The organism is Demequina sp. NBRC 110055, from assembly GCF_002090135.1.
Lineage (GTDB): Bacteria > Actinomycetota > Actinomycetes > Actinomycetales > Demequinaceae > Demequina.
The window spans coordinates 115344-171986 of record NZ_BBRL01000010.1 but is presented as its reverse complement, the minus strand read 5'-3'; the positions used below and the strand labels follow the sequence as shown (position 1 = coordinate 171986).

The 56643-nt window shown below is 68.9% G+C and carries 52 protein-coding genes (2 of these 52 running past the window's edge); 18 read left to right on the top strand and 34 right to left on the bottom strand.

Features of this window, described 5'->3' with window-relative positions; all coding sequences use genetic code 11:
• Window positions 1–1088 carry the 3' portion of an RIO1 family regulatory kinase/ATPase gene (locus B7K24_RS12035; protein ID WP_084130577.1) on the top strand. It extends 151 nt beyond the left edge of the window, so only the last 1088 of its 1239 coding nucleotides appear in the window; its start codon lies off the left edge, out of view; it ends in the stop codon at window positions 1086–1088.
• 11 nt (window positions 1089–1099) lie between these two features.
• Here the strand turns inward: B7K24_RS12035 and B7K24_RS12030 are convergent, their stop codons facing one another.
• Genes B7K24_RS12030 through lpdA form a run of 3 tightly spaced genes read right to left on the bottom strand, consistent with a single transcriptional unit; the run spans window position 1100 to window position 5270 of the window.
• The gene (locus B7K24_RS12030; RefSeq protein WP_084130576.1) at window positions 1100–1993 is read right to left on the bottom strand and encodes a TIGR01777 family oxidoreductase; all 894 of its coding nucleotides are present in this window, start codon (window positions 1991–1993) and stop codon (window positions 1100–1102) included.
• A gap of 6 nt (window positions 1994–1999) precedes the next feature.
• The gene (sucB, locus tag B7K24_RS12025; protein WP_084130575.1) at window positions 2000–3862 is read right to left on the bottom strand and encodes a 2-oxoglutarate dehydrogenase, E2 component, dihydrolipoamide succinyltransferase; all 1863 of its coding nucleotides are present in this window, start codon (window positions 3860–3862) and stop codon (window positions 2000–2002) included.
• Between the two features lie 22 nt (window positions 3863–3884).
• Complete coding sequence (gene lpdA, locus B7K24_RS12020) at window positions 3885–5270, bottom strand: dihydrolipoyl dehydrogenase (RefSeq protein ID WP_084130574.1); 1386 nt, start codon at window positions 5268–5270, stop codon at window positions 3885–3887.
• Window positions 5271–5358: 88 nt separating this feature from the next.
• Here lpdA and B7K24_RS12015 point away from each other — a divergent pair, with 88 nt between their 5' ends.
• Window positions 5359–5694 (top strand): oxidoreductase, encoded by a 336-nt coding sequence (locus B7K24_RS12015; RefSeq protein WP_234986698.1) that lies wholly within the window; start codon window positions 5359–5361, stop codon window positions 5692–5694.
• 192 nt (window positions 5695–5886) lie between these two features.
• On the opposite strand, the gene B7K24_RS12010 is transcribed toward B7K24_RS12015, so the two are convergent.
• Complete coding sequence (locus B7K24_RS12010) at window positions 5887–7329, bottom strand: leucyl aminopeptidase (RefSeq protein ID WP_084130573.1); 1443 nt, start codon at window positions 7327–7329, stop codon at window positions 5887–5889.
• Between the two features lie 32 nt (window positions 7330–7361).
• On the opposite strand from B7K24_RS12010, the gene B7K24_RS12005 reads away from it, so the two are divergent.
• Entirely contained in the window at window positions 7362–8366 is a 1005-nt protein-coding gene (locus B7K24_RS12005) for a quinone-dependent dihydroorotate dehydrogenase (protein ID WP_084130572.1), read from the top strand.
• On the opposite strand, the gene B7K24_RS12000 is transcribed toward B7K24_RS12005, so the two are convergent.
• From B7K24_RS12000 to B7K24_RS11960, 9 genes are all read right to left on the bottom strand, one after another.
• Entirely contained in the window at window positions 8359–9447 is a 1089-nt protein-coding gene (locus tag B7K24_RS12000; protein ID WP_255372786.1) for a methylenetetrahydrofolate reductase C-terminal domain-containing protein, read from the bottom strand. The genes B7K24_RS12005 and B7K24_RS12000 overlap by 8 nt on opposite strands.
• A complete protein-coding gene (locus B7K24_RS11995; protein ID WP_084130570.1) occupies window positions 9437–10012 on the bottom strand; it encodes a pyridoxal 5'-phosphate synthase in 576 nt (191 codons plus the stop codon). The genes B7K24_RS12000 and B7K24_RS11995 overlap by 11 nt, the downstream gene beginning before the upstream one ends.
• Window positions 10009–10815: a creatininase family protein gene (locus B7K24_RS11990; RefSeq protein WP_084130569.1), complete on the bottom strand. Its 807-nt coding sequence runs from the start codon at window positions 10813–10815 to the stop codon at window positions 10009–10011. Before B7K24_RS11990 ends, B7K24_RS11995 begins: the two co-directional genes overlap by 4 nt.
• Window positions 10812–12149 (bottom strand): FAD-binding oxidoreductase, encoded by a 1338-nt coding sequence (locus B7K24_RS11985; RefSeq protein ID WP_144268294.1) that lies wholly within the window; start codon window positions 12147–12149, stop codon window positions 10812–10814. The genes B7K24_RS11990 and B7K24_RS11985 overlap by 4 nt, the downstream gene beginning before the upstream one ends.
• 29 nt (window positions 12150–12178) lie before the next feature.
• Window positions 12179–12937, bottom strand: coding sequence for an SDR family NAD(P)-dependent oxidoreductase (locus tag B7K24_RS11980; protein WP_084130567.1), 759 nt, complete (start codon window positions 12935–12937; stop codon window positions 12179–12181).
• A gap of 23 nt (window positions 12938–12960) precedes the next feature.
• Entirely contained in the window at window positions 12961–14166 is a 1206-nt protein-coding gene (locus B7K24_RS11975) for a nitrate ABC transporter substrate-binding protein (RefSeq protein WP_084130566.1), read from the bottom strand.
• A 61-nt stretch (window positions 14167–14227) separates the two neighbouring features.
• Window positions 14228–15118: an ABC transporter permease gene (locus B7K24_RS11970; protein WP_084130565.1), complete on the bottom strand. Its 891-nt coding sequence runs from the start codon at window positions 15116–15118 to the stop codon at window positions 14228–14230.
• A complete protein-coding gene (locus tag B7K24_RS11965; protein WP_084130564.1) occupies window positions 15118–15885 on the bottom strand; it encodes an ABC transporter ATP-binding protein in 768 nt (255 codons plus the stop codon). Before B7K24_RS11965 ends, B7K24_RS11970 begins: the two co-directional genes overlap by 1 nt.
• A complete protein-coding gene (locus B7K24_RS11960; protein ID WP_084130563.1) occupies window positions 15882–17129 on the bottom strand; it encodes an amidohydrolase family protein in 1248 nt (415 codons plus the stop codon). The genes B7K24_RS11965 and B7K24_RS11960 overlap by 4 nt, the downstream gene beginning before the upstream one ends.
• Before the next feature lie 174 nt (window positions 17130–17303).
• Between B7K24_RS11960 and B7K24_RS11955 the strand changes: the two genes are divergently transcribed.
• Both B7K24_RS11955 and B7K24_RS11950 read left to right on the top strand, forming a co-directional pair.
• Window positions 17304–17918, top strand: coding sequence for a helix-turn-helix domain-containing protein (locus B7K24_RS11955; RefSeq protein WP_144268292.1), 615 nt, complete (start codon window positions 17304–17306; stop codon window positions 17916–17918).
• Entirely contained in the window at window positions 17915–18865 is a 951-nt protein-coding gene (locus B7K24_RS11950) for a PDR/VanB family oxidoreductase (RefSeq protein ID WP_084130561.1), read from the top strand. Before B7K24_RS11955 ends, B7K24_RS11950 begins: the two co-directional genes overlap by 4 nt.
• Before the next feature lie 15 nt (window positions 18866–18880).
• Here B7K24_RS11950 and B7K24_RS11945 read toward each other — a convergent pair whose 3' ends face one another.
• Window positions 18881–20191 carry an amidohydrolase family protein gene (locus tag B7K24_RS11945; protein ID WP_084130560.1) on the bottom strand — a complete coding sequence of 437 codons (1311 nt, stop codon included), beginning with the start codon at window positions 20189–20191 and terminating at the stop codon, window positions 18881–18883.
• Between the two features lie 263 nt (window positions 20192–20454).
• Between B7K24_RS11945 and B7K24_RS11940 the strand changes: the two genes are divergently transcribed.
• Entirely contained in the window at window positions 20455–21357 is a 903-nt protein-coding gene (locus B7K24_RS11940; protein WP_084130559.1) for a LysR family transcriptional regulator, read from the top strand.
• Window positions 21358–21475: 118 nt separating this feature from the next.
• Here the strand turns inward: B7K24_RS11940 and yicI are convergent, their stop codons facing one another.
• From yicI to nadA, 9 genes are all read right to left on the bottom strand, one after another.
• A complete protein-coding gene (gene yicI, locus B7K24_RS11935; RefSeq protein WP_084130558.1) occupies window positions 21476–23752 on the bottom strand; it encodes an alpha-xylosidase in 2277 nt (758 codons plus the stop codon).
• Entirely contained in the window at window positions 23749–24651 is a 903-nt protein-coding gene (locus B7K24_RS11930) for a carbohydrate ABC transporter permease (RefSeq protein ID WP_084130557.1), read from the bottom strand. The genes yicI and B7K24_RS11930 overlap by 4 nt, the downstream gene beginning before the upstream one ends.
• 1 nt (window position 24652) lies before the next feature.
• Window positions 24653–25618 carry a carbohydrate ABC transporter permease gene (locus tag B7K24_RS11925; RefSeq protein ID WP_084130556.1) on the bottom strand — a complete coding sequence of 322 codons (966 nt, stop codon included), beginning with the start codon at window positions 25616–25618 and terminating at the stop codon, window positions 24653–24655.
• Between the two features lie 63 nt (window positions 25619–25681).
• A complete protein-coding gene (locus tag B7K24_RS11920) occupies window positions 25682–26998 on the bottom strand; it encodes an extracellular solute-binding protein (RefSeq protein ID WP_084130555.1) in 1317 nt (438 codons plus the stop codon).
• Between the two features lie 113 nt (window positions 26999–27111).
• On the bottom strand, window positions 27112–28137 hold the full coding sequence (locus tag B7K24_RS11915) for a LacI family DNA-binding transcriptional regulator (protein WP_084130554.1): 1026 nt from the start codon (window positions 28135–28137) through the stop codon (window positions 27112–27114).
• Window positions 28138–28369: 232 nt separating this feature from the next.
• Window positions 28370–28780 carry a hypothetical protein gene (locus B7K24_RS11910; RefSeq protein WP_084130553.1) on the bottom strand — a complete coding sequence of 137 codons (411 nt, stop codon included), beginning with the start codon at window positions 28778–28780 and terminating at the stop codon, window positions 28370–28372.
• A gap of 4 nt (window positions 28781–28784) precedes the next feature.
• On the bottom strand, window positions 28785–29795 hold the full coding sequence (locus B7K24_RS11905; protein ID WP_084130552.1) for an aldo/keto reductase family protein: 1011 nt from the start codon (window positions 29793–29795) through the stop codon (window positions 28785–28787).
• An 87-nt stretch (window positions 29796–29882) separates the two neighbouring features.
• Complete coding sequence (locus B7K24_RS11900; protein ID WP_084130551.1) at window positions 29883–30479, bottom strand: DUF3043 domain-containing protein; 597 nt, start codon at window positions 30477–30479, stop codon at window positions 29883–29885.
• Window positions 30480–30510: 31 nt separating this feature from the next.
• Window positions 30511–31716, bottom strand: coding sequence for a quinolinate synthase NadA (nadA, locus tag B7K24_RS11895; protein WP_084130550.1), 1206 nt, complete (start codon window positions 31714–31716; stop codon window positions 30511–30513).
• 40 nt (window positions 31717–31756) lie between these two features.
• Here nadA and B7K24_RS11890 point away from each other — a divergent pair, with 40 nt between their 5' ends.
• Together B7K24_RS11890 and B7K24_RS11885 are read left to right on the top strand one after the other, a co-directional pair.
• Window positions 31757–32716 (top strand): glycerate kinase, encoded by a 960-nt coding sequence (locus tag B7K24_RS11890; RefSeq protein WP_159449240.1) that lies wholly within the window; start codon window positions 31757–31759, stop codon window positions 32714–32716.
• An 86-nt stretch (window positions 32717–32802) separates the two neighbouring features.
• The gene (locus B7K24_RS11885; protein WP_084101197.1) at window positions 32803–33156 is read left to right on the top strand and encodes an iron-sulfur cluster assembly accessory protein; all 354 of its coding nucleotides are present in this window, start codon (window positions 32803–32805) and stop codon (window positions 33154–33156) included.
• Between the two features lie 66 nt (window positions 33157–33222).
• On the opposite strand, the gene B7K24_RS11880 is transcribed toward B7K24_RS11885, so the two are convergent.
• Window positions 33223–34347 (bottom strand): cysteine desulfurase family protein, encoded by a 1125-nt coding sequence (locus tag B7K24_RS11880; RefSeq protein WP_084130548.1) that lies wholly within the window; start codon window positions 34345–34347, stop codon window positions 33223–33225.
• Window positions 34348–34403: 56 nt separating this feature from the next.
• Between B7K24_RS11880 and coxB the strand changes: the two genes are divergently transcribed.
• The 3 genes from coxB to B7K24_RS11865 are packed head-to-tail and all read left to right on the top strand — an operon-like array spanning window position 34404 to window position 37378.
• Complete coding sequence (gene coxB, locus B7K24_RS11875; protein WP_084130547.1) at window positions 34404–35249, top strand: cytochrome c oxidase subunit II; 846 nt, start codon at window positions 34404–34406, stop codon at window positions 35247–35249.
• A complete protein-coding gene (ctaD, locus tag B7K24_RS11870; RefSeq protein WP_084130546.1) occupies window positions 35249–36973 on the top strand; it encodes a cytochrome c oxidase subunit I in 1725 nt (574 codons plus the stop codon). The genes coxB and ctaD overlap by 1 nt, the downstream gene beginning before the upstream one ends.
• A 3-nt stretch (window positions 36974–36976) precedes the next feature.
• Entirely contained in the window at window positions 36977–37378 is a 402-nt protein-coding gene (locus B7K24_RS11865; RefSeq protein WP_084130545.1) for a cytochrome c oxidase subunit 4, read from the top strand.
• A 158-nt stretch (window positions 37379–37536) separates the two neighbouring features.
• Here the strand turns inward: B7K24_RS11865 and B7K24_RS11860 are convergent, their stop codons facing one another.
• From B7K24_RS11860 to B7K24_RS11835, 6 genes are all read right to left on the bottom strand, one after another.
• The gene (locus B7K24_RS11860) at window positions 37537–38259 is read right to left on the bottom strand and encodes a potassium channel family protein (protein ID WP_084130544.1); all 723 of its coding nucleotides are present in this window, start codon (window positions 38257–38259) and stop codon (window positions 37537–37539) included.
• A 114-nt stretch (window positions 38260–38373) separates the two neighbouring features.
• Window positions 38374–38994, bottom strand: coding sequence for a superoxide dismutase (locus tag B7K24_RS11855; RefSeq protein WP_084130543.1), 621 nt, complete (start codon window positions 38992–38994; stop codon window positions 38374–38376).
• Between the two features lie 237 nt (window positions 38995–39231).
• Window positions 39232–40947, bottom strand: a complete 1716-nt coding sequence (locus tag B7K24_RS11850) for a ubiquinol-cytochrome c reductase cytochrome b subunit (protein WP_084130542.1) — start codon at window positions 40945–40947, stop codon at window positions 39232–39234.
• Complete coding sequence (locus B7K24_RS11845; protein ID WP_084130541.1) at window positions 40947–42035, bottom strand: ubiquinol-cytochrome c reductase iron-sulfur subunit; 1089 nt, start codon at window positions 42033–42035, stop codon at window positions 40947–40949. The genes B7K24_RS11850 and B7K24_RS11845 overlap by 1 nt, the downstream gene beginning before the upstream one ends.
• Complete coding sequence (locus B7K24_RS11840; protein WP_084130540.1) at window positions 42032–42814, bottom strand: c-type cytochrome; 783 nt, start codon at window positions 42812–42814, stop codon at window positions 42032–42034. Before B7K24_RS11840 ends, B7K24_RS11845 begins: the two co-directional genes overlap by 4 nt.
• Before the next feature lie 10 nt (window positions 42815–42824).
• Window positions 42825–43454, bottom strand: a complete 630-nt coding sequence (locus B7K24_RS11835) for a heme-copper oxidase subunit III (RefSeq protein WP_084130539.1) — start codon at window positions 43452–43454, stop codon at window positions 42825–42827.
• Window positions 43455–43565: 111 nt separating this feature from the next.
• Between B7K24_RS11835 and B7K24_RS11830 the strand changes: the two genes are divergently transcribed.
• Window positions 43566–43994 carry a response regulator gene (locus tag B7K24_RS11830; protein ID WP_084130605.1) on the top strand — a complete coding sequence of 143 codons (429 nt, stop codon included), beginning with the start codon at window positions 43566–43568 and terminating at the stop codon, window positions 43992–43994.
• A 14-nt stretch (window positions 43995–44008) separates the two neighbouring features.
• Entirely contained in the window at window positions 44009–45094 is a 1086-nt protein-coding gene (gene trpD / locus B7K24_RS11825; RefSeq protein ID WP_234986697.1) for an anthranilate phosphoribosyltransferase, read from the top strand.
• 50 nt (window positions 45095–45144) lie between these two features.
• Here trpD and B7K24_RS11820 read toward each other — a convergent pair whose 3' ends face one another.
• Window positions 45145–46833 carry a DEDD exonuclease domain-containing protein gene (locus B7K24_RS11820; RefSeq protein ID WP_084130604.1) on the bottom strand — a complete coding sequence of 563 codons (1689 nt, stop codon included), beginning with the start codon at window positions 46831–46833 and terminating at the stop codon, window positions 45145–45147.
• A 99-nt stretch (window positions 46834–46932) separates the two neighbouring features.
• On the opposite strand from B7K24_RS11820, the gene B7K24_RS11815 reads away from it, so the two are divergent.
• A complete protein-coding gene (locus B7K24_RS11815; RefSeq protein ID WP_200808344.1) occupies window positions 46933–47139 on the top strand; it encodes a hypothetical protein in 207 nt (68 codons plus the stop codon).
• A 45-nt stretch (window positions 47140–47184) separates the two neighbouring features.
• Here the strand turns inward: B7K24_RS11815 and B7K24_RS11810 are convergent, their stop codons facing one another.
• Window positions 47185–48981 carry a long-chain fatty acid--CoA ligase gene (locus B7K24_RS11810; RefSeq protein ID WP_084130536.1) on the bottom strand — a complete coding sequence of 599 codons (1797 nt, stop codon included), beginning with the start codon at window positions 48979–48981 and terminating at the stop codon, window positions 47185–47187.
• Window positions 48982–49065: 84 nt separating this feature from the next.
• Here B7K24_RS11810 and B7K24_RS11805 point away from each other — a divergent pair, with 84 nt between their 5' ends.
• From B7K24_RS11805 to B7K24_RS11790, 4 genes are read left to right on the top strand one after another with little or no spacing between them, the layout of a single operon-like run.
• The gene (locus B7K24_RS11805; RefSeq protein ID WP_084130535.1) at window positions 49066–50052 is read left to right on the top strand and encodes an ROK family glucokinase; all 987 of its coding nucleotides are present in this window, start codon (window positions 49066–49068) and stop codon (window positions 50050–50052) included.
• Window positions 50053–50071: 19 nt separating this feature from the next.
• Window positions 50072–50794 (top strand): 1-acyl-sn-glycerol-3-phosphate acyltransferase, encoded by a 723-nt coding sequence (locus tag B7K24_RS11800; protein WP_084130534.1) that lies wholly within the window; start codon window positions 50072–50074, stop codon window positions 50792–50794.
• 39 nt (window positions 50795–50833) lie between these two features.
• The gene (locus B7K24_RS11795; RefSeq protein ID WP_084130533.1) at window positions 50834–52033 is read left to right on the top strand and encodes a pyrophosphate--fructose-6-phosphate 1-phosphotransferase; all 1200 of its coding nucleotides are present in this window, start codon (window positions 50834–50836) and stop codon (window positions 52031–52033) included.
• A 4-nt stretch (window positions 52034–52037) separates the two neighbouring features.
• Window positions 52038–53384 (top strand): class II 3-deoxy-7-phosphoheptulonate synthase, encoded by a 1347-nt coding sequence (locus tag B7K24_RS11790; RefSeq protein ID WP_084130532.1) that lies wholly within the window; start codon window positions 52038–52040, stop codon window positions 53382–53384.
• Between the two features lie 68 nt (window positions 53385–53452).
• On the opposite strand, the gene pknB is transcribed toward B7K24_RS11790, so the two are convergent.
• Entirely contained in the window at window positions 53453–55399 is a 1947-nt protein-coding gene (gene pknB / locus B7K24_RS11785) for a Stk1 family PASTA domain-containing Ser/Thr kinase (RefSeq protein WP_084130531.1), read from the bottom strand.
• A gap of 61 nt (window positions 55400–55460) precedes the next feature.
• Window positions 55461–56643: the 3' portion of a LysM peptidoglycan-binding domain-containing protein gene (locus B7K24_RS11780; RefSeq protein WP_234986696.1), read on the bottom strand. 41 nt of this gene lie beyond the right edge of the window; only the last 1183 of its 1224 coding nucleotides appear in the window; the start codon falls outside the window, past its right edge; it ends in the stop codon at window positions 55461–55463.

Here is a 56643-nt window from a genome sequence, read left to right as displayed (position 1 = left end):
AGGATGGACCAGCCGGTGACGTCGTGGCGCGCGTCCCGATCGTCGAGGGCATGGACCTCACCCAGGTGGCCGCGCACCGGCCGCCGCTGACGGCGCCAGAGGTGCGATGGCTCGGCAGGAGCGTGGCCGATGCCCTCGCGGCCATGCACGCGGCCGGGCTCGTGCACGGGGACGTCTCTCCGGCAAACGTGCTGGTGCGCGCGGGCGGGATCACCCTCGTGGATACCCTCGCCGCTGTCCGGGACGATGAGCGTGGGACACCCGGGTTCCGTGCGCCCGAGCGTGTCGCCGGGGCGCACACCGAGCGCGCCGACGTCTACGCCCTGGGGCGCCTGATGCGCTGGGCGGTGCGCGCCGAGGACGAGACGGAGGTGCGCCGACTCACCGCCGCCCTCGTCGTCGCCAACGCCGCCGCACGCCCGACGGCCATTCAGGTGAGCGCCCTGATCGCACGGGCCGGTCCGGCGGTCCCGGTAGCCGTTCCTACGCGGGACGTCGCCGCAGCGGTGCGCTCCCGGGCGGTCGAGCGGACCGAGCGCATCCGTGAAGGACGGTGGTGGCGCGCACGCAGATTCGCCGCACGAGCGACGGTCGTCGCGGCGGCCGTCGCCGCAGCATGCTGGCTCACGATTGCCGTGCCCCCGCTGCTCGACGGGGTCGTCGAGACGGCATCGGCCGGCACGGCGGATAGCGCGACGGTGACGGAGCCCGGCGCGCCGAGCGATCCCGCCATCGCGGCCGTCGACCTCACCGAACGCCGCGTTGCCGCACTGGCGGCCAGTGACGGTGCCGCGCTGCGTGCCACCGTCGCCGGCGATGGCGCCGTCGTGGACGACGTGGAAAGCACCGCGGCGCTGTTGGCCGCGGGCACCCTGGCCTATGAGGGGCTGACCGTGGACGTCGCGGAGGCGACGCTGGTGTCACGCACCGATGCGTCCGCCACGGTGGACCTGACCTACACGCTCAGCGCCCACCGTCGACGTGACGCCACCGCGACGCAGGCGGTTGCGGCGCGCGACGAGAGCGTGAGGATCGACCTGGCATGGAACGGCGACGCGTGGCGCGTGGTCGCGGCGCGGGCGCCCTAGCAGGAGCGGTGCTAGGCGGCCGTGGCGATGACGTGGTGCGCCGCCGCGGTGATTTCCGGGTAGAGCCACTCGAAGCCCAGCCGCGTCAACACGCCGGGAGTGGCGAGCTGGCTGGACAGCAGGTCCTCGATGGCGGGGCCGATGGCCAGGCGTAGCGCCGTCGCGGGCACGGGCAGGCCAGGGGACTTCCCGGCGGCGTTGCTCATCACCCGGATGAGTTCACGGTCGCGCACGGCGATGGGCGCGATGATGTTGGCCGGACCGGCGTGGTCCGAGTCGAGCAGGAAGCGTTGGGCGCGCACCTGGTCCTCGAGGGCGATCCATGAGTGCCACGCATCGCCGGAGCCCAGCGACCGCAGGAGCCCCCGCTTGACGAGGGGGAGCAAGCGTTCGGCGAAGCCGCCATGGCCGGCCAGGACGAGGCCGGTGCGGCAAAAGACCGTGCGGATGCCGGCATCGACGGCGGGCCGAGCGGCGGCCTCCCACTGCGTGACGATGCGCGCCAACAGCGTGTCGCCGGGGCCGGAGCGTTCGGACAGCCGCTCCTCGCCGCGGGCACCGTAGTAACCCATGGCCGAGCCCTGCAGGAGGACGCCGGAGAAGTCGGCCTTGATCAGGCCGTTCACGAGCGTGGAGGTCGCATCGAGCCGCGACTGCAGCACCACGTCCGCATAGGAAGAGGTGAGGCGTTTGCCACCGATGGACGCGCCCGCCAGGTTGACCACGGCATCGGCCGTCTGGATGAGGTCGATGTCGACCTGGCCGCGCTGGGGATCCCACGAGGATTCCCGCGGGCCGCGCGCCTCGCGGCGCACGAGCGAGACGACATCGTGGCCGTCCGACCTCAACGACTGCTGCAGGGCAGTGCCGATGAGGCCGGACGAGCCAGCGATGACGACGCGCATGGGGTGCTACAGGCCCAACTCGGACTCGAACTCGCCAGCCTCGATGATGCGCTTGACCGTCTGCAGGAAGCGGGCGGCGTCGGCACCGTCGACGATGCGGTGGTCGTAGCTGAGGGGCAGGTAGGCCATGGGACGCACCGAGATGACGTCCTCACCGTCCGGCCCCTTCACGACGACCGGCTTCTTGACGATCGCGCAGGTGGCGAGAATGCCGACCTGGGGGGAGGGGACGATGGGGGTGTCGAACAGGGTGCCGCCCGAGCCGGTGTTGGTCACCGAGAACGTGCCGCCCGAGATCTCGTCGGACTTGAGACCGCCGTTGCGGGCCTTGCCGGCGAGGTCGACGATCCCCTGAGCGTGCTCGACGATGGTCTTCGAGTCGGCGTCACGCAGCGTCGGCAGCATGAGGCCCTTTTCGGTGTCGACCGCGAGGGACAGGTTCACTGACGGGTGGTAGACGATCGAGTCGCCGTCCACCGAGGCGTTGAGGAACGCGTGCTCCTGCAGCGCGATCGCGACCGCGCGGGTGAAGAACGGCAGGAACGTGAGGTTCACGCCGTGCTTCTCGGAGAACGCGGCCTTGCTCTTCGCGCGCAGCGCCCAGATCTTGGTGCAGTCGACCTCGACGACGGAGGTGAGCTGCGCCATGCCGTGCAGCGACTCCATCATCTTGTCCGCGGTGATCTTGCGGATGCGGGTCATCTTGACCGTCTGGCCGCGCAGCTCCGAGACCTCGACCTCGTTGGCCGATGCCTGGGGGGCGGGGGCCGATGCGGCGGCGGGCGCCGCCGACGGGGCTGCGGGGGCCTTCTCAGCGGCGGCGAGCACGTCCTCCTTGCGGATGCGTCCGCCCACGCCGGTGCCGGTCACGGACGCGAGGTCCACGCCGCGCTCCTTGGCGAGCTTGCGCACGATCGGCGTGACGTAGCCCGAACCCTCACCCTGCGAAGCGGCCGGGGCCGATGCGGCCACGGGAGCCTCGGTCTGAGGCTGGGGAGCGGCCGGAGCGGCAGGAGCCGGGGTCGGCTCGGGAGCCGATGCCACGGCCGCGGGCTGGATGGCCGGAGCCGACTCCGCTGCAGGGGCAGACGACTGGGCCGGGGCCGACTCTTGAGCGGGAGCCGACTCCTGTGCGGGAGCGGATTCCTGCGCATGGGCGGACGCCGCCGCGGGAGCCGACTGCTCCGCGGGCGCGGCGCCCGCCTCGCCGATGCGGGCGAGGACAGCACCGACCTCGGCGTCCTCGTCCTCGTTCACGAGGATCTCGAGGAGGGTGCCGGCGATGGGCGACGGGATCTCGGTGTCGACCTTGTCGGTCGAGACCTCGAGGAGGGGCTCGTCGACCTCGACGGCCTCACCCACGGACTTGAGCCAGCGCGTGACGGTGCCCTCGGTGACGGACTCGCCCAGGGCGGGGAGCGTCACGTCCTGGCCCGCACCACCAGGGGCGGCGGGAGCCGAGGGCTCGGCAGGCGCGGCCTGCTCCTGCTGCGCGGGCGCGGCGGCCTCGGCGGCAGGGGTGGCGGCGGGCTCGGCCTGCGCAGGCGCCGGCGCGGACTCCTGCGCGGGAGCAGACTCCTGCGCGGGAGCAGACTCGGCGGCGGGGGCCGAGCCGCCCGAGGGGGCTTCACCGGCCTCGCCGATGCGGGCCAGCACCGCGCCCACCTCGGCGTCCTCGTCCTCGTTCACGAGGATCTCGAGGAGGGTGCCGGCGACGGGCGAGGGGATCTCGGTGTCGACCTTGTCGGTCGAGACCTCGAGGAGGGGCTCGTCGACCTCGACGGTGTCGCCGATGTTCTTCAGCCAGCGGGTGACGGTGCCCTCGGTGACGGACTCGCCAAGGGCGGGAAGAGTGACGTCGTTGCTCATATGAGTGATCTTCTCCGTTGAATCAGTCGTGTGCGTGCAGCGGCTTGCCAGCGAGCGCGAGATGCGCCTCGCCGAGGGCCTCGTTCTGGGTGGGGTGGGCGTGGATCAGCGGAGCCACGTCCTCGGGGTGGGCATCCCAGTTCACGATGAGCTGCGCCTCGCCGATCTGCTCGCCGACACGAGCACCAAGCATGTGGACACCGACGACCGGGCCGTCCTTCACACGCACGAGCTTCACAAAGCCCTGCGTGGCAAGAATCTGGCTCTTGCCGTTGCCGCCAAGGTTGTACTCGAGCGTCTCAATCGCGCCCTCGCCGTGCGTCTCCTTGGCCTTGGCCTCGGTGAGACCCACAGAGGCCACCTCGGGCTCGCAGTAGGTGACGCGCGGGATCCCGGACTCGACGATCGGCTGGGGGTTGAGGCCCGCGATGGTCTCGGCCACGAAGATGCCCTGGCCGAAGCCACGGTGGGCGAGCTGGAGGCCGGGGACGATGTCGCCGACGGCGTAGATGTTGCCCACACCGGTGTGCAGCTTCTCGTCGGTGAGGACGAAGCCGCGGTCCATGCGGATGCCCTGCTCCTCGTAGCCCAGGCCGGTGGTGCGCGGGCCGCGGCCCACAGCAACCAGCAGCAGCTCGGCCTCGAGCTCGGTGCCGTCGGCCAGCTTGACCTTAACGCCGGAGTCGGTCTGCTCGACGCTCTCGAAGAACACGCCCAGCTTGAAGTTGATCTTGCGCTTACGGAAGGCGCGCTCCAGACCCTTCGACAGCGCCTCGTCCTCGTTCGGCACCAGGTGGGGCAGGCCCTCGACGATGGTGACGTCCGAGCCGAAGGAGTTCCACACCGAGGCGAACTCGACGCCGATGACGCCGCCGCCGAGGATGATCGCCGAGGCGGGCACCACGTCGAGCTCCAGCGCCTGGTCCGAGGTCATGACACGGCCGCCGATCTCGAGACCGGGGAGGCTACGCGAGTACGAGCCCGTGCCCAGCACGATCGACTTGCCGGTGTAGCGCTCGCCGCGCACCTCGATCGCGTCGGGACCCACGAGCGTGCCGTGGCCCTCGATGACGGTGACCTTGCGCGACTTGATGAGGCCCTGGAGTCCCTTGTACAGGCGGTCGATGACGCCCTGCTTGTACTGGTTCACCACGGTCATGTCGATCGACTCGAGCGTGGTGTTGACGCCAAACTTCGCGCCCTCACGCGCGTTGTCCGCGAGCTCCGCGGCGTGGAGGAGGGCCTTGGTGGGGATGCAGCCGTTGTGCAGGCAGGTGCCGCCGACCTTGGACTCTTCGATGAGTCCCACGGTCAGGCCGAGCTGCGCGGCGCGCAACGCAGCGGCGTAGCCACCGGAGCCGCCGCCAAGAATGAGTAGGTCGTACGAGCGTGGGGTGGACTCGGTCACTATGTGTACTCCTTGTGGGTGTCGGTCCCTCCCATCTTGCCACTCGTGGCCGTTCCCGCGAACCGCGACGCGTGACTAACCTGGGCTCATGGGGATGTTCTCGCGCATGTTCGGGTCCAAGAAGTCGCCGCAGGGTGGCGGCACGTCGTCGAGTCAGGCGCGGGCGGAGACGCTCGCCCACCTCAAGGACTTCGTGCAGTCGCGTCCCGGCTGTGAGGCGTTCATCGAACCGCCCACACGCGTGACGCAGACCACCATGGTGGTGGTCGCCGAGTCGGGGGAGTGGACGCGTAGGCGCGTGCCGGACCAGGACACCGCGAAGAAGGTGGCGAGCCAGCTGGGGATCGCGGCGTTCGACGTGAACCTGTCGGGCTACCCGTCACGCATGCGCGAGTGGAACGAAAAGCAGCGCAAGAGGCACTAGCCGGCCACGGCATCGGCCGTCGTTCGCCCCACCCTTCCGGGCGCACATGACCTCACGCGCGCCACGAACGCGCGACCGGGACGCAGCAAAGCGGGACACCAGGGGCTCTGACGCTCCTGGTGTCCCGCTTTCCGTCACGAAACCGCGTGTGGTGCCGCACATGTCCACATGTGCGGCACGAGGCGGGGGAGGTTAGACGCCCGCGCGCTTCTCGAGGAAGCGGAACAGCGTGCGCACACCCGCACCGGTGGCGCCGGCGGGGGTGTAACCCCACGGCGCGCCCTCGTTGAAGGCGGGGCGCGCGACGTCGAGGTGAGCCCACGGCGTCTCGCCCACGAACTCCTGCAAGAAGGCGCCGGCGGACAGCATGCCGCCGCCCTGCGGGTCGCCGATGTTCTGCAGGTCGGCAATCTTCGACTTGACCGACTCGCGCAGGTGGTCAGGAAGTGGCATGGGCCAGAACAGCTCGTTGGCCTCGCCGGCGGCGTCGACGATCTCGGTACGGATCGCGTCGTCGCCCATGACGCCCGAGGTGCGGGTGCCGAGCGCGACGCCTTGGGCGCCGGTCAGCGTGGCGATGTCGAGAACCACGTCGGGGTTGTCCTCGACGGCGCGGGCGAGGCCATCGGCCATCACCAGGCGGCCCTCGGCGTCGGTGTTGAGCACCTCGACGGTCTTGCCGCCGTAAATGCGGATGACGTCGGAGGGGCGCTGAGCGGTGCCGGAGGGCATGTTCTCGGCGAGGCACAGCCAGCCGGTGACCTTGACGGGCAGCTTCGCCTGCGCGGCGGCGATGACCGTGTGGAGCACGGCTGCGGAGCCCGACATGTCCGACTTCATGGTCTCCATCGACTTCGACGGCTTGAGCGAGATGCCGCCGGTGTCGAACGTGATGCCCTTACCGATGATCGCGACGTGCTGAGCGGCGGCCTCGGGCGCCCACTCGACCTTGACGAGGCGGGGCAGGCGCGACGAGCCCATGCCCACCGCGAGCAGACCGCCGAAGCCCTCCTCGGCCAGGCGCTGCGGCTCCCACACCTCGACGGTGATGCCGTGCGATTCGCCGTACTGCTGGGCGACGTCGGCGACCGCGGCGGGGAACATGTCCAACGGCGGGGTGTTGACGAGGTCACGCGCGCCGGCGACGGCGCCGGCGATGATGCGTGCACGGTCGATGGCGGCGTCGGACGCGCCCGCGATCAGCCAGTCGGGGCCGTGGTAACCGGCGAGCTCGTCGTCGGACTTGTAGGCGTTGAAGGTGTAGGCGCCCAGCACGGCACCCTCGGCGATCGCCGCGTACTCGCCGTCGGTCGTGGCGGGCAGTGCCACCACCACGGTCGCGGGGCGCGTGCCGATCGCGCGGGCAGCGGCGCCAGCGGCCTCGCGCAGGTTGCCCTCGGAGCCGTCGCCGATGCCGACGATGACGACGCGCTTGGCCTCCACCGAGGTGCCAGGCAGGACGGTCGTGGAGCCGAGCTTCTTCGAGGCCTCCAGCGAGGCGGCCGCCTCACCGAGTGACGCGCGCACGGAGTCGTCGAGAAGGTCGTGGGCGGTGATCTCGCCGTCGTAGCCCAGGATGAGGGCATCGGCGGCGAGCGTGGACACAGCAGTGCTCGTAGCATTCATAGAGGTCATGCCTCGAGCCTACGCCGCGCTACCGTGGTCGCGTGTACAGGGCCTTTTACGACCATCTGTTGTCGCGCGTGGATGCGGAACGCGCTCACCGCATCGGCGTCCTCGGATTCCGCTATGGCGCGTGGGCCTTCCGAGCGAGCCGCTCCTTGGGGCGCATCCCCGCCGCGAAGACCCAGGTCGAGGCCCTGGGGCTGATCTTCCCCGGCCGCGTGGGTCTGGCCGCCGGCATGGACAAGAACGCCGAGGCGGCGCAGGGGTTGGCCGATGCTGGCTTCGCTTTCGTCGAGATCGGCACCGTGACCGCTCAGGGACAGCCGGGTAACGACAAGCCCCGGTCGTGGCGCGAGAAGGACATTCGCGGTCTGCGCAACCGGATGGGTTTCAACAACGAGGGGGCCGATGCCGTGGCCGAGCGCCTGCGCCGGCTGCGGTCCTCCACGCGCGGCCGGGACATCGTGCTGGGTGTCAATATCGGCAAGACCAAGGCCACGCCACCTCAGGATGCGGCGGCGGATTACGCCTACTCGGCGACGCGCCTCGCGCCCCACGCGTCGTACCTCGTCGTCAACGTGTCCTCGCCCAACACCCCGGGCCTGCGCGACCTCCAGTCGACTGAGTCGCTGCGACCCATCCTGGTCGCCGTGCGCGAGGCGGCCGATGCTGCGGTCGTCGACCACCGCGTGCCCCTGCTGGTCAAGATTGCGCCGGACCTTGCCGACGAGGACGTCGACGCGGTCGCCGACCTGGCGCTCGAACTGGGCCTCGATGGCATCATCGCGACGAACACCACCATTAATCACGACCGCGGGCCCGGCGGGCTGTCGGGAGCGCCGGTGCGTATGCGGGCCGTGGAGGTCGTCGGACGGCTGAAGGCTCGCGCGGGTGACGCGGTCACCATCATCGGCGTGGGAGGCATCGAGTCGGTGGCCGATGCCCAGGCGATGCTCAATGCGGGCGCCACGTTGCTGCAGGTCTATACGGCGTTCGTGTACCAGGGCCCGGGCTGGGTGGCCCGGCTCAACGCGGCGCTCAACTGACGCGTTCGCGGATCCCCTGCGCGATCTCGGCCTCGGCGCGGGCAAAGTCGAGTTCGCGGCCGGCCGCCGCGCCGCCCGACAGGTCCACGCCGACCACGCCGGGAATGTCGAGCATGCGCAGCGAGAGATCGATGGCGGCGCGGATGCCCGCCGCGCGCACGTCCTTGGCCGCGAGGATGACATCCAGGTAGCCCTCGGGAAGCGCGAGCGACGTGAAGCCACGAATGAGGGCGGCGCTGCCGGCGTCGACGATGACGGGCACGCACGGGATGAATCCCAGGCTCACGCCGAGCGCACGGGCCTGGCCCACAAAGGTGGCGACGTTCGCCGCCCCTCCCGCATGGTTCACGAAGCACACCTCGGCCCCCGCCTGCTGTTTGACGAGCAGGCGCCCCGGCCGTGCGTCGACGGGCGGCGACAGGGGAGCCTCGGCCACCGAGACGAGGTGGCCGGCACCGGCCATCAACGCGGCGAGCTCGGTGGAGTCGAGGTCGAAGACCGGCGCGGCATCGGGCCGGGATCCGATGCGGGTGTGGTCGCCCGTAATACAGTGCACGCCCGCGGCGTCGGCATGCGCCAACGCCGCGGCCTCGCCCTCGAGCGCGACGCGGTTGCGGTCGCGCGCGTTGACGCCCATCCACGGTTCGACACCCGCGTGGCGCAGCAGTGTCGCGCGGTAGGCGGGAGGAAACTGCACACGCGCGGTGCCGGCGTCGCCCGCGAGGACCGCGTCCACGCTGCCCGCAACGGCGGCCGCACACTCCGCGAGAGACGCGCCGTCGAGGGCGCGCGCCGGGAAGTCGGCGACGACGATGGGATGCTCTCGCATGAGGTCCCGCAGGCGCTGTGCCGCACGGGGCGGGGAGGGCGCACCAGCCGGGTCTGCCTCCATGCGGGCGTGCTCGTCAGACGCGGCGGGGGAGCCGTGCCAGGCGACGGGCGCGAGCGTGAGGAACGAGCACGCGTGATCCGCCACCTCGCAGCGGCCCGTGGACCCGACTCCGCCGCACGGCCCGTACTCCATGTGTTTGGGGCAGCCGGCTGTGCCGGGCGCCGGGGGCGCGGGGAGTTCACCCAGCACGAAGGCTCGTCTCCCAGCCCCCGGGCCCGCGGCGATACTCAAGCCTGCGCGACGCCGTGTCGGGCGCACCGGACCAGAACGACACGCGCGTGGGGGTGACACGGAAGCCGATCCACCCGGGGGCGGGAGTGAGGTCGTCACCGTGTTCGGCGGCGAACGCCGCCCATCGTTCCTGACGCTCGTCCTCGGGCAACATCGCAAACTCGTGCGTGTTCAGCCACGCCAACTGCTTGAGGTAGGGCGAGCGGTCGGCGTAGGCCTGGGCGGCCTCGTCGCTCGTCACCTGCGCGGCGGTGCCCTGCACCACGACCTGGCGTGACTGCTCGGCCAACAGGATTGTGAGGGCAACATGCGGGTCGGCGGCGATGTGCGTGACCTTGCGCGAGGCGGCGTCGGTGTGGAAGTGGAAGCCCTCGGCATCGATCAGCGAGAGCACCACGGTGCGGGAGTCGGGGGTGCCCTCGTCGAGCGTCGACAGCGTCATCACACAGGGATTGGGTCCCCCGGGCAGCCACTGGGCGGCCATCTCCATCGGGCCGGCGGCAACGCCGTCGAGGCTCGTCATGCGACCCCGCCCGCGGGGTCGAACGTGGAGATCTCGCGCAGTGCCGCTACCCCGCTGGAGACCAGGTCGGACGCGATACGGGAGCCCGCGGCGGCATCGGCCCCCGTCGGGTCACCCAGCACCCCACCAAAACCGAAGTCGTCGCTGAGCCACCCAAACTGGACCGGGGCACCGGCGAAGCCGATCTGCTCGCGCTCAACGAGCCCTGGCGGGATGGCGCGCGTGAAGTGCTCCTCGTGCACCAGTTCGGGGCGCAGATGCATCAGCAGAGAGGTCTCGCCCCAGCCGCCGTGGATCCCGAGGCCGTGCTCGTCGGGTCCGCCCGCGCCGTCAGGGTCGCCGTCGCCTGCCGGCACCGCGACATTCATCGCGAAGGTCCTCAGGCCGAACCTGCGGCGCAGGTCACGCAGCGCAATCCCCATGGGTGCGACGTTGCCGCCGTGACCGTTGTACAGCACGATCGTGCGCGCGGGCGTGGCGGCGAGGGACCGCCCGATGCTGCGGAAGGTGGCGAGCAACTCCTCACCTTCGATCCAGAAGGTTCCGGGGGCCCACGCGTGCTCGTCGGACTTGGTGTAGGCGAGCGGGGGGAGCCTCCAGACGTCGAGCCCGTCGGCGGCGGCACCTTCGACCACGCGCCGCGACATCTCGTCGGCCATGATGAGGTCGGTGGCCAGCGGCAGGTAGTCGCCGTGATGCTCGATCGATCCCACGGGCAACACGACGATCGAGTTGGCGGTGAGTGTGGCGGCGGCCTGCGGTCCTGTGAGTTCCGCGAGTTCACGCGTCGCTGGAGCGCTCACATCTGCGTCCCGGTGTGAGCGTGAACGGTGGCTCCCAGCTTGCCGGGGTTGAGCAGGCCCTGCGGGTCGGTGACGGCCGCGAGGGCCGCGGTGCGCTCGGGTTCGAAGTCCACGGCCCACTGGTGTGGATTGTGGGTCGAGACGCCCAGGGCGGCCAGGCGGTCGAAGCCGGCCAGCACGTCGGCGGCGCTCTCGTAGGGCGCGGCCAGCATGCCGATGGGGCGCCCGCGCTGCGCCTCGATGTGCAACATGCCGCCAGGGTAAACCGCCTGGACCTCGTCGAGGCGGTCGACCAGGGCGTCGCCCAACACCTCGACGTGGAAGTAGGGCACGGGCGCGGTCTTCTGGAGCCACTCGATCGGGTGGTTATACGAGTTCATCGACAACTTGACGGTGTGCTGAGCGCCCTCGCGGACGTCGTCGACGCGTCCGCCGGCCGCCTCGATCATGCGGGTGGCCTCCTCCACGGTGGACTCATCGAGGATCGCGCGCAGCGAGGCTCGCCCCGCGGGGATGCCCAGTTCGGCCGGAAGGCACGCGGCGATCTCGGCACGGTCGCCGGACACGAGGCGGGGCGTGGGAGTAAGAGACGCGAGTGGCTTCATGAGCTGGACGACGTCCTCGTACGCATCGAACGACGCGAGCACCGCGCGCCATGGCTGCAGGGGCTCGAGGGCCACGCGGACCGTGGTGATGATCCCGGCGGTGCCGTAGTTGTGCAGGTAGGGCACGGCGTCGTCACCCTCGACACGGACGGCGGCAGCCTCACCAGTGGCGTGCACGACCTCGACGGCCTTCACGAAGCCCTGGTGGATCATGCCGTTGGCGATCGACCCCGTACCTCCCGAGCCGCCCGAGACGAAGCCGCCCACGGTCGACTGCGCGGTCGACGGGTACATCCACAGCTGCTGACCGGCCTTGTTGGCAGTCTGCTCGAGCATCCACATGACGGCGCCGGCCTCGGCCTCGATCCAGCCGTCGCCCACCTCGATGACCCGGCGAGCCTTGCTGGTGTCGAGCACCAGGCCGCCGTTCATGGGGATGCCCTGGCCGTAGTTGCCGGTGCCCTTGCCGCGAGGCGTGACGGGCACGCCGTGGCGGACCGCCGCGGCGACGGTGGCGACGATCTGTTCGGCCGAGGAGGGCATGGCGAGGATCTGCGCGCGCCCCAACGGCAGCAGCTCTTTGATCAGCGGAGACATGCCGGACCCGTCGACGGACGCGCGCTCGAGGCGGGCGTCGTCGGTCGCGACGGCGGCCTCGCCGAGGATGTCGACAAGCTCGACCCTGAGGGCGTCGATGCGGGTGGTGTCGATGGCGCCGAGAGCGGACATGGTGGCCTCCTTGAGGGGGAAGGGCGGCATTAGTGCATCACCATGCCGCCGGTGAGGTTGACTGCCTGGCCGGTCATATACGAGGACTCGTCGCTGGCCAGGAAGGCGACGAGGTCCGCCACGTCTGAGGGGCGTGCAAGGCGGCCCAGGGGCGACATCTGCGACCATCCGGCGACCTGCTCGGCCGAGCGGGTGTCCGCGCCCATCTCCGTCAGGACGTAGCCGGGGCAGACCGCGTTGGCGCGGATCGCGTGCGCGCCCCACTCCTCGGCGGCGGCACGGGTCAGGGCGACGACGGCCGCCTTGGACGCCGCGTAGTGGCCCTCGAGGCCACCGCCCTTCTTTGCGGCCATGGAGGCCATGTTGATGATGGTGCCGCCGCCGGCGGCGATCATGGCCGCTGCGGCGCGCTGCATCGTGATGAGGGTGGCCCGCGCGTTGATGTCGAGCATCGCGTCCCAGCTCTCGCTGGTGATGTCGAGCAGGGGAGTCTTGGCGAAGATGCCCGCGCAGTTGACCAGGATGTCGACGCCGCCGGCCGCCGCAATCGCCTCGTCCATCGCGAGGGCGGTATCCATGGCATCGGCCAGATTGACGGTGACCGCGCGTCCGCCGCAGGCGGCCGCTGTCGCTGCCGACTCGGACTCGAGGCGGTCGAGGATGACGACCTTTGCGCCCTCGGCGGCCAGGCGGGAGGCGATCGCGGCGCCGATGCCACGCGCCCCTCCGGTGACGATGGCCTTCCTGCCTGTCAGGCGGGAGATGGTCGTCACCGGAGGGGTCGTCATGGGTTACTCCTTGGAGGTGGTGCTTAGAAGCCGAGCGAGATCGACTCGTCGATGAACTCGTTGGTGTAGAGGTCCTCGGGGGTGAGGCCCTCGGCGATGTCGATGCCCTGCTCGCCGTAGATCGGCTCGACGATCTCGAAGAGCTCCGCGACGCGGTCGGCGTCGAACGTGCCCAGCACGCCGTCGGGGCCGTCCGAGGCGATGCCGTCGGCGATCATCGTGTCGAACGAGTAGTCGGCGACCTCGGCCGAGTAGACCCAGCCGGTGTCGTAAGCGTCGACCAGTTCGAGGACGAGGTCCTTCACCGAGTCCTTGAGCGTGCCGTCGTAGTAGTCGACCTCGGCCTGCTGCATGACGGGCACCAGCAGCTCGAGGCAGTCGGCGTACTCGGTGACGTCATCGGGACGCAGCGACATCGACGCCGCGTACTTGGGGAAGCCCGCGTCGTTGATGAGCTCGTAGCCCACGGGCTTGCCCCAGGCGTCGACCTCGTTCTCGTAGATGAATGGCTCGGCCGAGGCGAAGCCCTGCTGAGCGATCGCGCCGGACTCGGAGACGAACACCGCGGGGGTGCCGTCGTAGGTGGTGTCGATTTGGTCGGCCGAGAGGATGCCCGCACCCACGAAGTAGTCGATGTAGACGCCGCCGGGGAAGACGCGCACGGTGGTGCCGTCGGTGCCGAGGTCCGCGATGCCGGTGACGTCGGGGTAGGTCTCGGGATCCCACATGATCATCTGGGGGTCCTTCTCGAGCGGCTGGAAGACGCTCACCGTGGGCAGGTCGGTCGAGTGTGCAATCGCTTCGTCCGTGCCGACGTACGCCATGAAGATCGACGTGTCGGAATACAGCTGCGCGTTGGGCTGGGCGAAGCCGACGGCGGGGCCACCGGAGAGAATGGTGACGTCCACGCCGGTGGGCTCGCCGGATGCCATCAGGGGGCCGGTAACGGACTTGTTGTCCGAGTCGACCTCGTACTCGTCGCCGAGCAAGGCGTACAGGTGGCCGTGCTCCATCTCGGGGTTCCAGTCGGTCTGGATCTTGATGTCCGCGGGGCACACGGCCGACAGGTCGAGGCCGCCGGCGGAGGCCGACGCGGTGGCGGAGGAGGTGGCCGAGGACTCGGGTGCGTCGCTCGACTCGGGCTCCGCGTCAGACGAACATGCCGACAGCGTGACGGCGGTCGCCGCCAGCCCCGCGATGACCGAGGCGGACTTGAAGTGGACTCGCATACTGCGCTCCTTCATGGATAGGTGAGGACATGCCCCTCAGGGCGGAGGCGACTGCGGCGAATCAGCCGAAGTCGTACCACTTGCCGACCGCTCGCTTACCGAGCCAGCCGAAGAACAGGAAGATCGCGACGCCCAGCAGGGACGCGACCAGGACCGAGGCGAAGAGTTCCTCGGACAGCAGGCGGGCGCTGTACTTGTTGATGAGCGATCCCAGGCCCGGCGTGCCGCGCTGGAAGAAGAACTCGCCCACGATGGCGCCGACGACGGACAGTCCCGCGGAGATGCGCATGCCGGCGAAGATCGCTGGCAGCGCCGCGGGGAGTTCCAGCTTGCGCAGCACCGTGCCGCGGGAGGCTCCCTGAAGCTGGAACAGCTCACGCATGCCGCGCTCGACCGACTGCAGGCCGAACAGGGTGTTGGAGACCATCGGGAAGAGCGCGATGATCACGCACACCACGACGCGGGCCGTGAAGTCGTAACCAAACCAGAAGCCGATCAGCGGGGTAATGGCCAGGATCGGGATGGCCTGCAGCATCACCGCATAGGGAAAGAGTGCCCGTTCCATCCACTTGGTCTGGTTCATGATGATCGCCCACGTGACGCCGATGGCGATGGCGATCGCGAGCCCCGTGAGGGACACGACGGTGGTGCGCCACGCCGCTGTCCACATGTCCGGCGCGGTCGTGGGGTCCCACAGCTTCGCGAGGACCGCGTGCGGCGCGGGCAGCAGAAATGACCGGTCGCCGAGCGCTGCGTTCGCGATGTAGGCGGCGGCGATGATGAGCGCGGCGATCCCGAGCGGCGGTCCCCAGGTCAGCCAGCGCGACTGCCCCTTCTTGCGGGAGGGCTTGGTGGGGGCCGATGCAGCGGGTGTGGTCGCGGTCGGGCCGGCCGATGCGGTGGCGGGCTCAGCCGTCGTGGCCGGTGCGGTCGTCGTCGGATCTGTGGCCATCAGTGGGCCTCCCTCAGTGCGTGGGATACCTCGCCGACGAGTTCGGCGAATTCCGGGGTGAAGCGGACCTCCGGGTCGCGCGGCATGTCGAAGGGCACCTCGAACTCGGCGACGAACGTGCCGGGCCGGCCCGACATGACGATGACGCGGGTCGACAGGTAGACCGCCTCGGACACGGAGTGCGTGATGAACAGGCCCGCGAACTTCTTCTCGCTGAACAGGCGCAGTACCTCATCGTTGAGTCGCTCGCGGGTGATCTCGTCGAGCGCGCCGAAGGGCTCGTCGAAGAGGAACACCTCGGGGTCGAGGGTGAGCGACCGTGCGAGCGAGGCGCGCATGCGCATGCCGCCGGACAGCTGGCGCGGCAGGTGGTCCTCGAAGCCGCTGAGGCCCACGAGGTCGATGGTCTCCTGCGCTGCTGCCGCACGCCGGTCCTTGGCCTCGCCGTGCAGTTCGGCAAGCAACTCGACGTTGCGGCGGGTGGTGCGCCAGGGGAGCAAGGTGGCGTCCTGGAATACGTAGCCGATGCGGTCCGTGGCGAGGGCGACCTCGCCGTGCGAGGGCGTCTCAAGGTCGGAGGCGATGCGCAGCAGCGTGGACTTGCCGCAGCCCGAGGGGCCGACGACGGTGACGAACTCGCCGCGCTTCAGGTCGAGGTTCACCGAGTGAAGGGCGACCGTGCCGTCGGGAAACGTCATCTCGACGTCCTCGAAAGACAGCAAAGATGCGGCGCGCGTGTGCACGCTCGTGGTGTCGGTGGTGGTCATGACCTCGCCTTCACGGGTTCGGGGACCTGGGTGGGAAAGTGGACGGCGGAGGTGGTGCGTGCCACGATCCGTCCGCGGTGGAGCACGATGCGGTCGCCGGGAGCTTCCGCGATGGCCTGGGTGAGGTGCTGCGCACGGATGGCCACGAGGTCGGCCTGAGCGCCTGGAGTGGGCCCGGCCGGCGCGAGCCCCATGACGTCACGGGCGCCGGCTGACACGGCATGGAACGCCTCGTCGGCCGTCACGTGTCCCGCGACCACGAGCAGCATCGCGGTCTCGAGGGCATCCGAGCGCCCCATGGGGTTAAAGGGGTCGCGCACGTTGTCGGCGCCGGCGGCGAAGCGTGCCCCTGCATCGATCAGCGCGCGTGCAGCGGTGAGGCCGCGCGGTGTGGCCACCTCGTGCTCCCACCCCTGCAGGTACAGGTTGGTGATGGGATTGGCGATCATGCCGATACGGGCGGCGACGGCCTTCGCGATGAGGTCGTCTCGTTCGGCGACGGGGAGGGTACCCAGGCGGACGCAGTGCCCGGCCGAGACGTTCTGACGCCAGCCGTGGGTGCGCTCGGCCAAGGCGCCAAGCGTGACCACCTCGTCGAGGGACTCGTCGGTGTGCATGTCGACTACACAGCCGCGCCGTTCGGCGATGTCGAGCAGGCGGGACAATTCCGCGAACGGGTCCGGCGCGAGGTGCGGGGCCGCGCCCACGCCGTCGGCGCCCGCATCGAGGGCCGCCTCGATCACCGACGATGGAATGTCGTCGGGGCTGAGGGTGATGATTTCGATGTCCGCGACGTCGCGCAGGTCCTCGCGAACGGCGACGAGCGCGCGGATGCCGCGCAACGGGTCAGAGCCGCGCAGGACGTCGACGTGGGTGCGGATGGCGGTGGTGCCGTGAGCGACGTTGCGCAGCACCTGGGCACGGGCGCGCTCGAAGACGTCCGTCTCCGTCATCGTGTCGGCGTAGTCGCGCCAACTCACGATCGCGGCGCGCAGGTCGCCCATGGGCGGGTGGATCTTGTCCCATGACCCCGCCTTGTCGAGGTGGGCGTGCGGCTCGGCCATCGCACCCACCAGGAGGTAGCCGTCCAGGTCGAGTACGGCGGCGGGGTCCGAGGGGATCGGTGCGGTACCTGAGGGCATCACCTCGCGGACCTTGCCGTCCTCCAGTTGGACGTCCACCGCGCCCACGCCGGGCACGCTCGCGCCCCGCAGAAGTGCCGGTGTCCCGCCGTCGATTCCCATCCCTGGTGGCCTCCCTGACCTCGGTGCGAATGTTGATAGCATCAACATCCGTCACAGTAGGGAGCGTTCGTTTCCGGCTCGTGACGCGCCGATTTCTTACCGTAAATTCGCGGTCACGGTTCGGGACCAACGTCCCGTCGCGGCCCGCATCGAGGCCCTGGGGAGGGGACGCGCGTGAGTGATTCTGTGACCGATGCGCCTGGTACCTCGGTGCGTGCCTCGGCATCCTTGGGTGCGCGAGTGAGGGATCTGCGCCGCGCTCGCGGACTGACACTGGTCGAGCTTGCCGAGCGCAGCGGCCTGTCCCATCCGTTCCTGTCCCAGGTCGAGAGGGACCTCGCAAATCCCAGCATCCGCTCGCTGGGGAGCATTGCACACGCTCTCGGCACGTCGCGTATCGAACTGCTTGCACCTGCCGACGAGACCCCCGCGACCGCAGTCTCGGTGGTGCCACGCGGCACCGCAGCGCGCGGTGACTTCGGGAACGAAGAGGCGCAACTGCTGATCAGCCGCCCAGACGCGAGGTTCAGGCCGTTGAGCATTCGAGGATTCACCCGCGAGTTTGGCGACGTCTACTTTCACGACGAGCACGAGTTCCTCCACGTGGTCGCGGGACGCGTGGAGGTCGAACTCGACGGTCAATGCCAGACGCTCGAACCGGGCGACTCCGTGTACTACGGCGGCGGCGTGCCTCACCGCTGGCGTGCGCTCGACGCCGCTGGCTATCACGTGCTGGTCGTGAAGGAACGCCCCCATGTCGCCCCTCAACAGGATGGAGTGCTCGCGTGAGCCATGAGGCCGCTCAGCTCAAGGTGGAAGTGGTGGAGGTTTCTCGGGTGGGGGACGTCGCCCTCATCGAACTGGCGCCGTATGGCGGGGGCGAGCTTCCCGCGTGGCGCGCGGGAGCCCACATCGACCTGCGTCTTCCCGGCGATGTGGTGAGGCAGTACTCCCTGTGCGGTCCGGCCGGCGCGGATCGATGGCGTGTGGGAGTGCTGCGAGAGGTCGACGGTCGGGGTGGCTCGCAGTGGCTTGTCGACCACGCCGAGCCGGGGTTGGTACTGGGGGCCTCGCAGCCGCGCCGGCACTTTGCGTACGAGCCGTCCGGTGCGACCACGGTCTTCTTGGCGGGCGGGATTGGCGTCACGCCGATTGCCGCGATGGCGGCCGAGGCGAAGGCCGCAGGGGCCGACTACAGTGTCGCGTACTCAGGTCGCACCCGCGCCTCGATGGCGCTCGCCGATGAGCTCCTCGAGGTCCACGGCGAACGCGTCGCCCTTTACGTGGGGGACGAGGGAACGCGGGCCGATCTTGACGCCATCATGGTCGCGGCCGGCTCTGGCGCCGTCGCTTACGCCTGTGGTCCGGCCGCCTACTTGGACGCTGCCGCGGCGGCTGCTTCGCGCCATGGGGTCGACCTGCGCGTGGAGCACTTCACCCCCGTCGAACTCGCCCAGCCCGCGCGCGACGAGGCCTTCGAGGTGGAGCTCGCGATGACGGGCGTGACGGTCGAGGTGCAGCCCGGCACGAGCATCCTGCAAGCGGTCGAGGAGGCCGGTGCGTTGGTGCTCTCGAGCTGTACGGAGGGGACGTGTGGCACGTGTGAGACCCCCGTGCTGGAGGGCGAGGTAGACCACCGCGACTCGATCCTCACTCCCGACGAGCGCGCACGTAACGACGTGATGTACGTGTGCGTGTCGCGAGCGGCGTGCCCGCGCCTGGTCCTCGACCTGTAGGGCGCTCCCGGCCAGTCAGCCCAGGCGTGCGGCGAGGGCGGCCACGATCGCCCGCTCATCTCCGGAGACGAGCACGTAGTCGCGCACCACCACCTCGCCGCCCACGATGACGTGGCGTGGACGGCGTCCCGGTGACGCCCACAGGAGCCCGGCCACGGGGTCGGCGACCCCCGCGTCGGCCACGCCGCTGACGTCCCACACGCACGCATCGGCCCTCGACCCTGGCGTCAGGCGGCCCAGGTCCGGCCTGCCCAGGCCGTCGGCCGATCCTGTCGTCGCCATCGCGAGGACGGTGCGGGCCTCGAGCTGCTGACCGACCAGGCCCGACACCTGCATGGCGAGTCGTGCATCGGCCAGCAGGTGTCCGGCGTCATTCGAACCGCCGCCGGAGGTGCCGAGCCCCACCGTGAGGCCCGCCTCGAGCAGGCGGCGGACGGGGGCCACGCCCCATCCCATCGGCACGTCGCAGCCGGGCGCGTGCGTGGCGGTGACGCCCGCGTGGGCGAGGCGCGCGATCTCGGCGTCGGTCACGTCGCACAGGTGAGCGATCGTGACACCGGGCTCGAGCCAGCCCCAGTCCTCGAGGAGGTCGAGCGGGCGGCGGCCGTAGCGCTCGAGCGCGATCTCCGTGTCGACCTGCTCGTTGGCTTGCGTGCGCCGGCGCAGCCCCCACTCGCGCGCGATGCCGCCGAGCAGACGGAACGTGGCCTCGGCATCGGAGTGGACCCCGGCGGGGCCGACCGCGAACTGCAGCATGCCGTCGTCCGTGACGCCGCCGCGGTGACCCCCGGCCAGGAGGTGCGCCGCAATGGCGTGGGCACTGGCGGCTGCCGCGTCGGGGTCGTCGCGGGCGGAGCCGCGCACATAGACGAGGCGTCCGCCCAACGCGCGTGCCGCGCTCGCAATCGCGTCGGCGATGGCGACCGTGTCCTCGGGCGTGGCGCCGGCGGGCCAGTTCAGATGGTGGTCGGCGACGGTCGTGACGCCGCTGAGCAGGCCCTCCGCCACGCCGGCGGCCGTGGTCGCCGCGACGAGCGAGGGATCGATTCCCGCGGCGCCATACGCGGCCGCCATGGCGGGCAGCCAGTCCCGCATCGCGACGCCACGGGTGCCGGGGAGAGTGCGGAACCCCGTCTGGAGAAGGTGATGGTGGGCATTCACGAGGCCCGGCGTGACCACGCAGCCGGAGACGTCGAGTGCGTCGCCGTCGTCCGGGGTCGCCGGTCCGTCGTGGACCAGCCCGTCCCGAAAGACCAGGGGGGACGTGTGATCGAGGGTGGGGTCGTGTGGATCGGCGACGACGACGGTGGCTCCGGTCAGCTGCATGACGCGAGTGTGCCAGGGCAGTGTTTCGTGGCTGTGGCATTGCGATGACGGGGGAGCGCGAGGTCGTCTGGCGGCGCGAGTGCGGAGGGCCTCCCACCCGCGCGCCAGTTGGATCCATTTTCATGCTCTAAGCGCCTAGGGCATGAAAATGGATCCAACTGGCGCGAGAGGGGTACCCGCTGATGACCATCGTGCCCGTGGCGACCCGCGACCGGTAGGGTGACGTCCGTGGGTATCCACAAGCAGAGATTGTGGGAGGTGCCGTGTCTGAACCATCGCTTGACGAGCTGCGCGTGCTCCTCGCGGTGCAGGACGCAGGCTCGCTGACCGCCGCCGCCGAGCGTTTGCTCGTCACCCAGCAGGCGGTGTCTCAACGTATGCGGGCCCTGGAGCGCCGCTTGGGTCTGTCCCTCGTCGAGCGCCGGGCGCGGGGCACCACCCTGACCACGGAGGGCGCCGTCATCGCGCATGCGGCCCGCGCCGTCTTCGACCACCTCGAGGTGCTGACGCAGACGGCCGAGGAGCTGCGCGAGGAGCGCGACGCCCACCTCGCCGTCGCCGCGTCGATGACCATCGCCGAATACCTCATGCCTCAGTGGCTCATCGCAGACCGTCAGCGCGCCACGCGCACACGGATCGAGCTGACGGCCGTGAACTCCGCCGCCGTCATTGAGCGCGTGCGGGGCGGGCAGGCGGAGGTGGGGTTCATCGAGTCGCCCGAGATTCCAGCTCGCCTGGCATCGCGCACCATCGCTACGGACCACGTCATCATCGTGGTCGCCCCCGACCACCCGTGGGCGGTCCGGCGCATGGTGGGATTGGAGGAGGTGGCGCGCACCGCGCTGGTGTTGCGCGAACCCGGTTCCGGTACTCGCGAAACTCTGGAGCTCGCCCTCGAGGCGCGCGCGTTGCGCCTCGCGCCACCGGCGGCCGAACTGTCGACGACCGCCGCGATCCGTGCGGTGGTGATGGCGGGCACCGGCGCCGCGGCCGTGAGTGAACTGGCCGTGCGTGACGACCTTGCGCAGGGGACGCTCGTGCGCGTCGCGCTCGACGCCCCACCGATGTCGCGTCCCCTCACCGCTCTGTGGGACGGGGCGCGGGCGCTGTCTCCCGCGGCGGCGGCGTTCCTCGCCCTCGCAAGCGACCACGGCATCGGCCACTGAACATCACGAGCGGCACCCGTTCACCGCGGTGTACCCACCCCGGTGCCGGGTGAGTGCACGCCCGCCCGCGTGGCGCAGATGTCCTATCGGCGCCACACGGGCGGGCGTCGAGTCCTCGTTAGCGGTGCACCGTGACTGAGGGCGCGGGGTGAGAGTCCACGGCCGATGCCGACGCGCTGTGACCCTGACCGCTCACCTCGAACGTCACGCGGCGCCCGTCAACCGTGACCACGTCGACGGAGGCGTGAATGGCCTCGTCGGTGGGGTACACGTCGAGCGTGAGCCCGTCGAGGTAGTCGTAGTCCGGTCGGTCCGAGCGCGAGCCCCGGGGGATGATGGCGCCGGGGCGGACGTACAGCGGCAGCGAGTCGAAGCCGTGGCTTTCGCGCACCCAGCGACCGCCCTCGACGCGTTCACCCGTCAGCAGCGACGTCCACGTGCCCGTGGGCAGGTAGAAATCGACCACGCCGTCCGCGCTCATGACGGGCGCGACCAACAGGTCGGAGCCCAGCATGTACTGGCGATCCAGGTACGTGACCGCCGGGTCGTCGGGGAACTCGAAGAACATGGGGCGGGCGACGGAGACGCCCGTCGCGGCCGCATCGGCCCCCGCCGTCAGCAGGTACGGCATGAGCGTGTTCTTGAGGTGGGCGAACTGGCGTGTGATCGCGACGGCCTCGTCGTCGAAGGCCCACGGCACGCGGTACGAGTCCGAGCCGTGCAGGCGCGAGTGCGACGACAGCAGGCCGAACGCGACCCAGCGCTTGAAGACGCCCGGATCGGGCGTGCCCTCGAAGCCGCCGATGTCGTGGCTCCAGTACCCGAACCCGCTCGCCGCGAGCGACAGGCCGCCGCGCAGCGTCTCCGCCATCGACGGGTAGGTCGACGTGTTGTCGCCGCCCCAGTGGACGGGGAACTGCTGGCCGCCGGCGGTGGCCGAGCGGGCGAACAGCACCGCCTCGCCCTCGCCGCGCTCCTGCTTCAGGACCTCGAACACCGCGTCGTTGTATAGCTGCGTATAGAGGTTGTGCATGACCTGCGGGTCGGAGCCGTCGAAGTAGACGACGTCGGTGGGGATGCGCTCACCGAAGTCGGTCTTCAGTGCATCCACGCCCTGCTGAAGCAGGCCGCGCAGACGCTCCTGGAACCACTCGCGCGCGGCGGGGTTGGTGAAGTCGACGAGCGCCATGCCCGCGACCCACAGGTCCCACTGCCACACGGAACCGTCGCGGTTCTTCACGAAGTAGTCGTTCGCGAGGCCCTCCTCGAACAGGTCGGAGGCCTGCGCGATGTAGGGGTTGATCCACGCACAGACCTTGAGGTCCTTGTCGTGGAGGCGCTGCAGCATGCCGGCAGGGTCGGGGAACGTGCGCTCGTCCCAGGTCAGATTGGTCCACTCGAACTCGCGCATCCAGAAGCAGTCGAAGTGGAACACGGATAGCGGAATGTCGCGTTCGCGCATGCCGTCGACGAACGAGTTCACCGTGGCCTCGTCGTAGTCCGTGGTGAACGAGGTGGACAGCCACAGGCCGTACGACCACGCCGGCACGGAGGCGGGGCGGCCCAGCAGCGCCGTGTAGCGATCGATGACCTCGCGCGGCGTGGGGCCTGCGAACACCAGGTACTCGAGGGACTGGCCCGGCACCGAGAACTGCACGCGCTCCACCGTCTCGGAGCCGACCTCGAACGAGACGTGCTCGGGGTGGTTCACCAGCACGCCGTAGCCGCGATTGGTGAGGTAGAACGGGATGTTCTTGTACGCCTGCTCGGAGCTGGTGCCGCCGTCGGCGTTCCAGATGTCGACACTCTGGCCGTTCTTCACGAGGGGGCCGAAGCGCTCGCCCAGGCCGTAGACGACCTCGCCGACGCCGAGGTCGAGCTGTTCGTGCGTGTAGGCGCGTGCGGGCGCCCGCCCATCGGGCGCGACGCCGGTCTCGCCTGCGGGTTCGGCGGTGACAGCGGCATCGGCCCCCAGCATCATGTGGCCGGGGCCCTTCTCGCCGGAGCCGGTGAGGCGCGTGTCGCCGTCAAAGAACTCGAGGCTCCACGGGGCGCCGGCCGTGACGACGGCGCGAAGGCGACCGGCGGTGACCGTGCCCGCCTCCTCGGCGATGTCGACCTGCCCCGTGAAGTCGGCATCGGCCGCCAAGGCGAACCCAGGGGAGCGGCGAGCGCCTCGGTGGTGGTCGATGCGCACCCGGATGACGCCCTCGGCGACGGGCGCGACCGTGACCTCGAGCGCGGCCAGGTTGAGGACGTTGCCGCGCGCCTGGATCTCCCGCGTGGGCGCCAGGACGTGGAGGGCGCCGTCGCGCTCGGTCAGGCGGTAGGCCTCGCGGGCGTACAGGGCCTCGACGCCGGGGCGACGCTGCCAGAATCCGTCGGTGAACTTCACTTCACTGCTCCTGCCGTGATGCCTCGGGTCAGCGTGCGCTGGAAGATGAGGAAGAAGATGATCGTGGGAATGATGGAGATGAGCGTGCCCGCCACGAGCGTCGTCGTGTCCGTCTGACGCTCGCCGTTCAGCTGCTCGAGGATGAGCGGCACGGTGAGGGAGTCGGGGGAGTTAAGGAACGCCAGCGGCAGCAAGAACTCGTTCCAGGTCCAGATGAAGAAGAACACCATCAGGACGCTCAGGGTGGGCTTGATGACGGGCACGATGACCGAGCGCAGCGAGCGCCAGCGCGTGGCGCCGTCCATCGCCGCCGCCTCGAGGATCTCCTTCGGGAAGGTGCCCAGCAGGCTCGACAACAAATACGTGCCGAAGGCCGCCTGGATCACCGTGAAGGTGATGATGACGGACCACGGGTTCGACAGCAGGCCCAGGTCGTCGTAGAGCTGGAACAGCGGGTCGAACAGCATCTCCTGCGGTACCAGGTTGGCCATCAGGAACAGCAGCACGATCCAGGTGCGGCCCTTCACACGGCCGATGCCGATCGCGAACGAGTTCAGCACCGACAGGATCACTGCGAAGACCGCGACGAGGGTGGAGATGAAGATCGAGTTCCACAGCGCGCGCGGGAAGTTCTGCTGCTCCCAGAAGGTCTGGATGCCGGTGAAGTCGAGGGCCTCGGGGAAGTCCAGCGGCGACGAGTTGGCGTAGTCCGTCGGGGACTTAAACGCGTTCATCAGCAGCAGCAGGACGGGGAAGATGATCACGAGTGCGCCGAGCACGGCGAGCACCATGAGGATCCATTCGGCCGCCGTGCGCGGGCGAGCCTTGTTGCGGCTGGTGGGGTCGTCCTTCGCCTTGCGGCGCTTCGGGGCGGCCGATGCCTGGGTCACGTCGGTCATGTCAGGCGTCCTTTCGTTCGGCGCGGTTTTGCACGCGGATGAAGATGACGGCGACGATGAACACGACGACGGTCACGGCCGTGGCGATCGTGGCGGCGTAGCCTTTGTCCTGGCCATTGATGAACTCTTTGTAGGCGTAGAACGAGGGCACATAAGTGGACTTGTTGGGGCCACCCTGGGTGAGGATGAAGACGGGCGCAAACACCTTGAGGGCCGCGATGGTGGTGGTGAGTGACACCACGAAGACCTCGGGCCTGATCATCGGCAGCGTGATCGCGCGGAAGCGCTCGAACCAGTTCGCGCCATCGAGCTCGCTGGCCTCGTACAGCTCGGGGTCGACGCGTTGGAGGGCGGCCATGAAGATGACGATGGGGTAGCCGATCTGGATCCAGATCATCAGCACCATCACGGAGGCCATGGCGGTGCCGTACGAGCCGCCCAGCCAGTTGATGGTGACCTCGTCGCCCGTGATGGCGGTGAGGAACTGGTTCACGACGCCGTCGGAGTTGGGCTTGAGGAGCCACCCGAAGAGCACGCCGGCGACGGCGATGGGGAGGATCTGCGGGATGTAGTAGGTCGCGCGCAGGAAGCTCGACAGCTTGCCGCCAAAGCGGCGGCCGACGACGTCGAACAGGAGCGCGGCGATGACGAGGCCCAGCAGCGTGGGGACGATCACCATGGCGACGATGACCAGGAAGATGTTCTGGAATGACTGCAGGAACTCGTGGTCCTGGAACAGGGCTGTCCAGTTCTCCAGGCCCGCGAACTGCTCCTCGGCGCGGCCGCCGCGCCAGTGGAAGAAGCTCAATCGCACGTTGCGCACGATCGGGTAGAAGATGATCGCGGCCATCAGCAGCAGGCCGGGGATGAAGTAGAGCCAGTAGCCCCACTTGTGGCCGCCGCGCTGGGGGATGCGCGCGGCATCGGCCGGACTCACGGTCCGTCGCCGGGTGGGTGTCGTCGTCATGGTGTTCTTCCTCTCGGGTGCGGCCCAGGTGTGAACCCGGGCCGCACCGGTGAGATCAGTCCGTTATCGCAGGTCCGCGACGTAGGACTCGTAGTACTCCTCGAGCTGCGCCTGAGCCTCGGCTGCGTTGTAGTCGCCGTTGACCAGGCCCTGCAGCACCGCGTTGAGGTCGCCGTAGAAGTCGGGCGTGGGCCAGTCGGGGTAGAACGCGAGGCCGTCGCGCTCGTTGACCTCGTTGAACAGGCCGATGAGCTGCTGCGCGTCCTCGTCGGTGATGTCCTCGGTGTTGGCCGCGACGGGTAGGCCGCCGGACTCGCCCAGCAGCGCCTGCACCTCGGGACGCATGGTCACGTCGATGAAGATGCGGGCGAGTTCGGGCTGCTGCGACTCGACGGGAACGACCCACATGTTGCCGCCCGATCCGGGGGTCAGCGTGGTGTCGGGCCAGTTGGTGGTGCCCAGCTCGAAGCCGGTGATGTCGCTCAGGAAGCGGCCATACCACCACGAGCCCGAGTAGAACATCGGGGTCTCGCCGTTGATGAACTGCAGGCCCGCGTCCTCGGCGGTCATACCGGTGATGGCCGTGTCGAGATAGCCCGACTCGACCCAGTCGGCGATCGTCTCGGTGGCGTACGAGATCTGCTCGCCGGTCCAGTCGACGGGCTCCGTGTAGAGCTGGTAGGCATCGACGAAGTCGCGGTCAGCCTTGCTCAGGGCGAGCTGGTACCAGAGTTGGCCGAGCGGGTATTCCTGGGCCGACTCGGCGAACGGGGTCACGCCCTGCTCGGCGAACGCCGCCGCGGCGGCCTCGACGTCGGCGAGCGTGGTGGGCTCGGCGAGGCCGGCCTCCTCGAACATGTCCTTGTTGTAGTAGAGGAAAACGAACTCGCCGTAGTTGGGAACGCCGTAGTACGAGCCGGAGCCCATGACGCCGTCCTCGTTGTACTGGGCGGTGGTAGCGACCGAGTCCGAGAGCTTCTCGGACCAGCCGTACTCCTCGTACGCGTCGTCGAGGTTCTGGATGACGCCGATGGCCGCGAGCTGGCCGGCCGTCGCGTTGCCCTTGTTGTACTCGGACACGTCAGGGGCGTCGCCCGAGTCGAAGAGCTGCTCGGCCGAGGTGCGCAGGTCCTCGAACGCGGTCGTCTCGAGGTTGACGGTCGCGCCGGTCTCCTCCTCGAAGATCTCGATCGCCTTATCCCAGGCAATGCCCATCGCGGAGTCCTCGCCCTCGTAGTGCAGGACGTTGAGGGTCTCGCCCGACCAGTCGCCGTCGGCGGGAGCGGCGGACTCGTCGCCGCCGTCGGATGAGCACGCGGTCAGTGCGATCAGGGCGCCGGCTGCGCCGAGCGCTCCGGCGTAGCGGATGCGGGTGTTCATGCGGGTTCTACCTCCTTGTAGGGGCCGGTGAGGGCCGAGGGGTGGGCCTTGTTCCGCGACTTTCGAAGCGCTTCGACGACGGTGCTGCCGACGGGCGTTCGAATCGTGCGACGTCAGGTCCCGGTGGTGACAGCGGCGCCGGTGGGGGACACCGAGCCGCGGGTGATGTAGGTCGGGGGGATCAGGGTCGTCTCGGGCGCCGTGAGATTGTCGTCCACGATGCGCGCGAGGATGTCGACCGCCACCGAGCATGAGGCCCGGGCGTCGAGGGGGATGGTGTCGAACGGCACCGCGAAGCGCTCGGTCGAGAAGGTGACGCCTGCGGCGATGACCGCGACGTCCTGTGGCACCGAGCGTCCATGCTCGGCCAGCGCCGCGGTGACCGACGAGGCCACGTCGACGGACGTGTTGAGAACCAGGCCGTCGAGGTCTGGTTGGGCGGCGAGCAGCTGCGCGACCGCCTCGTGAGCACGATGCTCGACGGGGTACGCCACGGGTGCCTCGAGACCGAGTTCTGCCGCGTGCGCGGCGAAGCCGTCGCGAAAGCGCAGGGGGAAGTTCGACTCGCGCTGCATCGTCTCGAGGGGGTGCGAGACCAGGCCGATCCGCTGGCGTCCGGCGGACACCAAGGTATCGATGGCGAGACGAGCGGCCGCCTCGAAGTCGAGGTCGACGCACACCAGCCCCGTCGTGTCGGCGGGGATGCCGATGAAGACGGTGGGGTAGGTCATGCTCCGCGCAAGGTCGGCGCGCGGGTCGTGGGCGTCGACGTCGAGGACCACGATCCCGTCGGCGAGCGAGCTGGCGGCCGAGCGACGCATGCCCTCCGAGACGTCGTCATCGACCAGCAGCAACGTGTCGTAGCCGTGGGTGCGGGCGGCCTTGGTGACCTCCATGGCGAACACCATGTGCGCCGAGTGGTCCGTGTCGGTGTGCAGCGGCGCGGTGACCGCGAAGATCTGTGAGCGGTTCGCAGCCAGCATCCGGGCGGAGGCGTGAGGGAGATATCCCAGGCGCGATGCGGCGTCGAGGACGCGGTCGCGGGTCGAGGGCTTGATGGAGCGCTTGCCGGACAGGGCATAGGACACGGTCGAGATGCTGACGCCCGCCTCGCGGGCGACATCCTGAATCGTGGCCATCGGGACTCCGTTGTCGTCGTGCAGTGCTCCGGCTTTGTCGAAGCGCTTCGAACCTTGGTGCGTCACCGACGATATGTTGCGCGCCGCAACTTAGCAAGTCCGGATTCGGCGTCTTTACCGAGTTGTGACCTCACCGACCCCGCCCCGGCGTGACGCAGATGGGGACATCTGCGGCGTGTCTGCGCGCGAGGTGCCGCAATTGGGGCCATCTGCGGCAGGGCGGGAGGGGCAGCTAGGACGAGGCGCGGGTCAGCCACCGCTCGTACGCCTCGAGGTGCTCGAGGTCCTTAGGGCGCGCGAGCCGTCGCTTGTATGCCACGACAGCGTCCACCGACCCCACCCGAACGCCGTCGACCCAGGTCGAGGAGGCGACGACGGCATCGGCCGGCTGACCGTGCCACCCCGAGAACACCTGGATGCCGCCTGGAAGGTCGACCATCGCGTCACCCAGCGCGCCCGAGACCACCGAGCCGCGCGCCGCCAACTGCGCCCAGGCCTCGCCGCGCGCGACGACGTCGACATCGCCCACGGAGGACAGGGCGCCACACGCCAGCAGGGGAGCGGAGCCCATCACGACGAGGTCGTCGAGAGGCACGCCCAGGCCGACGACGGCGGCGCGCACGTCCGCCCAGGCGAGCGCCACGGGTTTAGCGGCCCGGCTTGGGGTTGGTCTCGACGGTCTTGTGGGGGTCGCGCTCGACGATGTCGCCCAACGCGTCGTCAATCTTGGCCATCAGCTCTGCAGGAATCTCCACCCCCGAGGCCTTGGCGTTGTCCGTGACCTGCTCGGGCCGCGAGGCGCCGATGATGGCCGCGGACACGTTGGAGTTCTGCAGCACCCACGCGATCGCGAGCTGCGCCATGGTGAGACCCAGTTCGTCGGCGATGGGCTGGAGGTTTTGCACTCGCGTGAGGACGTCGTCGTTCATGAAGCGGGCGATCATGTTCGCGCCGCCCTTCTCGTCGGTGGCGCGCGAGCCGGCCGGCGGCTCCTGGCCGGGCTTGTACTTGCCCGTGAGGACGCCCTGCGCGACGGGGGACCAGACGATCTGGCCCAGGCCGGCCTCGACAGAGGCGGGCACCACCTCGTCCTCGATGACGCGCCACAGCATCGAGTACTGCGGCTGGGAGGAGATGAACTGGATGTTGAGGTCCTTCGCCAGCGCGGCACCGGCCCGGATCTGGTCGGCGGTCCACTCGGAGACGCCGATGTAGTGCGCCTTGCCCGCGCGCACCACGTCCGCGAACGCGATCATCGTCTCTTCCAGCGGAGTGTCGTGATCGAAGCGGTGCGCCTGGTAGACGTCCACATAGTCGGTCTTGAGGCGCGTCAGTGAGCCGTTGATGGACTCGAGGATGTGCTTGCGCGACAGCCCCATGTCGTTGGCGCCCTTGGGGCCGGTGGGCCAGTAGACCTTGGTGAAGATCTCGAGGCTCTCGCGGTGCTCGCCGGCAAGGATGTCGCCCAGCACCGTCTCGGCGGCGGTGTTCGCGTAGACATCCGCGGTGTCGAACGAGGTGATGCCCACGTCGAGCGCGGCCTTGACGCAGGCGGCGGCCTGCTCGTTTTCGACCTGCGAACCGTGGGTGAGCCAGTTGCCGTAGACCAGCTCGGTGATCTTCATGCCGGAGTTGCCCAGGTATCGATAGTTGACCATGTCGCCACCCTAACGCGACGGAGCCGGCCCTCCCGGGTGGGAGGGCCGGCTCCGTGGAACGACACAGACGGCCGATGCCGGTGCTGGCTAGACGGGGAACTCCCCGCGCTTGACCTTCGGCCGGGGCACGCGGAAGCGCCGCATGTTCAGGGCGCGCGAGATGACGTAGAACGTCCAACCGCGGGGCAGGCGGGAGACACCGAACTTCTCGATGAAGCGCTTCTTCATGCGGCGGATGAGCACGAAGACCTCGACGGCGGCGGCGAGCACCAGCACGTAGAACACCAGCACGAGCAGGCCGCCGATGGCGCCGAACTGGCCCATGAACAGCGACAGCACCACGAAGACGATGGCGGTGGGCAGGAGGAACTCGCCCATGGACCAGCGGGCGTCCACGTAGTCGCGCAGCCACCGGCGCTCGGGACCGCGGTGCTCGTAGGGCATGTTGCGCTCGTCGCCCTCGCGCATGGCCTGGTATTCGCGCTCGCGCTGGAGGCGCGCCTTCTCGCGGTCCGCCTTCTTCGCGGCCTTGGGGTCGTCGAACAGCGTGCGGCGGTTCGCGGCCTCCTGGTCCTTGCGCTTGGGGGTGGGGCGCCCCTTCTTGTCCGAGGTGGAAGTGGGGAGCGTCGAGTCCTCGTCGGGGACCTCGACGGTCGAGTCGTTGCTGGGGGTGTTGTCAGTCATGGATTCCTTGGGGCCGTCTGCTGCGATCGGCTCAATTGCGGGGTGCGGTGATGCCGGGCAGGGCCAGCATCTGGTCGAGGGCCACCTTGGCCTCGGCCTGGGTCTGGGGGTCGACGACGATGCGGTTGGGCACCTCGCCGGCCACGAGAGTTTCGAGCGCCCACACCAGGTGGGGCAGGTCGATGCGGTTCATGGTCGAGCAGAAGCACACCGTGTCCTCAAGGAAGTGGATTTCCTTGTCGGGGTGCTGGTTGGCGAGGCGGCGCACCAGGTTGAGCTCGGTGCCGATGACCCACTTCGAGCCCGGTTCGGCCTCGTCGAGGGCCTTGATGATGTACTCGGTGGAGCCCACGTAGTCGGCCGCGCGCACCACGTCGTTGGTGCACTCGGGGTGCACGATGACATTGATGCCGGGCACCTTGGCGCGAGCATTGTCGACGTTTTCCTTGCGGAAGCGGCCGTGCACGGAGCAGTGTCCGCGCCACAGGATGATGCGGGCCGCCTCCAGCTGCTCACGGGTGTTGCCGCCCAGGGGCTTGCGCGGGTCGTACACGACGGCGTCGTCCAGCGACATGCCGAGCTTCTCGACGGCGGTGTTGCGACCCAGGTGCTGGTCGGGGAGGAACAACACCTTGCCATCGCCCTCGACGCCGCCGACCTGGTCGTAGGCCCAGCGCAGAGCCACCTCGGCGTTGGAGGACGTGCACACCACGCCGGAGTTGCGGCCGCAGAACGCCTTGATGGCTGCCGTCGAATTCATGTACGTGACGGGCACGGTGCGCTCGGCGATGCCGATCTCCGCGAGCTGCTCCCACGCGTCCTCGACCTGGTTGATGTTGGCCATGTCCGCCATCGAGCACCCGGCGGCCATGTCCGGCAACACCACCTGCTGGTCGTCCGATGTGAGGATGTCGGCCGACTCCGCCATGAAGTGCACGCCGCAGAAGACGATGTATTCCGCCTCGGGGCGAGCCGCCGCCTCGCGCGCGAGTTTGAAGGAGTCGCCCGTGACGTCGGCGAATTGGATGACCTCGTCACGTTGGTAGTGGTGGCCCAGGATGAACACGCGCTCGCCCAACGCCTCCTTGGCCGCGCGGGCGCGCTCCACGAGATCGGGGTCCGATGCGGCGGGCAGGTCTCCGGGACAGTCCACCCCGCGCTCGGACAGCGGGTCGCGACGATTTCCCAGGAGAAGCAGCGCCGGTGACGAGGTGGGCTCGGTGAACGTCGTGCTCATGCGCACATTGTCGCACGCTCGTCACGGCACACTAGAGGCCATGCGCATCCTCGTGCTGACCGAAGACTGGCCCGGCGTGCCGGCCACCCAGGTGGCGGGCATCGCCGCCGCCGCGTGGGCCGCGACCGCGCCGGAGGCGGACGTGACATGCCTGGCACTCGGCGATGGGGGACCACGGACGGCCGATGCCTGGGCGGGCTCTCGCACGTCCCTGGCCGGGGTCGAGCTGGTCGCCACGCGCGGCGCTGTCATCGCTACGCCCGCGGAGGGTGCCACGCGGTGGAACCCGGCGGCCCTCGGCACGGCGCTGAGGGATCTCGCCGCTCAGGGTCACCCCGGACCGGTGCTGATCCCGCTGGCCGACACCGACCCGGCCGGCGATGCCACACAACTGTGGGGCGGCGACGTCGATGGCATGCGCGCCGCGCTGCGCGACCTCGATCTCCAGGCCCTGATCGCCGCAGACCGGCCGCTCGTGGGCTTCCACGGCATGTCCAACGCGGTGCGCGACGGCCGCGAGGGCGACCAGGCCCTCGCCGTGGCCGCGCAGCAACAGGAGGAGCGGTGGAGCGCCATTGCCCGCGCGACAGATCCGGGGGCGCGCAGGTCCCTCGTGGGCCCCGCACGTCTTTCCGACGCCCCCGGGACGGGCGCCGCCGGGGGACTGGCGTATTGCCTGGCAGCCGTGGGGGCGCACCTGACGCCCGCGTCGGCCCGTCTGGCGGACCTTGCCCAGGCGGGACAGACGGAGGCCGATGTCGTGGTCGCCGTCACCGGCGCCCTCACCCCGCGCAGGCTCGACCACGGCCTGGTGCCCGCCGCGGCGGCCCTCGCCGGGCAGCGAGCCGTGCCGTGCGTGGTGGTCGCACCGGAGGTGCATGTGGGTCGACGCGACCTCATGGCAGCCGGCGTGGTGGGTAGCCACGAGGGGGAGCCGGGCGAGGCGGCGCTGGCCGACCAACTCGCCCGGGTCGCCCAAACCTGGACTCCGTCGCTGTAGCCGGCGCCGGCATCGGCCACGGATAGTGGCGCTTTCAACGAATCGGCGTACATTAGTAGGCACGAACGAGAGAGAGGAGGCGGCGTATGACTGACACCGCTGTTGAGGTTCCGACCCACGGAGTGGTCATTTCCGAGGCCGCTGCTGGCAAGGTGAAGAGCCTGCTCGAGCAGGAGGGTCGCGACGACCTCCGTCTGCGCCTCGCGGTGCAGCCCGGTGGTTGCTCCGGCCTCATCTACCAGCTGTACTTCGACGAGCGCATGCTCGATGGCGACGCGGTGAAGTCCTTTGACGGTGTCGAGGTGGTGGTGGACAAGATGTCCGTGCCGTACCTCGACGGTGCGTCGATCGACTTCGCGGACACGATCGAGAAGCAGGGCTTCACGATCGACAACCCGAACGCGTCCAGCTCGTGCGCTTGCGGAGACTCCTTCAGCTGAGTCGACAACCACGACTGCGCGAACGGGCGGTGCGGGCCTCCTGGCCCCGCCGCCCGTTCTGCTGTCTCAGGACGTCATCGACTGGCGCACCTGCTCGATGACGCGCGGCAGGATCGCAAGGAAGCGGTCCACGTCCTCCTCGGTCACCCCGGGGTGGAGGCCGATGCGCAGGTTGCCGTGCGTGAGGGCACCCATGGCCGCCAGCACGTGGCTGGGCTCGAAGGTGGCCTTGCCGCACGCCGAACCCGACCCCACCGCAATGCCCTCGCGATCCAGTTTGGTCACGAGTGGCTCGCCGTCCAAGTAGAGGAACGCGGCGGTCAGCAGATGAGGCGCCCGCTCGACGGCGTCGCCCACCAGGTGCACGCCCTCGACTCCCGCAAGCCCCGCCCGCATGCGGTCGATCAGGGCGTGCTGGCGTCGCGACTCGCGCTCAAGATCCTCGAGGCGCTCTTGGAGCGCGACCGCGGCGGCGAGCGCCAACGGGACGGAGACTCCGCCCGGTGCCCAGGGATCGGATCCCTCGGGCCAGTGGGGGAGCCATCGCGTCTGAGGGCGCAGGGCGACGACGCCCAGCCCCGCGGGCGCACCCCAATCGGCGGGGTCGGCGATGAGGGCATCCCAGTGCTCGGGGGCTTCGAGGTGGCCGATGGACGCCGTCGCATCGACGACGAGCGGCACACCGGCGGCATGGGTGATGTCGGCGATGGCGTCGAGACGCTGCACCGTGCCGATCTCGTGATTGACGTGGTGGATGGCCATGAGGGCGGTCGCCGGATGGGTCGCGACCTCGCGAAGTCCGTCGACGTCGACGTGGCCGTCGGCGTCCACGTCAATGCGGTCCACGGCGCCCGGTGCGAGGAAGTCGGCCGTATCGAGGACGAGGTCCCGTTCGATGACCGACACGCCGATGCGGTCGCGGCCTCGCCGCGCCGTGAACACGCCGGTGAGGACCCGCTCGATGGCGACGGGAACGGACGACGTGAAGTGCACGTTGTCCCGGTGGACACCCAAGGCCTCGCCGATGGCCTCGCGGGCGCCGTCGATAAGTGCCCTGGAACGGCGCGACTCGGCGGTAAGGCGAGCCGGATCGGCCCAACCGTCGGCAAGTCCGGCGCGTAACGCATCGGCCGTTCTGGGGGTCACGGGAGCCCGGCCCCCGGCGTCAAAGAAGAGGCGGCGCGCTGGCATGCCCTCACGGTATCGCGCGCTAGACTGCCCGTGTGTCCCACGAACTACGTTCCCGCATGCCCAGAAAAGCCGTCATGGGTGCCGGCGCGGCGGCCGCAGTTCTCCTGCTCTCGGGCTGTTCCCAGGGCATTGAGAATGGTGCGCTGCCGTCGACTCCGGAGATCACCAATCAGACCGGTCGAGTCATCCAGCTGTGGAACGGCTCCTGGATCGCCGCGCTCGTCGTCGGCGTCATCACCTGGGGTCTGATCCTGTGGTGCGTCGCCGTGTACCGCAAGCGCAAGGGCGACAACAAGCTGCCTGTGCAGACGCGCGTGCACCTGCCGCTCGAGCTGATGTACACGATCGTCCCGATTATCGCGGTCGGTGTGCTGTTCAAGTACACCGCCGAGGACATCGCGTTCCTGACCGACACCTCGGCCGAGCCCGATGTCGAGATCCAGGTGGTCGGCAAGCAGTGGAGCTGGGACTTCAACTACCTCACTGACGAGGTCTTCGACCCGGGCGTCCAGGCTCAGCTCACCGGTGAGGAGGGCGTCGAGGAGACCCTCCCGACCCTGTACCTCCCGGTCAACGAGACTGTCCTGTTCCAGCTGAACTCACGCGACGTGATCCACTCCTTCTGGATCCCCGCGTTCCTCTACAAGGAGGACACGGTTCCCGGCCGCGACAACTACTGGCAGGTCACGCCCACGCAGACGGGCACCTACCAGGGCAAGTGCGCCGAGCTGTGCGGCGAGTACCACGCATCCATGCTGTTCAACGTCAAGGTCGTGGAGCGCGACGAGTACGACGCTCACATGCAGGAGCTGCGCGACAAGGGTTACGAGGGCGCCCTGGGGCTGGAGTACAGCCGCGACCAGGTCGTCGAGTTCGCCATGGACCACGGGGAGACTGAGTAATGGCCACCGCCGCGTACGAAAACGACGGCAGCCTCGAGCAGGCGCCCGCGCTGACCAAGGCGCCGGCACGATCGGGCTCGATCGTTGTGAAGTGGATCACCTCCACCGACCACAAAACCATCGGGTACATGTACCTGATCACGTCGTTCATCTTCTTCATCATCGGCGGCGTGCTGGCCCTGCTGATCCGTGCCGAGTTGTTCGCGCCCGGCATGCAGGTGGTGCAGTCGGCCGAGCAGTACAACCAGCTGTTCACCATGCACGGCACGATCATGCTGCTGCTGTTCGCGACGCCGCTGTTCGCGGGCTTTGCCAACGTCATCACGCCGCTGCAAATCGGCGCGCCCGACGTCGCCTTCCCGCGCCTGAACATGTTCGCCTACTGGCTGTACCTGTTCGGCGGCCTCATCGCCGTGGCCGGCTTCTTCACGCCGCAGGGTGCGGCCTCGTTCGGCTGGTTCGCCTACGCGCCGCTGTCGAACGCGGTGTACTCGCCCGGCGTGGGCGGCAACCTGTGGGTCTTCGGCCTCGCGCTCGGTGGCTTCGGCACCATCCTCGGTGCGGTCAACTTCATCACCACCATCGTCACGATGCGTGCGCCGGGTATGACGATGTTCCGCATGCCGATCTTCACGTGGAACACCCTCGTGACGTCGATGCTGGTTCTGCTGGCCTTCCCGCCGCTGGCCTCGGCCTTGTTCGCGCTCGGCTCCGACCGCGTGCTGCACTCGCAGGTGTTCAACCCCGAAAACGGCGGCGCCATCCTCTGGCAGCACCTGTTCTGGTTCTTCGGCCACCCCGAGGTGTACATCATCGCGCTGCCGTTCTTCGGCATCGTGTCCGAGATCTTCCCGGTGTTTAGCCGCAAGCCGCTGTTCGGCTACCACGGCCTCGTGTACGCCACCATCGCTATCGCCGCCTTGTCGGTGACGGTGTGGGCGCACCACATGTACGTCACCGGCGCGGTGCTGCTGCCGTTCTTCTCGTTCATGACGATGCTGATCGCAGTGCCGACGGGTGTGAAGTTCTTCAACTGGATCGGCACGATGTGGCGAGGCAAACTCTCGTTCGAGACGCCGATGCTGTGGTCGGTCGGCTTCCTCATCACCTTCCTCTTCGGTGGCCTCACCGGTGTCATCCTGTCGGCGCCCCCGCTCGACTTCCCGGTGTCCGACTCGTACTTCGTCGTGGCGCACTTCCACTACGTGGTGTTCGGCACCGTGGTGTTCGCGATGTTCGCGGGCTTCTACTTCTGGTGGCCCAAGTTCACCGGCAAGATGCTCAACGAGCGCTGGGGCAAGATCCACTTCTGGATGCTGTTCGTCGGCTTCCACACCACGTTCCTCATCCAGCACTGGCTGGGTGCCTCCGGTATGGCACGTCGCTACGTCGACTACATGCCCGAGGACGGCTTTACGCTGATGAACCAGATCTCGACCGTCGGCTCGGTCATCCTCGCGCTGTCGACGCTGCCGTTCTTCTGGAACGTCTACATCACGTCGAAGAACGCACCGAAGGTCACGGTCGACGACCCGTGGGGCTACGGCAACTCGCTCGAGTGGGCGACCAGCTGCCCGCCGCCGCGCCACAACTTCGTTTCCATCCCGCGCATCCGTTCGGAGCGCCCCGCATTCGACCTGCACCACCCCGAGGCGGCCGCTCGCGACCATGCCTCGGCCCACGCGCAGCTCGTGGACGCCGCACCCGTGTCGAAGGAGGGCTAAACCATGCGACTCGAAGCCAACATCTTCACGATCCCGTCGCTGTTCTTCCTCGTGGCGGGCACGGCCTACGGCATCTTCACCCGATGGTCGGAGTGGGTCGGCATCACGGCCATCCTGCTGACCTTCGGCATGTTCATCATGGTCGGCGTCTACTTCAAGATGCTCGAGAAGCGCCACGGCATGCGTGCCGAGGACGACGAGAACGGCGAGATCTCGCAGCTGTCCGGTGAGCAGGGCGTCTACGCGCCGTGGTCGTGGTGGCCGCTCCCGCTCGCGCTCGGCGCCGCACTGTCCTTCGTCGCGCTTGCTGTGGGCTGGTGGATCTTGGTCCCGGCCTCGGTGATCGGTGTCGTGGGCCTGTGCGGATGGGTGATGGAGTTCTCGACGGGACGCCACGCGCACTAGCGCGGCTCATCTCTCGACTCCATTCGGCCCCGTCGTCCGCTCTGAGGATGGCGGGGCCGAACTGCGTCCCCTCAACGCGTGCTCACGGGGCTTGTCGAGACGCTCGATGAGCGATCCTCACGCAACGTCCCGGGCGCGGCGCTGTCGGGCTGATGCTCTTAGCGCGACGCGCCCTGCTGGTCCCTCGTGGCGAAGCCGGCGACGCCGACGAGGCGCGCGATGACGATCGCCAAGAACAGCGTGCCGACCACGCCCTCGAACGACCACAGGGCACGCGGCCACGGCGTGACCGGGACGACGTCGCCGAAGCCCAACGTGGCGAGGGAGACGTAGCTGCCGTAGAAGAGCGTCTGCCAGGTGACCGGGCCTGCGCCGGCGGCGTTGTCGACGAAGCTTCCGGGGTTGGCCATCTCGATCAGGCTCGCGACGACGGCAAACACGCCACCCATCAGGAGGTAGGCGCTGACGGCGACCAAGAGCAGGTCGACGGTGTGGGCGTCGCGTGGTGGATGGATGAGGCGGCCGACCAGTGTGACAAGCAGCGCCAACTGCAAGAGGCCGACCCCTAACAGCATCGCGATGGTGGCGACCTCGCTGTCTTGCTGGAACGCGAACCACGAGCCGCCGACCAGCAGCACGAGCGCCGCCGCGCCGATGGGCCAGTTGCGGCGCGGGTCGGGGCGCACGGTGCGCACGCCGAACGCGATGACACCGCCGTATGCGAGCAGGTACACCACGGTCCACACGGTGCCGTATTGGGTGACGGGATAGCCGAACTGCAAGATCACCAGCGAACTGAGCAACATCCACAGGGACGGCCGCTGGTCCGCCGCGAGGGCGCTGTGGTCGGCGGACGGCGTGCCGGTGGCGTCGACGGACATGGCCCCAACCTACCGCGCCGCCCCGCGTGAACGGCGGGCCCCGAGCGCCCGCCGGGACACACGAAGGGCGGGTCCTCCCGGAGGAGAACCCGCCCGTCGACGTGCGGTGCGACGTTACTGGACGATGAGGCCCTGGGTCGCGGTCGCGGTGATGAAGCGCTGCTGGACGTTGGCCCAGTCCACGACGTTCCACCAGGCCTTGACGTAGTCGGCCTTGACGTTCTTGTACTGCAGGTAGAAGGCGTGCTCCCACATGTCGAGCATGAGCAGCGGGATGAGACCCACGGGGACGTTGCCCTGCTGGTCGTACAGCTGCACGATGATGAGCTTCTGACCGATGGTGTCCCAGGCGAGGATCGACCAACCGGAACCCATGATCGTCATGGCGTTGTTGGTGAAGTGCGCCTGGAAGCCGTCGAACGAGCCGAAGTGCTCGTCGATGGCCGCCGCGAGCTCACCGGTGGGCTTGTCGCCACCCTCGGGGGAGAGGTTGGTCCAGAAGATCGAGTGGTTGGTGTGACCACCCAGGTTGAAGGCGAGGGCCTTCTCAAGGCCGGCGATGGCGCCGAAGTCACCCGATTCGCGGGCGGCGGCCATCTTCTCCAAGGCGGTGTTCGCGCCTGCGACGTAGGCGGCGTGGTGCTTGCTGTGGTGCAGCTCCATGATCTCGCCTGCGATGTGCGGGTCGAGTGCGCCGTAGTCGTAGGTCAGATCCGGCAGCGTGTAGTCAGCCATGCTTCCTCCTGATCGGGGCGCGGCCTACAGCCGCGCTGGTTTTCCGGGGTACGGGTCGAGCCTATCGCCGTGAGGCGCTCTTGTGGCAACGGTGCCCACCGTGTCCAACACCCGAGGTGACACAGCCATTCCAGGCAAGACGGCACCGGCTGTCATGGCGGCGTGGGGCGTGTCTGTGCCGGGCATGACGAAGGGCGGCACCCGTCGCGGATGCCGCCCTTCGTTGAGGAGGGGGTCTTACTTGGCCTGGTCCTCGACCTTGTTCCACTCGTCGGTCAGACGCTGGTCGGCGTCCTTCGCGTCGGCGGCCTGGAGGTCCGCCTCGGCGTTGCCGTGACCGTGGTGGTGCTGGGCCTCGTCGAACTCCGCCTTGGTGACGGGGGAGACGCGGTCCTCGTAGTAGAAGCGCGACAGCGACTGCTTGAAGCGGTCCCAGCGGTAGCCCTTGCGGCGCACGCCGTGCTCGTTGTACTCGGGATCGATCTCGAGCGGGGCGATGTCCTCGTGCTGAACACGCAGCCACAGTTCCTGCTCGCTGAGCGGGCTGTGGACCTCGATGTACTCGCCGTTCTCGTGACGGACGATGGTGCCCGTCTCGTGGCCGTGGAGCACCAGTTCGCGGTCCTTGCGCTGCAGACCCATGCAGATGCGCCGGGTGACCCAGAACATGATGGGGGGCAGGATGAAGATCGCCCACTGGAAGAAGATGGTGAGGTCGTTTAGCGACAGGTGGAAGAGGTTCGCCACGATGTCGTTGGAGCCTTCGAGCACCAGGATCACGTAGAACGTGATGGTGGCGACGCCGATGCCCGTACGGACCGGAACGTTGCGCGGGCGGTCGAGCACGTGCTTCTCGCCGCGGTCGCCGGTCGCCCACTTCTCGATCCAGGGGTACAGCGCGATGAAGCCGAAGAACAGGCCCGGCAGGATCAGCGCTGGGGTGAGGATGTTCATCGACAGCGTGTAGCCGAAGATCTCCCACTCCATGGGGATACCGAAGACCCAACCCGGCATGAGGCGCAGGGCGCCGTCGACGAACAGGATGTACCAGTCGGGCTGGGTACCTGCGGACACCGGCGACGGGTCGTAGGGACCGTAGTTCCACACCGGGTTGATGGTGAACACGGCCGCGACCAGCGCGATGACGCCGAAGACGACGAAGAAGAAACCGCCGGCCTTCGCGGTGTACACCGGGAACAGGGGCAGGCCCACCACGTTGCGGTCGGTCTTGCCGCCACCCGGGTACTGCGTGTGCTTGTGCAGGAACACCAGGAACAGGTGCACGGCGATGAGCGCGAGGATCAGGCCAGGCACCAGCAGGATGTGCGCCGTGAACAGGCGGGGGATCAGTGCTGTACCGGGGAACTCCCCACCAAACAGCCAGTACGAGGTGTACGAGCCGATGAGCGGGATGGACTTCACCACGCCGTCGATGATGCGCAGACCGTTGCCGGACAACACGTCATCGGGAAGCGAGTAGCCGGTGAAGCCGGCCGCAAGACCCAGGACCATGAGCGTGAAGCCCACGAGCCAGTTGAGCTCACGAGGCTTGCGGAAGGCGCCCGTGAAGAATACGCGGCACATGTGCGTCATGATCGCCGCGAGGAACAGCAGCGCCGACCAGTGGTGGATCTGACGAATGAGCAGACCACCCGGCACCTCGAACGAGGTGTGCAGCGTCGACTCGAAGGCCTTCGTCATCTCGACGCCGTGCATGGTCTCGAACGCGCCCTCGTACTCGACCGTCTCCATGGACGGCACGAAGAACGCGGTGAGGAACACACCCGAGAGCAGCAGGACGATGAACGCGTACAGCGCGATTTCGCCCAGCATGAAGGACCAGTGGTCCGGGAACAGCTTGCGGGCGAAGAACTTGACGAACCCGCCGATCGACGTGCGGTCGTCGACGAAGTTCGCGGTGCCAGCAGCGGCGGTGTTGACCTTGGCGCCCATCAGTGGCTCTCCTCCTCGACGGTGGCCGTGCCGGCGTCACCCTTCAGTCGCTCCCAGTACGACGGGCCCACGGGCTCGTCGAAGTCGTTCTGGGCGACGATGTAGCCGTCGTCGTCCACGGCGATGGGGAGCTGGGGCAGCGGGCGCTTCGCGGGACCGAAGACGACCTTGGCGCCGTCGGACACGTCGAAGGTGGACTGGTGGCACGGGCACAGCAGGTGATGCGTCTGCTGCTCGTACAGCGCCACGGGGCATCCCACGTGGGTGCAGATCTTCGAGTACGCGACGATGCCGTCGAACGACCAGTCCTCGCGGCCCTCACGGATCTTCAGGTCCTTGGGGTCGAGGCGCACCAGGAGGACCACGGCCTTGGCCTTCTGGTCCATCTTGTGGTGGTGGTCGAGGTCATTCAGCCCATCGGGGATGACGTGAAAGACCGAGCCGATGGTGACGTCCGCCGCCTTGATGGGCGTGCCGTCGGGGTCGCGCGTGAGGCGCACGCCGGGAGCCCACATGGTGTGACGGAACTTGCCGACGTTCCAGTCGGCGCCCATGTTGCCGATCTGGGGCACGAGCACCGCGAGGGGAGCGATCGCCATGGCGGTGATCAGCGAGCCCTTGAGGACGCTGCGGCGCTTGACGCCGGTACCCGACTCGTCCGGCGTGGCAAGACCGGAGTCGGCCGCGCCGTCCTTGAGATTCTGGATCGCACCCTCGCGCGCCTCGTCCGAGCTGCGCAGCTCGTGGCGCTCCTCGACCATCTCGTGGTCGCGCATGAGGGTCTTGGCCCAGTGGATCGCACCAAAACCGATGCCCAGCATCGCCAGCGCGATGCCGAGGCCGATCCACATGTTGGTCGACTGGATGTCCGCGACGTCGCCCGGCTCCATGTCGTTCTTGGTGAAGTAGGCCCACAGGGCGATCACGGTGCCGATGATGGACACGGTGAACAGCGCGGCCACCTGGCGCTCGGCGCGCTTGTCGGCCTTGGGCTCGACGTCCGCGCGACGGGGGCGGTGATCCGCGAGACCCGGGTCGGTGAAGCCGTTCTTCACCTGGGGCTCTTCGTGGTGTTCGGGGGTACTCATGAGGAACGTGCTCCAACCCAGACGGTAGCGCCGATGATCAGGCCAAGGAGGACCAGCCAGGCCCACAGACCCTCGGACACGGGGCCGATGGCGCCGAGCGAGAGACCGCCGGGCGAGCCCGCGTCCTGCGCCTCGAGGTAAGCGATGACGTTGCGCTTGTTCTCGGGGGTGATGTTGGCGTCGTTGAAGACCGGCATCGACTGCGGACCGGTCAGCATGGCCTCGTAGATGTGGGTGGGGGTCGTCTCGAGCAGTGACGGGGCGAACTTGCCCTGCGTCAGCGCGCCGCCGCCACCGATCGAACCGTGGCACATGGCGCAGTTGGTACGGAAGACCTCCATACCGGCAGCCGCGTCGCCGAGCGAGCCGTCAACCTGCTCCGCGGTGGGGATGGCCGGGCCGGCGCCCAATGACGCGACCCAGGCCGCGAGCTGGTTGATCTCGTCCTGGTCGAACTGGGCGGGCTTGGCCATCGCCTGCGGGCCCGAGGCCTGCATCGGCATGCGGCCGGTACCGACCTGGAAGTCGACGGCGGCGGCGCCGACGCCGACGAGGGACGGCGCGACGCCGTCCTGTCCCTGGGCATCGAGGCCGTGGCATGAGGCGCAGTTCGCGGCGAAGAGCGCCTCGCCTGCGGCAACGTCATCGGCAGAGGCGGCATCGGCCGCGGTGGCGGAGGGAGCGGCCATGGCCGCGATCCCGGTGATCAGGGCGAGCAGGACGAGCACCAGCAGCATCGGAGCTGCCTTGTGGTGGCGCCTGCGGGCGAGTGCATGCATCGGGATTCCCTTACTGAACCAGGTAGATCACGGCGAACAGGGCGATCCAGACCACGTCGACGAAGTGCCAGTAGTACGACACGACGATGGTGGTGGTCGCCTCGTGCGTGCCGAACTTCTTGGCGGCGAACGAGCGCGCGAGGACAAAAAGCATGGCGATCAGTCCACCGATCACGTGCAGGCCGTGGAAGCCGGTCGTGAGGTAGAAGACCGAGCCATAGGGCGACGACGAAATCGTCAGGCCCTCGGAGACGAGCATCGCGTACTCGTACACCTGGCCGGCTACGAAGATCGAGCCCATGATGAACGTCAGCACGAACCACTCGTGCATGCCCCACGACTTCACCTTGAAGAAGGAGCCGGTGCGGCGGCGCTGGTAGCGCTCGGCCGCCCAGACGCCTGCCTGTGCGGTGAAGGAGGACAGCACCAGGATGGTGGTGTTGGCCAGCGCGAACGGAACGTTGAGCAGTTCCGTCTTCTCAGCCCAGATCTCGGGGACCTGGGCTCGCAGCGTGAAGTACATCGCGAAGAGACCCGCGAAGAACATCAACTCAGAGCTGAGCCAGACGATCGTGCCGACGGCTACCTGGTTAGGGCGCGTGGCATGGATGGGTGACGGCATAGTCGTCGCATGGGACATGGGTCCCATTATTGCGTAAGAATCCGTGTGAAGGCGCCAGCGAATCGCGGTCCTCCGTGGCTCGCAACCCATCAACGAATGAGCGCGCAAGTTCGTGCCAGAATGGGCGCCATGAGTGACGTCGCAAAGCACGACAAGTCCGAGGTGACGGCGCGCAAGGCGCGCATTCTGGTTTACAGCGATGACCGCAATGTGCGCGAGAAGGTGCGCTTCGCCGTCGGGTCGACGGTGGGCGGCCGGAGCGTCGAGTGGCTCGAGACCGCGACGCATGCCGCCGTCATCGAGGCCGTCGAGAATGAGCACTTTGACCTGCTGGTGCTCGATGGCGAGGCCGCCAAGGTCGGTGGCATGGGAATTTGCCGCCAGATCAAGCACGAGATCTACGCCGCTCCGCCGGTGCTGCTGCTCGTGGGGCGCCCGGCCGACGCATGGCTCGCGACGTGGTCGGAGGCCGAGGCCGCGGTGGCGCACCCCCTCGACCCGTTCGTGGTGCGCGACGCGGTCGAAGGCTTCTTCACCCCCGCGACCCAGTCGTCCTGACGCCCGGCGCGGCCGTGAGCCGCGCATCCGAGTTCATCTCCGACCGACCCGGAGGCACCGTGGCCACCCTGCAGGAACTGTTATCCCGCCTCGTCGAGCACGAGGACCTCACCGCCGAAGAGACTGCGGCCGTGATGGACGACATCCTCACGGATGCGGCGTCCCCGGTGGCGATGGGTGCGTTCCTCGCGGCGCTGCGCGTCAAGCGCGAGACGCCCACCGAGGTTGCCGGCCTCGCCGCCGCCATGCTCAAGCACTCGCTGCGCTTCGAGGTGCCCGGCCGCACCGTCGACATCGTCGGCACCGGCGGGGACGGCTTCGCCACGGTCAACATCTCTACCATGTCGTCGCTCGTGATGGCGGGCGCCGGCCTGACCGTGGTCAAGCACGGCAACCGAGCCGCGACGTCCAAGTCGGGCAGCGCCGATGTCTTGGGCGAGCTGGGCGTACGGCTCGACCTGCCCGTGGAGCGCGTCAAGGAGCTCGCGACCGAGGTGGGCATTACCTTCTGCTTCGCTCAGGTTTTCCATCCGGCGATGCGGTTCGCGATGCCCATCCGCAAGGAGTTGGGCGTCCCGACGACCTTCAACATCCTGGGCCCGCTGACCAACCCTGCACAACCGGCGGCGACCGCCATCGGATCGTCCAGCCTGCGCGTCTCACCGGTCCTCGCCGGCGTGATCGCCGACCAGGGACGCGAGGCTCTCGTGTTCTACAGCGACAACGGTCTCGACGAGCTCGCTGGCGTCTGCCCCGCGACCGTGTGGGAGGTACGTGGCGGGGGAGTGACGGAAATACGCCTCGACCCGGTCGCGGACCTGGGCCTCACACCCATCACGATCGAGGACATCCGTGGAGGCACGGCGGTCGAGAACGCCACCGTCGCGCGCGCGGTCCTCGCCGGTGAGCGCGGCGCGGTGCGCGAGACTGTGCTGCTCAACGCGGCCGCGGGCATCGTGTCCGACGCCACCCTGCCCGGCACGTCCTCGGGCACCCTCGTGGAGCGCATGCGGGCCGGCATCGGTCACGCGGAGCGTGCCATCGACTCGGGCGCGGCCGCCGACGTGCTCGACCGGTGGGTGGCGGCAACCCAGGCCTAGCGCCGACGCGATCGACTCGCCGCGTCTCCCCATGGGTGGTGCGTGCGGTGTTATCTGACGGTGTCCGCGAGGCGGCCGCGGTCGAGCCTGCGGGCGTCGACCCACTTGTGGTGGCGTCCGGGCGCCGTCAGCGGCGAGGACCACTCGCCATCAACGTGCAGCAGCCGAGTGCCGGGCCGGTCGAGCCACCGCAGAATCATCTCTTGTTCCTCGATGAGGGGCTCCGCAAGCTCGAACGTGTTCCACGCCTCCTGCAGCGGACCCGCAGCGGCCCAGACGCCGCTGCGCACGCGCGCCGAGCCCACGAGCGTCCCGCGCGAGGTGGAGATCAACTCCCATGCGTCCCCGTCGCGGCGTACGGCGACGATGCTGCACGCGCGCAGCGACGCCAGCCGCGCCGCCCGCTCGGCGGCGTCGACGATCGCGCTGATGGAGTCACGCAGTTCCGCGGCCCGCTCGAAACTCTCCGTGTTGGCATGTTCGGCAACCTCCGCCGCCAAGGCGTCGACGACGGGGGAGATGTCGTCGCGCAGCGCCGCGCGCGCGGCCTGCACAGTGGCCGCGTACCCCGACTCGTCTCCCCGCAGGCAGGGGGCGGCGCACCGGCCGAGGTCGAGCAAAATGCACGCGCGGGCATCGGCCCGGGGCGTGCGGGTGAGGCGCGTGCGGCAGGTGCGCACTCCGAGCGCTTGTTCGAGCGCCTCGACGGCGCGGCGGGCATCCGCCGCGGAGCGTAGGGGACCCAGGTCGGCACCGTCGGCCGCCGCCGAGCGGCTTACCACCAGGCGGGGGAACGGCTCATCCGTGAGACGCACCCACGGCGTGCGCTCGGGGCGAGCCGAACGCCGGTTGTAGTGCGGGCGATACCGGTCGATCATGCGCACCTCGAGCACATTCGCCTCGAGTTCGGTGGGCACGACCACCGTGTCCACTCCCACCGCGAGATCGACCATCTCGCGGATGGGTCGGCGTGTCTCGGCCTTCGTGAAGTAGGACTTCACTCGGGAGCGCAGGTTCTTGGAGGTGCCGACATAGAGGCGCTCACCGCGCGGCCCACGGAACGTGTAGACGCCCGGTTTGGCCGGCACCGCATCGGCCATCGTGGCCTTGCGGCGCACCTTCTCGGACACCGGGTCGCGCAACGTCGCGAGGTCGGCGCGGTGGGTGATGCCAAAGGCCGCGAGGCGCTCCAGCATGCCATGCAAGATCTCGCCGGTGGCACGCGCATCTTCGAGCGCGCGGTGGTTGGGGGTGACGCGCGTGCCGAAAACCCGCGCGAGGGTGCCGAGCTTGCGGTTGGGTGCCTCCTCCTTCGTCACCACCCGGCGGGCGAGGGCGAGGGTGTCGACGACCTCGGGGCGGGGCCAGTCGTACCCGTGGATCCGGCACGCCGCCTTCAAGAACCCCACGTCGAAGCGCGCATTGTGAGCCACGAGCACGGCGTCGCCCAGGAACTCCAAGAAGGACGGGAGGACCTGCTCGATGCGGGGCGCGGCCACCACCATGGCGTCGGTGATGCCGGTCAGCGCGACGATCATGGGCGGGATGGGAGCGCCCGGGTCCACGAGTGTCTGGAACTCGCCGACCACCTCGCCGCCGCGCGTCTTCACGGCACCGATCTCCGTGATGCCGCACTCGGCGGGTGACGCGCCGGTCGTCTCAAGGTCGACCACGACGAAGGTTGTCGCCGAGAGCGGCTCGCCGATCGCGTCGAGCGTGCCTTGGAGGTCCGTGGTCATGCCCTTACGGTAAGTCGACCCACCGACATCGACGCACAGCGGGGCGCCGTGACGCGTCGCCATGCGCCGATGTCAGACCCCCGTCGTAGCGTCGCCGGCATGAAGATCGATTGCGATACCTGCGAAGTGCGTGGCAAGGCGTGCGGTGACTGCGTCGTGTCATTCCTGACGATTCCCGTGCGCGCTGCGGCGCCACCGGCGATGGACGCGGACCAGAGCCGCGCCGTCGACCTGCTCGTGGCCGGTGGACTGGTTCCGCCGTCGCGACGGGTCGAACCGCGCGCCGTCCATCGGCGGGCGGGCTAACGACTCGCGTGGAACCCCACCCCGGGGCGAGGGCGCACCGGCGCACTACTTCGCCGCGTGCTTGCCCTGGTAGATCTGGTCGATCACCGGGGCGAAGTCCTCGAGCACGCGGGCGCGCTTCACCTTGAGCGACGGCGTGAGGTAGCCGTTGTCGACGGTGAGATCCTCGTCGAGGATGCGGTACGTGCGCACCGACTCCGCGCGCGACACGGCGCGGTTGGCGCGGTCCACCGCCTTCTGAATGCGCTCGAGGATGCGCGGATCCTGCGCCGCCTCCGCGACGGTCATCGGCTCCCATCCCTTGCCCTTGAGCCAGCCCGGCAGGGCCTCGGCGTCCAGGGTGATGAGCGCCGCGATGAACGGCTGGGAGTCGCCCACCACCACGCACTGACTGATGAGTGAGTAGCCGCGGATGCGGTCCTCGAGTTCGGCGGGAGCCACATTCTTGCCGCCCGCGGTGACGATGATTTCCTTCTTGCGGCCAGTGATCGTGAGGTAGCCGTCGGCGTCCTCGGAGCCGATGTCGCCGGTGCGCAGCCAGCCATCCTCCATCGCCTCGGCCGTGGCCTCGGGGTTGCGGTGATAACCGCGGAAGATCTGCTCACCGCGCATGAGAATCTCGCCGTCCTCGGCGATCTTGACCTCGAGGCCGGGCAGCGGCGGTCCGACGGTGCCGATCTTGGACAGGTCGGTGCGGTTCACGTGTGAGGCCGCGTTGGTCTCGGTCAGCCCGTAGCCCTCGAGCACCACGAGCCCCAGGCCACGGTAGAAGTGGCCCAGGCGGTCGCCGAGCGGGGCGGAACCGGACACCGCCCAGTGCGCCCGGCCACCCAGCAGTGCGCGAATCTTCTTCAGCACCAGCACGTCGGCGATCTTGTGGGTCAGGCGCAGCATGAACGAGGGGCCCGCCTCAGTGTCGAGCGCGCGCGAGTAACCGATCGACTGCTTCGCGGCCCAGCGGAAGATCTTCACCTTGCCGTCCGCCGCGGCCTTCTGCTCGGCGCCGTTGTAGACCTTCTCGAACACGCGCGGCACCGCGAGCAGCAGGGTGGGCTTCATGGTGCCGATGAGGGGCACCAGCCGCTTGGCGTCGGGGCAGTAGCCAATGACTACGCCGTTGGAGATGAGGATGTGCTGCACCAGGCGCGCAAGCGAGTGGGCGAGCGTGAGGAACAGCACCGTGGAGGCGCCCTCCTCGAAGATGATCTCGTGCATCTCGTCGGTCATGCCCTTGATGTGGCGCACGTAGGAGAACTGGGTCAGCTCCACGCCCTTGGGGCGACCGGTGGTGCCGGACGTGTACATGATGGTCGCGAGCGTGTCGTGGTTCACGGTCGCGAGGGCCGCCTCGAGCTCCGCGTCGCTGACCGTCGCTCCGCGCTCGGCGAGCGCTTCGAACGCGCCGTCGTCGATGACGAGGATGTCGCGCAGCGGCGTCGAACCCGCGTCGAGCACCTCCCGGGCGCGCGAGGCGTGTGTCGCGGTCTCGGCGATGACGACGCCCACCTGGGCGTCCTCGCAGATCCACTGAATCTGGTCGACGGAGGAGGTGTCGTAGATCGGCACGGGCACCGCGCCGGCGGTCATGATCGCGAGGTCGGCCACCGTCCACTCCCAGCGCGTGCGCGACAGGATCGCGACCGTGTCGCCCGGCTTCACCCCGAGAGCGATGAGTCCCTTGGCGGTGGCGTCGACCTGCTGACGTGCCTCGGCACCCGTGACGTCGGTCCAGCTGTCGTCGGGGAGAGGATTCTTCACGATCGTCTTTGATGCGTGGGACTCCCAGGTCTTGCGGACCAGGGAGACGATGTGGGGCGCGTACGTCGCGTCCTGAGGTGCCATGAGTTCGGTCTCCGTCGCTACAGCAGGGTTGGCTCACGATACCCTCTAGTGAGTCCCACCACCCAACAGAGGGAGCCCTGGCACATGCATGCGATCGGCGTAGATATTGGCGGCACGAAGATTGCCGTCGGTGTCGTCGATGAACAAGGTCGGATCGTCGCGAAGACTCGTCGGAAGACGCAGCCGGAGGACGCCGCGAGCATCGACGCCGCGATCGCCGATGCCGTGGCTGAGTTGGCCGCCGATCACGAGTTCGAGGCGATCGGCCTGGCAGCAGCGGGCTTTGTGTCGGCCGACCGGGAACGTGTGCTTTTCGCGCCGAACATCGCGTGGCGCGAGTACCCGCTCGCCGAGAAGGTCACCGCGGCCATCGGCCGCGACGACGTGCGTGTCGTGGTGGAGAACGACGGCAACGCCGCCGGGTGGGCCGAGTTCGCGTTTGGCCCTGCCCGCGAGGCCTCGTCCATGATCATGCTCACGATCGGCACCGGCCTGGGCGCCGCGATCATCTCCGACGGGCAGCTCATCCGCGGCTCCGCGGGATTCGCCGCGGAGCTCGGCCACGTCCGCGTTCAGCCCGGCGGGCACCCCTGCGGCTGCGGCCTCAAGGGCTGCTGGGAGCAGTACGCCTCGGGCTCCGCTCTCGTCCGGGAGGCGCGCCGCGCCGCGCGAGAGCGCTCGGTGCGGGCCGCGGGCCTGCTGCGCCTCGCGGGTGGGGACCCCGAGAACATCACCGGGCCGCTGGTGACGCAGATCGCGGAGGAGGGTGACGATCTGGGCATCGAGCTGCTGACCGACCTCGGCCGCTGGATCGGTGCGGGCGCCGCGTCGCTCGCCGCGGTGCTGGACCCGGAGATGTACGTTGTGGGTGGCGGCGTCATCGCCGCGGGCGACCTCATCCTCGAGCCGGCCCGTGAGTCGTACCTGAAGCACCTGCCCGCCGCGGGACACCGACCGGTGGCACCGATCGTTGCGGCCTCGATGGGCAACGATGCGGGTATCGTCGGAGCGGCGGAGCTTGCGCGCCTCGCCGTCGCCGAGGACGCGGCCACCCCGGGTCAGTCCGCCTAGTTACTGGAGGCACAGCGCCGTGTACTACGGGCTTTTCAAGCACGTCCTCATCGGACCCCCGGTGAAGACGTACTACCGGCCCTGGGCGGAGGGGACGGAAAACGTCCCCACGTCGGGCGGCGCGATCCTCGCCTCGAACCACCTGTCCTTTTCTGACTCGATCTTCCTGCCGCTCGTGTTGAAGCGAAAGGTGCTGTTCCTCGGCAAGTCCGAGTACTTCACCGGGAAGGGGCCGAAGGGGTGGGCGACGCGCGCCTTCATGGAAGGCTCGGGTGTCATTCCGGTCCACCGCGGAGGGGGCCGCGCCTCGGAGGCGGCCCTGCGCACGGGGCTCGAGGCTCTGCAGGCGGGCGAACTTCTCGGCATCTATCCCGAGGGCACCCGCAGCCCCGACGGACGCCTGTACCGCGGAAAGACGGGTGTGGCACGCATGGCCATCGAGGCGCGCGTGCCGATCATTCCCGTGGCCATGATCGACACCCACATCGCCCAGCCCATTGGGCAGAAGGTCCCCAGCCGCCACCCCATCGGGGTGCGCATCGGCGAGCCGATTCACATTTCCGCCTACGCGGGCCGTCAGGATGACCGCGAGGCGCTCAGGGAACTCACCGATTCGGTGATGACCGCCATCCAGGAGTTGTCGGGTCAGGAGTACGTGGACCGCGACGCCGCGCAGTACAAGCATCAGCTCGAGCGGGAGGCGAGGAGCCGCGGCTCCGAGCCCGACGCATCGGCCCCCTAGAATATTCACGCAACCCACACATCCCACGAAAGGTCTGCCATGTCGGTCCGCCGTGTCGCCCTGCTCACCGCGGGTGGTTTCGCCCCCTGCCTGTCCTCCGCCGTCGGAGGCCTGATCGAGCGCTATACCGAGATCTCACCCGAGGTGGAGATCATCGCCTACCAGCACGGCTACTGGGGCCTTTTGCAGGGCAAGTATGTGGAGATCACGGACACCGTTCGCCAGAAGGCGGGCCTGCTCCACGAGTTTGGTGGCTCGCCCATCGGTAACTCGCGCGTCAAGCTCACCAACTACGAAGACTGCTTCAAGCGTGGCCTTGTGGGCGAGGGTGAGGACCCCCTGAAGGTCGCCGCCGAGCAGTTGAAGGCCGACGGCGTGGACGTGCTGCACACCATCGGTGGCGACGACACCAACACGACCGCCGCCGACCTGGCCGCGTACCTGCACCAGAACGACTATGAGCTCACGGTGGTGGGCCTTCCCAAGACCATCGACAACGACGTGGTGCCCATCAAGCAGTCGCTCGGTGCCTGGTCGGCCGCGGAGCAGGCCAGCGAGTTTGCGCAGAACATCATCGGCGAGCACCGCTCGGGCCCGCGCATGCTCATCATTCACGAGGTCATGGGTCGCGCTTGTGGCTGGCTCACCGCCGCCGCCGGCATGAAGTACCGCCAGTGGCTCGACACCCAGGAGTGGCTGCCCGAGATCGGCCTGTCCAAGGAGCGTTGGGACATCCACGCCCTGTATGTGCCGGAGCAGAAGCTCGACATCGACGCCGAGGCGACCCGTCTCAAGGCGATCATGGACGAGGTTGGCAACGTCAACATCTTCCTGTCGGAGGGCGCTGGTGTGCCCGAGATCATCGCGGAGATCGAGGCCTCCGGCGGCACCGTGGAGAAGGACCCCTTCGGCCACGTGAAGCTGGACACCATCAACCCCGGCCAGTGGTTCGCCAAGCAGTTCGCGGAGAAGTTGGGCGCCGAGAAGGTCATGGTCCAGAAGTCGGGCTACTTCTCGCGCGCCGCGAAGGCCAACCCCGAGGACCTGCGCCTCATCAAGTCGATGACCGACCTCGCCGTCGAGTGCGCCCTGCGTGGCGAGCCCGGCGTCATCGGTCACGACGAGGAGGACGGTGGCCGCCTCAAGGCCATCGAGTTCCCGCGCATCGCCGGTCACAAGCCGTTCGACACCACGACCGAGTGGTACACCGAGCTGCTGACCGACATCGGCCAGGGGTGAGCGCATGAGTGAGGCAGCCCTCGCGGCCGCCGGCGTCGACTCGTACCGCGCCCTCGAGGCGAAGCAGCAGCCCACGTGGCCCGACCGTGACGCGCTCGACGCCGTCACGGGGCGGCTCAGTGAGTTGCCCCCGCTGGTGTTCGCCGGTGAGGCCGATGTGCTGCGTGAGCAGCTGGCCGCCGCGAGCAGGGGAGAGGCCTTCGTCCTCATGGGTGGCGACTGCGCCGAGATCTTCTCGGAGGCGACCGCCGACCGGATTCGCAACAAGATCAAGACCATCCTGCAGATGGCCGTCATCCTCACGTACGGCGCCTCGACGCCGGTGGTGAAGATTGGCCGCATGGCGGGCCAGTACGCGAAGCCGCGTTCCTCGGACTCCGAGACGCGCGACGGCGTCACGCTTCCCGCGTACCGCGGCGACATCGTCAACAGCCACGCGTTCACCGAGGAGTCGCGGGTGCCCAACCCGCAGCGCCTCCTCGACGCGTATCACGTGTCCGCCTCGACGCTGAATCTGATCCGCGCGTTCACGCACGGCGGCTTTGCCGACCTGCGCTCGGTGCACGCATGGAACAAGGGCTTCGCGGCCAACCCGGCATACGCCAAGTACGACCAGATGGCCGCGCAGATCGACCGTGCGGTGCGCTTCATGGGGGCCGCCGGCGGCGACTTTGATGCGCTGAAGACGGTTGACCTGTTCGCGAGCCACGAAGCGCTGCTGCTCGACTACGAGCGGGCACTGACGCGCATCGACTCGCGCTCGGGCGACGCGTACGACTGCTCGGGACACTTCCTGTGGATCGGCGAGCGCACGCGGGAGCTTGATGGGGCTCACGTCGAGTTCATGTCGAAGATCAACAACCCCATCGGCGTGAAGCTGGGCCCCACGGCCACGGGTGCCGATGCGATCGCGTTGGCCGAGCGTCTGAACCCGGACAACACCCCCGGTCGCCTGACCTTCGTCGCCCGCATGGGTGCTCAGCACGTGCGCGAGGCGCTGCCCCCCATTGTGGAGGCGGTGCGCGACGCCGGCATCAACGTGACGTGGCTCACGGATCCGATGCACGGCAACACGTTCACGTCGGACTCGGGCTACAAGACCCGTAAGTTCGACACGATCCTGGACGAGGTCACCGGGTTCTTCGAGGTGCACCGCGCCCTCGGCACCGTTCCCGGCGGGCTTCACGTGGAGCTCACCGGCGACGACGTGACCGAGGTCATGGGCGGCACCGAGGAGATCGACGACGAGGGTCTCGCGGCCCGGTACGAGACCAAGGTCGACCCGCGCCTGAACCACCAGCAGTCGCTCGAGATGGCCTTCCTCGTCTCGGAGTTGCTCAGCCAGGCGTAATCCCAGACGACAGCACAACGGCCGATGCCACGGTCACCGTGGCATCGGCCGTTGTGTGTGTCTGGGTGTCAGTACTCGAGGTAGATCTCGGTGCCGCGCTCAACCTGCGCGTTGGGGGCCGGATCCATGTTGAACACGACCGTGGAGAAGTTCCACGGGTTATCGTCGCCGGTCACGGTGAGGTACTGGCTCTCCAGCAACGCCTTCGCGTCCTCGAAGTTCATGCCGCGGACGTCCTCGACGGTGACGAGAGGCAGGCCCTCGGAGACGGTGATGCTCATCTCCTGTGTGCGGAAGCCGTCCGAGTTCGGCTCGGCGGACTGGGCGTAGACCTCGCCTGTCTCGACGTCCTCGGTGCGGCCGTACTCGATGGTCGGCTCGATCGCGTACTCCTTGAGCGCCGCCACTGCTTCGTCCTCCGTCATGCCCGTGAGGTCCGGGATCGTGATGGGGGCGGGACCCTCGGAGACCGTCAGAGTCACCGTGGAGTCATGCCGGATGGTCTCGCCGGCACCGGGAGTCATGCTGAGCACCTCGCCGGCGGGGACGGTGTCGTCGTTCTCCGTGCGCGTCTCACCGAGCGTGAAGCCGGCGTCGGTCAGCGTCTCCTCGGCATCGGCCTGGGCATCACCGACGACGTCGGGCACCTCTGTCATGCGTGGGCCTTGCGACACAGTGATGACGACCTCGGCGCCATTAAGGGCACGCGCGTTGGCGCTGGGCTCGGATTCGATGACGATGCCCTCGGCGACCACGTCGTCGTTCGTGTATTCGGTCTCGACGGTGAAGCCCTGGCTTTCCAGGGCTGTCTCCGCCTGTGCCTCGCTCAGCGTCGTCACGTCCGTGACCGTCGTGTAGGCGCCGGGGCCGATGGCCTGATACCACCACAGCCCGAGCGCGCCGAGGACGAGCGCCGCGGCCACGACTGCGCCCACCCACCAGCCCGCACGGTGACGCTGGCGGGTCGGCTCGGAGGCCTCGGGGTCGTCGTCGGGAAGGTCGTGGGCCACCGTGAGAGCGCGGGCCTCGCCATCGAGGCCGATGGGGAGCGCGATGGTCGCGCCCGCGGGGGATTCCTCGAGCACCGTGGTGTGGTCGCCATCGGTCGCGATCTCGTCGTCGCCCGAGGGGCGGGCGGCGCGCTTGTCGAGGGTGGGGTCGTCGATGGTCGCGCGTGTCTCACGCACCGCGACCAACGCCTCGGAGCCGTCCGTGGGGCGCACGGCGGCCTCGCGGGCGGACAGCACCGCCACCAAGTCGTCGATCTCCGTCGGCAACCACGGGACGAGCGCGGAGGGAGCGGGCACGTCCTCGTGGACGTGCCGCGAGGCCACGGCCAACGCGGTTTCGGCCGTGAAGGGCTGGTGGCCGGTGAGCATTTCGTAGAGCAGGATGCCCACCGAGTAGACATCGGCCCGGGCATCGGCCGAGGCCTCGGTGATGACCTCGGGCGCCAGGTAGGCGACCGTGCCGAGCAGGGTGCCGGTCGCGGTGGACGTGACCTCGGTGACGGCGCGGGCCAGGCCGAAGTCGGTGAGCTTGGGGCCGCCCTCCTCGTCGATGAGGACGTTTTCCGGCTTCACGTCGCGGTGCACCAGGCCGGCCCGGTGTGCTGCGGAGAGGGCATCGAGGACCCGTTCGGCGATGCCGAGCGCCTCGCCCACGCTCAGGGGACCCTCGTGCTGCATGCGCTGGCGGAGATTCTCGCCGCCCACGTATTCCATGGTCAGATAGGAGACCGAGCCGTCGACGCCCTGGTCGTAGACGCGCACCATGCCCGGGTGGGTGAGGCGTGCGGCGGCCTTGGCCTCGCGACGGAAGCGGGCGACGAAGTCGGCCTCGGTGGCATCGGCCGCCAAGTGAGGGTGCATCACCTTGAGGGCGACGTCTCGTTCGAGTCGGCGGTCGAAGGCAACGTACACGGTCGCCATGCCGCCCGCGGCCACGCGCTCACGCACCTCGTACCGGCCGTCGATAACGCGGCCGATCAGCGGGTCGGTGAGGGTCTCTGACACGGTCACATTGTAGGCAACGCGCAGGCGAGGCAGGTGGTGCCCGCGCCGTGTGCCGCGAGGGTCAACCGAACCGCTTCATGTGGGCCTTGACGGACGCCACATACTGCTTGGTGTCGGAATACATGCCGTACTTCGCCACCCCGGTTTCGCCCTGGTAATACCCGGCGATGGCGATGTCCAGGTCGCGTCCACCGCGCGTCAGGTGCTTCAAGATCGCGACGCCGGCCTCGACATTGTCGACCGGGTTCAAGAGGTTCAGGTCGCGCCCGACGAGGTCGGAGGCCCACTGGCCGGAGGTGGGGATGACCTGCATGACGCCGATGGCGTTGGCAGGGGAGACGGCACGCATGTTGAAGCCCGACTCCTGGTAGGCGACGGCCTGGGCGAGCGCGGGGTCGACCCCGTAGCGCTTCGCGGCGGCCACGACCATGGATTGCATGTCGGCGCGGCTCGGCACGCTGATGGAATTCAAGGTGGCCTTGTTTTGGTTGGCGGCACCCACGACGCCGGCGGCGTAGGTGCGGCCCGCGAACGAGTCACCCACCAGACCGCTGGCCAGCGTCGCGAATTCGTCGAGGTTGTTTTCGGTCGCCAGCGTCACCGTGTTCGACGTCGGCGTCGCGCCGCCCGTCGCGCCGGTGCTCACGCCGGGGATGGTGAGGGCTTGGCCGATGCGGATCATCGCGTTGCTGCCCAGGCTGTTGGCCTTGACGATCGCGGAGATCGTGGTGCCGTACTTCACGGCGAGGCCCGAGACGGTGTCGCCGGAGGAGACGCGGTGGGTGGCCGATGCGGTGGTGGTCGGGGCCGACGTGGTGGGGGCGGCGGTGACCGTCCCACCCTTCCCGGGGATGGTGAGGGTCTGGCCGATGCGGATCATTGCCGACGAGCCCAGCGAGTTCGCCTTCACGATCGACGCCACCGAGGTCCCGTAGCGCTGGGCGAGCGCCCACACGGTGTCGCCACTGGCGACCTTGTGGGTACCCGAGGTCGTCACCGCCGCCGTCGACTGCGAGGTCTTTGCGGAGCTCGACGCCGTGAGCGACGGGATCGTGAGGGTCTGGCCGGCGTAGATGCGGGCGCGCGAGTCGAGGTGGTTGGCGTCGACGATGCGCTTGACGGATGTGCCGTACTTGACGGCGAGGGCCGAGACCGTGTCGCCCGGCGAGACGCGGTGCTCGTCGGCGGCGACCGCGGGGATGGCACCGGTGGCGGTGATGGCAAAGGCCGTGCCGGCGGCGACG

What these genes read in the sequence shown, in the direction of transcription:
- B7K24_RS12030 (WP_084130576.1), bottom strand. Translation starts at nt 1,993, where the DNA reads ATGCGCGTCGTCATCGCTGGCTCGTCCGGCCTCATCGGCACTGCCCTG.
- sucB (WP_084130575.1), bottom strand. Translation starts at nt 3,862, where the DNA reads ATGAGCAACGACGTCACTCTTCCCGCCCTTGGCGAGTCCGTCACCGAG.
- B7K24_RS12015 (WP_234986698.1), top strand. Translation starts at nt 5,359, where the DNA reads ATGGGGATGTTCTCGCGCATGTTCGGGTCCAAGAAGTCGCCGCAGGGT.
- B7K24_RS12010 (WP_084130573.1), bottom strand. Translation starts at nt 7,329, where the DNA reads ATGACCTCTATGAATGCTACGAGCACTGCTGTGTCCACGCTCGCCGCC.
- B7K24_RS11995 (WP_084130570.1), bottom strand. Translation starts at nt 10,012, where the DNA reads ATGACGAGCCTCGACGGCGTTGCCGCCGGCCCGATGGAGATGGCCGCC.
- B7K24_RS11985 (WP_144268294.1), bottom strand. Translation starts at nt 12,149, where the DNA reads ATGTCCGCTCTCGGCGCCATCGACACCACCCGCATCGACGCCCTCAGG.
- B7K24_RS11980 (WP_084130567.1), bottom strand. Translation starts at nt 12,937, where the DNA reads ATGACGACCCCTCCGGTGACGACCATCTCCCGCCTGACAGGCAGGAAG.
- B7K24_RS11975 (WP_084130566.1), bottom strand. Translation starts at nt 14,166, where the DNA reads ATGCGAGTCCACTTCAAGTCCGCCTCGGTCATCGCGGGGCTGGCGGCG.
- B7K24_RS11970 (WP_084130565.1), bottom strand. Translation starts at nt 15,118, where the DNA reads ATGGCCACAGATCCGACGACGACCGCACCGGCCACGACGGCTGAGCCC.
- B7K24_RS11965 (WP_084130564.1), bottom strand. Translation starts at nt 15,885, where the DNA reads ATGACCACCACCGACACCACGAGCGTGCACACGCGCGCCGCATCTTTG.
- B7K24_RS11960 (WP_084130563.1), bottom strand. Translation starts at nt 17,129, where the DNA reads ATGGGAATCGACGGCGGGACACCGGCACTTCTGCGGGGCGCGAGCGTG.
- B7K24_RS11945 (WP_084130560.1), bottom strand. Translation starts at nt 20,191, where the DNA reads ATGCAGCTGACCGGAGCCACCGTCGTCGTCGCCGATCCACACGACCCC.
- B7K24_RS11930 (WP_084130557.1), bottom strand. Translation starts at nt 24,651, where the DNA reads ATGACCGACGTGACCCAGGCATCGGCCGCCCCGAAGCGCCGCAAGGCG.
- B7K24_RS11925 (WP_084130556.1), bottom strand. Translation starts at nt 25,618, where the DNA reads ATGACGACGACACCCACCCGGCGACGGACCGTGAGTCCGGCCGATGCC.
- B7K24_RS11920 (WP_084130555.1), bottom strand. Translation starts at nt 26,998, where the DNA reads ATGAACACCCGCATCCGCTACGCCGGAGCGCTCGGCGCAGCCGGCGCC.
- B7K24_RS11915 (WP_084130554.1), bottom strand. Translation starts at nt 28,137, where the DNA reads ATGGCCACGATTCAGGATGTCGCCCGCGAGGCGGGCGTCAGCATCTCG.
- B7K24_RS11905 (WP_084130552.1), bottom strand. Translation starts at nt 29,795, where the DNA reads ATGGTCAACTATCGATACCTGGGCAACTCCGGCATGAAGATCACCGAG.
- B7K24_RS11900 (WP_084130551.1), bottom strand. Translation starts at nt 30,479, where the DNA reads ATGACTGACAACACCCCCAGCAACGACTCGACCGTCGAGGTCCCCGAC.
- nadA (WP_084130550.1), bottom strand. Translation starts at nt 31,716, where the DNA reads ATGAGCACGACGTTCACCGAGCCCACCTCGTCACCGGCGCTGCTTCTC.
- B7K24_RS11890 (WP_159449240.1), top strand. Translation starts at nt 31,757, where the DNA reads ATGCGCATCCTCGTGCTGACCGAAGACTGGCCCGGCGTGCCGGCCACC.
- B7K24_RS11885 (WP_084101197.1), top strand. Translation starts at nt 32,803, where the DNA reads ATGACTGACACCGCTGTTGAGGTTCCGACCCACGGAGTGGTCATTTCC.
- B7K24_RS11880 (WP_084130548.1), bottom strand. Translation starts at nt 34,347, where the DNA reads ATGCCAGCGCGCCGCCTCTTCTTTGACGCCGGGGGCCGGGCTCCCGTG.
- coxB (WP_084130547.1), top strand. Translation starts at nt 34,404, where the DNA reads ATGCCCAGAAAAGCCGTCATGGGTGCCGGCGCGGCGGCCGCAGTTCTC.
- ctaD (WP_084130546.1), top strand. Translation starts at nt 35,249, where the DNA reads ATGGCCACCGCCGCGTACGAAAACGACGGCAGCCTCGAGCAGGCGCCC.
- B7K24_RS11865 (WP_084130545.1), top strand. Translation starts at nt 36,977, where the DNA reads ATGCGACTCGAAGCCAACATCTTCACGATCCCGTCGCTGTTCTTCCTC.
- B7K24_RS11860 (WP_084130544.1), bottom strand. Translation starts at nt 38,259, where the DNA reads ATGTCCGTCGACGCCACCGGCACGCCGTCCGCCGACCACAGCGCCCTC.
- B7K24_RS11855 (WP_084130543.1), bottom strand. Translation starts at nt 38,994, where the DNA reads ATGGCTGACTACACGCTGCCGGATCTGACCTACGACTACGGCGCACTC.
- B7K24_RS11850 (WP_084130542.1), bottom strand. Translation starts at nt 40,947, where the DNA reads ATGGGCGCCAAGGTCAACACCGCCGCTGCTGGCACCGCGAACTTCGTC.
- B7K24_RS11845 (WP_084130541.1), bottom strand. Translation starts at nt 42,035, where the DNA reads ATGAGTACCCCCGAACACCACGAAGAGCCCCAGGTGAAGAACGGCTTC.
- B7K24_RS11840 (WP_084130540.1), bottom strand. Translation starts at nt 42,814, where the DNA reads ATGCATGCACTCGCCCGCAGGCGCCACCACAAGGCAGCTCCGATGCTG.
- B7K24_RS11835 (WP_084130539.1), bottom strand. Translation starts at nt 43,454, where the DNA reads ATGTCCCATGCGACGACTATGCCGTCACCCATCCATGCCACGCGCCCT.
- B7K24_RS11830 (WP_084130605.1), top strand. Translation starts at nt 43,566, where the DNA reads ATGAGTGACGTCGCAAAGCACGACAAGTCCGAGGTGACGGCGCGCAAG.
- B7K24_RS11820 (WP_084130604.1), bottom strand. Translation starts at nt 46,833, where the DNA reads ATGACCACGGACCTCCAAGGCACGCTCGACGCGATCGGCGAGCCGCTC.
- B7K24_RS11815 (WP_200808344.1), top strand. Translation starts at nt 46,933, where the DNA reads ATGAAGATCGATTGCGATACCTGCGAAGTGCGTGGCAAGGCGTGCGGT.
- B7K24_RS11810 (WP_084130536.1), bottom strand. Translation starts at nt 48,981, where the DNA reads ATGGCACCTCAGGACGCGACGTACGCGCCCCACATCGTCTCCCTGGTC.
- B7K24_RS11805 (WP_084130535.1), top strand. Translation starts at nt 49,066, where the DNA reads ATGCATGCGATCGGCGTAGATATTGGCGGCACGAAGATTGCCGTCGGT.
- B7K24_RS11795 (WP_084130533.1), top strand. Translation starts at nt 50,834, where the DNA reads ATGTCGGTCCGCCGTGTCGCCCTGCTCACCGCGGGTGGTTTCGCCCCC.
- B7K24_RS11790 (WP_084130532.1), top strand. Translation starts at nt 52,038, where the DNA reads ATGAGTGAGGCAGCCCTCGCGGCCGCCGGCGTCGACTCGTACCGCGCC.